49 protein-coding genes (1 of these 49 running past the window's edge) are annotated in these 57,671 nt (G+C 46.9%); 35 read left to right on the top strand and 14 right to left on the bottom strand.

From position 1 onward, the window contains the following. Window positions 1-496: 496 nt before the first annotated feature. Window positions 497-1,048, bottom strand: coding sequence for a hypothetical protein (locus BTJ40_RS18580; protein ID WP_108734473.1), 552 nt, complete (start codon window positions 1,046-1,048; stop codon window positions 497-499). Between the two features lie 692 nt (window positions 1,049-1,740). Here BTJ40_RS18580 and csrA point away from each other — a divergent pair. Continuing rightward, window positions 1,741-1,947 (top strand): carbon storage regulator CsrA, encoded by a 207-nt coding sequence (csrA, locus tag BTJ40_RS18585; RefSeq protein ID WP_108734474.1) that lies wholly within the window; start codon window positions 1,741-1,743, stop codon window positions 1,945-1,947. 172 nt (window positions 1,948-2,119) lie between these two features. Here csrA and BTJ40_RS18590 read toward each other — a convergent pair whose 3' ends face one another. Next, a complete protein-coding gene (locus tag BTJ40_RS18590) occupies window positions 2,120-3,322 on the bottom strand; it encodes a serine hydrolase (protein ID WP_108734475.1) in 1,203 nt (400 codons plus the stop codon). A gap of 57 nt (window positions 3,323-3,379) precedes the next feature. After that, window positions 3,380-4,225: an alpha/beta hydrolase gene (locus BTJ40_RS18595; protein WP_108734476.1), complete on the bottom strand. Its 846-nt coding sequence runs from the start codon at window positions 4,223-4,225 to the stop codon at window positions 3,380-3,382. 220 nt (window positions 4,226-4,445) lie between these two features. On the opposite strand from BTJ40_RS18595, the gene BTJ40_RS18600 reads away from it, so the two are divergent. Beyond that, complete coding sequence (locus BTJ40_RS18600) at window positions 4,446-6,611, top strand: winged helix-turn-helix domain-containing protein (RefSeq protein ID WP_108734477.1); 2,166 nt, start codon at window positions 4,446-4,448, stop codon at window positions 6,609-6,611. 140 nt (window positions 6,612-6,751) lie between these two features. Here the strand turns inward: BTJ40_RS18600 and BTJ40_RS18605 are convergent, their stop codons facing one another. Further along, window positions 6,752-7,642, bottom strand: coding sequence for a LysR family transcriptional regulator (locus BTJ40_RS18605; RefSeq protein ID WP_108735348.1), 891 nt, complete (start codon window positions 7,640-7,642; stop codon window positions 6,752-6,754). A gap of 142 nt (window positions 7,643-7,784) precedes the next feature. On the opposite strand from BTJ40_RS18605, the gene BTJ40_RS18610 reads away from it, so the two are divergent. Beyond that, a complete protein-coding gene (locus BTJ40_RS18610) occupies window positions 7,785-9,275 on the top strand; it encodes an aldehyde dehydrogenase family protein (protein WP_108734478.1) in 1,491 nt (496 codons plus the stop codon). 38 nt (window positions 9,276-9,313) lie between these two features. Further along, window positions 9,314-10,438: an alkene reductase gene (locus BTJ40_RS18615; protein WP_108734479.1), complete on the top strand. Its 1,125-nt coding sequence runs from the start codon at window positions 9,314-9,316 to the stop codon at window positions 10,436-10,438. A gap of 467 nt (window positions 10,439-10,905) precedes the next feature. Here BTJ40_RS18615 and BTJ40_RS18620 read toward each other — a convergent pair whose 3' ends face one another. Further along, window positions 10,906-13,722, bottom strand: a complete 2,817-nt coding sequence (locus tag BTJ40_RS18620) for a hypothetical protein (RefSeq protein WP_108734480.1) — start codon at window positions 13,720-13,722, stop codon at window positions 10,906-10,908. A gap of 248 nt (window positions 13,723-13,970) precedes the next feature. Continuing rightward, window positions 13,971-14,963 carry a hypothetical protein gene (locus BTJ40_RS18625; RefSeq protein WP_108734481.1) on the bottom strand — a complete coding sequence of 331 codons (993 nt, stop codon included), beginning with the start codon at window positions 14,961-14,963 and terminating at the stop codon, window positions 13,971-13,973. 512 nt (window positions 14,964-15,475) lie between these two features. Here BTJ40_RS18625 and BTJ40_RS18630 point away from each other — a divergent pair. The 5 genes from BTJ40_RS18630 to BTJ40_RS18650 all read left to right on the top strand — a co-directional run bounded on the left by BTJ40_RS18630 (window position 15,476) and on the right by BTJ40_RS18650 (window position 23,352). Beyond that, window positions 15,476-15,784 (top strand): hypothetical protein, encoded by a 309-nt coding sequence (locus BTJ40_RS18630; RefSeq protein ID WP_157954163.1) that lies wholly within the window; start codon window positions 15,476-15,478, stop codon window positions 15,782-15,784. A gap of 130 nt (window positions 15,785-15,914) precedes the next feature. Then, window positions 15,915-16,289 (top strand): DUF5329 domain-containing protein, encoded by a 375-nt coding sequence (locus tag BTJ40_RS18635; protein WP_108734483.1) that lies wholly within the window; start codon window positions 15,915-15,917, stop codon window positions 16,287-16,289. A 35-nt stretch (window positions 16,290-16,324) separates the two neighbouring features. Then, a complete protein-coding gene (locus BTJ40_RS18640; protein WP_108734484.1) occupies window positions 16,325-16,882 on the top strand; it encodes a DUF4166 domain-containing protein in 558 nt (185 codons plus the stop codon). Between the two features lie 105 nt (window positions 16,883-16,987). Continuing rightward, on the top strand, window positions 16,988-20,005 hold the full coding sequence (locus BTJ40_RS18645) for a DUF2339 domain-containing protein (RefSeq protein ID WP_108734485.1): 3,018 nt from the start codon (window positions 16,988-16,990) through the stop codon (window positions 20,003-20,005). A gap of 344 nt (window positions 20,006-20,349) precedes the next feature. After that, window positions 20,350-23,352: a DEAD/DEAH box helicase gene (locus BTJ40_RS18650; protein ID WP_192879352.1), complete on the top strand. Its 3,003-nt coding sequence runs from the start codon at window positions 20,350-20,352 to the stop codon at window positions 23,350-23,352. A 209-nt stretch (window positions 23,353-23,561) separates the two neighbouring features. Here BTJ40_RS18650 and BTJ40_RS18655 read toward each other — a convergent pair whose 3' ends face one another. Beyond that, window positions 23,562-24,431, bottom strand: coding sequence for an alpha/beta hydrolase (locus tag BTJ40_RS18655; protein ID WP_108734487.1), 870 nt, complete (start codon window positions 24,429-24,431; stop codon window positions 23,562-23,564). 406 nt (window positions 24,432-24,837) lie between these two features. On the opposite strand from BTJ40_RS18655, the gene BTJ40_RS18660 reads away from it, so the two are divergent. The 12 genes from BTJ40_RS18660 (at window position 24,838) to mnhG (ending at window position 34,931) form a co-directional block, all read left to right on the top strand. Next, the gene (locus BTJ40_RS18660) at window positions 24,838-25,575 is read left to right on the top strand and encodes an OmpW family protein (protein ID WP_108734488.1); all 738 of its coding nucleotides are present in this window, start codon (window positions 24,838-24,840) and stop codon (window positions 25,573-25,575) included. Window positions 25,576-25,744: 169 nt separating this feature from the next. Then, window positions 25,745-26,176, top strand: a complete 432-nt coding sequence (locus BTJ40_RS18665; RefSeq protein ID WP_108734489.1) for a DoxX family protein — start codon at window positions 25,745-25,747, stop codon at window positions 26,174-26,176. A 47-nt stretch (window positions 26,177-26,223) separates the two neighbouring features. Next, window positions 26,224-27,195 (top strand): glutathione S-transferase family protein, encoded by a 972-nt coding sequence (locus BTJ40_RS18670; RefSeq protein ID WP_108734490.1) that lies wholly within the window; start codon window positions 26,224-26,226, stop codon window positions 27,193-27,195. A 105-nt stretch (window positions 27,196-27,300) separates the two neighbouring features. Further along, window positions 27,301-28,203 carry a LysR family transcriptional regulator gene (locus BTJ40_RS18675; protein ID WP_108734491.1) on the top strand — a complete coding sequence of 301 codons (903 nt, stop codon included), beginning with the start codon at window positions 27,301-27,303 and terminating at the stop codon, window positions 28,201-28,203. A 103-nt stretch (window positions 28,204-28,306) separates the two neighbouring features. After that, entirely contained in the window at window positions 28,307-29,005 is a 699-nt protein-coding gene (locus tag BTJ40_RS18680; RefSeq protein ID WP_108734492.1) for a pirin family protein, read from the top strand. Window positions 29,006-29,187: 182 nt separating this feature from the next. Then, window positions 29,188-31,473, top strand: a complete 2,286-nt coding sequence (gene mbhE, locus BTJ40_RS18685; RefSeq protein ID WP_108734493.1) for a hydrogen gas-evolving membrane-bound hydrogenase subunit E — start codon at window positions 29,188-29,190, stop codon at window positions 31,471-31,473. Continuing rightward, entirely contained in the window at window positions 31,470-31,889 is a 420-nt protein-coding gene (locus BTJ40_RS18690; RefSeq protein WP_108734494.1) for a Na+/H+ antiporter subunit B, read from the top strand. The genes mbhE and BTJ40_RS18690 overlap by 4 nt, the downstream gene beginning before the upstream one ends. A gap of 1 nt (window position 31,890) precedes the next feature. Next, window positions 31,891-32,265, top strand: coding sequence for a Na+/H+ antiporter subunit C (locus BTJ40_RS18695; protein ID WP_108734495.1), 375 nt, complete (start codon window positions 31,891-31,893; stop codon window positions 32,263-32,265). After that, complete coding sequence (locus tag BTJ40_RS18700) at window positions 32,262-33,767, top strand: Na+/H+ antiporter subunit D (protein WP_108734496.1); 1,506 nt, start codon at window positions 32,262-32,264, stop codon at window positions 33,765-33,767. The genes BTJ40_RS18695 and BTJ40_RS18700 overlap by 4 nt, the downstream gene beginning before the upstream one ends. Before the next feature lie 21 nt (window positions 33,768-33,788). Next, a complete protein-coding gene (locus BTJ40_RS18705) occupies window positions 33,789-34,262 on the top strand; it encodes a Na+/H+ antiporter subunit E (RefSeq protein WP_108734497.1) in 474 nt (157 codons plus the stop codon). Beyond that, on the top strand, window positions 34,262-34,597 hold the full coding sequence (locus tag BTJ40_RS18710; RefSeq protein WP_192879353.1) for a cation:proton antiporter: 336 nt from the start codon (window positions 34,262-34,264) through the stop codon (window positions 34,595-34,597). Before BTJ40_RS18705 ends, BTJ40_RS18710 begins: the two co-directional genes overlap by 1 nt. Continuing rightward, window positions 34,587-34,931 carry a monovalent cation/H(+) antiporter subunit G gene (gene mnhG / locus BTJ40_RS18715; RefSeq protein ID WP_238152058.1) on the top strand — a complete coding sequence of 115 codons (345 nt, stop codon included), beginning with the start codon at window positions 34,587-34,589 and terminating at the stop codon, window positions 34,929-34,931. Before BTJ40_RS18710 ends, mnhG begins: the two co-directional genes overlap by 11 nt. A gap of 3 nt (window positions 34,932-34,934) precedes the next feature. Here the strand turns inward: mnhG and BTJ40_RS18720 are convergent, their stop codons facing one another. Genes BTJ40_RS18720 through BTJ40_RS18735 form a run of 4 tightly spaced genes read right to left on the bottom strand, consistent with a single transcriptional unit; the run spans window position 34,935 to window position 37,693 of the window. Continuing rightward, window positions 34,935-36,035: a 5-(carboxyamino)imidazole ribonucleotide synthase gene (locus BTJ40_RS18720; RefSeq protein ID WP_238152059.1), complete on the bottom strand. Its 1,101-nt coding sequence runs from the start codon at window positions 36,033-36,035 to the stop codon at window positions 34,935-34,937. A 12-nt stretch (window positions 36,036-36,047) separates the two neighbouring features. After that, window positions 36,048-36,539, bottom strand: coding sequence for a 5-(carboxyamino)imidazole ribonucleotide mutase (gene purE, locus BTJ40_RS18725; protein WP_108734498.1), 492 nt, complete (start codon window positions 36,537-36,539; stop codon window positions 36,048-36,050). Window positions 36,540-36,545: 6 nt separating this feature from the next. Then, window positions 36,546-37,475, bottom strand: a complete 930-nt coding sequence (locus tag BTJ40_RS18730) for a sodium-dependent bicarbonate transport family permease (RefSeq protein WP_108734499.1) — start codon at window positions 37,473-37,475, stop codon at window positions 36,546-36,548. 2 nt (window positions 37,476-37,477) lie between these two features. Beyond that, complete coding sequence (locus BTJ40_RS18735; protein WP_108734500.1) at window positions 37,478-37,693, bottom strand: hypothetical protein; 216 nt, start codon at window positions 37,691-37,693, stop codon at window positions 37,478-37,480. Between the two features lie 112 nt (window positions 37,694-37,805). On the opposite strand from BTJ40_RS18735, the gene BTJ40_RS18740 reads away from it, so the two are divergent. From BTJ40_RS18740 to BTJ40_RS18750, 3 genes are all read left to right on the top strand, one after another. Then, entirely contained in the window at window positions 37,806-38,735 is a 930-nt protein-coding gene (locus BTJ40_RS18740; RefSeq protein WP_238152060.1) for a LysR family transcriptional regulator, read from the top strand. Between the two features lie 257 nt (window positions 38,736-38,992). Next, window positions 38,993-39,757: an OmpW family protein gene (locus tag BTJ40_RS18745; RefSeq protein WP_157954164.1), complete on the top strand. Its 765-nt coding sequence runs from the start codon at window positions 38,993-38,995 to the stop codon at window positions 39,755-39,757. Between the two features lie 156 nt (window positions 39,758-39,913). Then, a complete protein-coding gene (locus BTJ40_RS18750) occupies window positions 39,914-42,274 on the top strand; it encodes an autotransporter outer membrane beta-barrel domain-containing protein (protein ID WP_108734502.1) in 2,361 nt (786 codons plus the stop codon). Between the two features lie 65 nt (window positions 42,275-42,339). Here BTJ40_RS18750 and BTJ40_RS18755 read toward each other — a convergent pair whose 3' ends face one another. Further along, window positions 42,340-43,257, bottom strand: a complete 918-nt coding sequence (locus BTJ40_RS18755; RefSeq protein ID WP_108734503.1) for a hypothetical protein — start codon at window positions 43,255-43,257, stop codon at window positions 42,340-42,342. A 213-nt stretch (window positions 43,258-43,470) separates the two neighbouring features. Beyond that, a complete protein-coding gene (locus BTJ40_RS18760; RefSeq protein WP_108734504.1) occupies window positions 43,471-44,373 on the bottom strand; it encodes a bile acid:sodium symporter family protein in 903 nt (300 codons plus the stop codon). A gap of 442 nt (window positions 44,374-44,815) precedes the next feature. On the opposite strand from BTJ40_RS18760, the gene BTJ40_RS18765 reads away from it, so the two are divergent. The 10 genes from BTJ40_RS18765 (at window position 44,816) to BTJ40_RS18810 (ending at window position 56,176) form a co-directional block, all read left to right on the top strand. Beyond that, window positions 44,816-45,772 carry a DUF1853 family protein gene (locus tag BTJ40_RS18765; RefSeq protein ID WP_108734505.1) on the top strand — a complete coding sequence of 319 codons (957 nt, stop codon included), beginning with the start codon at window positions 44,816-44,818 and terminating at the stop codon, window positions 45,770-45,772. Between the two features lie 144 nt (window positions 45,773-45,916). Then, complete coding sequence (locus BTJ40_RS18770) at window positions 45,917-46,474, top strand: GbsR/MarR family transcriptional regulator (RefSeq protein ID WP_108734506.1); 558 nt, start codon at window positions 45,917-45,919, stop codon at window positions 46,472-46,474. Window positions 46,475-46,792: 318 nt separating this feature from the next. Further along, the gene (locus BTJ40_RS18775) at window positions 46,793-48,181 is read left to right on the top strand and encodes a cytochrome ubiquinol oxidase subunit I (RefSeq protein WP_108734507.1); all 1,389 of its coding nucleotides are present in this window, start codon (window positions 46,793-46,795) and stop codon (window positions 48,179-48,181) included. After that, window positions 48,178-49,197 carry a cytochrome d ubiquinol oxidase subunit II gene (locus BTJ40_RS18780; protein ID WP_108734508.1) on the top strand — a complete coding sequence of 340 codons (1,020 nt, stop codon included), beginning with the start codon at window positions 48,178-48,180 and terminating at the stop codon, window positions 49,195-49,197. Before BTJ40_RS18775 ends, BTJ40_RS18780 begins: the two co-directional genes overlap by 4 nt. Before the next feature lie 206 nt (window positions 49,198-49,403). Beyond that, the gene (locus tag BTJ40_RS18785; protein WP_157954165.1) at window positions 49,404-50,096 is read left to right on the top strand and encodes a TetR/AcrR family transcriptional regulator; all 693 of its coding nucleotides are present in this window, start codon (window positions 49,404-49,406) and stop codon (window positions 50,094-50,096) included. A 320-nt stretch (window positions 50,097-50,416) separates the two neighbouring features. Continuing rightward, on the top strand, window positions 50,417-50,668 hold the full coding sequence (locus BTJ40_RS18790) for a YdcH family protein (RefSeq protein ID WP_108734510.1): 252 nt from the start codon (window positions 50,417-50,419) through the stop codon (window positions 50,666-50,668). A gap of 78 nt (window positions 50,669-50,746) precedes the next feature. Continuing rightward, window positions 50,747-51,349 (top strand): glutathione S-transferase N-terminal domain-containing protein, encoded by a 603-nt coding sequence (locus tag BTJ40_RS18795; RefSeq protein ID WP_108734511.1) that lies wholly within the window; start codon window positions 50,747-50,749, stop codon window positions 51,347-51,349. A 167-nt stretch (window positions 51,350-51,516) separates the two neighbouring features. Continuing rightward, a complete protein-coding gene (locus BTJ40_RS18800) occupies window positions 51,517-53,097 on the top strand; it encodes an ethylbenzene dehydrogenase-related protein (protein ID WP_108734512.1) in 1,581 nt (526 codons plus the stop codon). Further along, on the top strand, window positions 53,097-53,741 hold the full coding sequence (locus tag BTJ40_RS18805) for a DUF1566 domain-containing protein (protein ID WP_238152061.1): 645 nt from the start codon (window positions 53,097-53,099) through the stop codon (window positions 53,739-53,741). Before BTJ40_RS18800 ends, BTJ40_RS18805 begins: the two co-directional genes overlap by 1 nt. A gap of 86 nt (window positions 53,742-53,827) precedes the next feature. Next, window positions 53,828-56,176, top strand: a complete 2,349-nt coding sequence (locus BTJ40_RS18810) for a DNRLRE domain-containing protein (protein WP_108734514.1) — start codon at window positions 53,828-53,830, stop codon at window positions 56,174-56,176. Window positions 56,177-56,284: 108 nt separating this feature from the next. Here the strand turns inward: BTJ40_RS18810 and BTJ40_RS18815 are convergent, their stop codons facing one another. After that, complete coding sequence (locus BTJ40_RS18815) at window positions 56,285-57,043, bottom strand: alpha/beta fold hydrolase (RefSeq protein ID WP_202862828.1); 759 nt, start codon at window positions 57,041-57,043, stop codon at window positions 56,285-56,287. 100 nt (window positions 57,044-57,143) lie between these two features. On the opposite strand from BTJ40_RS18815, the gene BTJ40_RS18820 reads away from it, so the two are divergent. Next, on the top strand, window positions 57,144-57,671 hold the 5' portion of the coding sequence (locus BTJ40_RS18820; protein WP_108734516.1) for a LysR family transcriptional regulator. Its footprint extends 363 nt past the window's final position; the window shows 528 of its 891 coding nt (coding positions 1-528); the start codon lies at window positions 57,144-57,146; the stop codon falls past the right edge of the window.

Raw genomic sequence — 57,671 nt, forward strand, 5'->3', positions numbered from 1 at the left:
AATACGCCTCTTCCGCAAGCGCTCAATAAAACCTGCTCTTCAACTCATACGGCAAACCTACCACACCTCCTTGCCCTTATATCTCATTGATATGACCACCTTAATCATTATTAATCTCCAGAATCTCGGATTGGGATGCCATCTAGACAGAGCAAAGACGATAAATATTCCCTCAGATTGCCGCTAAAACCTTTAAAATCTGCATTTTCCATATAAATCAGTTAGTTAGGCTATTAAAATCTCTTAACTTAAAAATCAAGAAGGCTTAATTGGAGACCAAATGCCCGTGAGAACACTGTAATTACCACTCTCTCATTGACGAAGCCGCCAGATATTAATATATTAATCAACGTGAGTAGCGATAGTCGGTGTCCCTTTGGGGTAGCTCTCATGGCACCAGTTAACACTGGTTTCCACCAAAGTGTGGTCATAATCAAGACGCCCGACAGTGATTATGCAGAGCCCCGGTTTTCCGGGGCTTTTGCATTTTTGATGCTTATAATCGTTTTCTGAGATATTCCGACAAAATCATACAAAAGCGTTTACCGCCGTGCCCCCGCACATCAAACGGACGATTTCTCCGCCAGTGCACACTGCGAACCCAAAGCTCCAACTGTGGATCGCGCTTACTTTTGAAATTTAAACGCATACAGATATACCAACCCTGCTGCTCCTTAAACCCAGAGCGACTTTCTTGCCGATAAATAATTTCCCTACTTCCCCCTATAAGGCAATTTCGGTATGTCAGGTCACGAATAATCTCCGGTAACTGTTGCGAAAAGTCCCATCGAGCAGGGCAAAAAACTCTCTCTTCCACATTGCCGCCACGCTTTGATTCACGAACCATTACGTGACTATCTAAGTCTTCAGAATTTCGTGACCGCGTAAAACAATGGTTGGAAAAAATAACTCGGCAAGCAATATCTGTCGCAGGCTCTCCCTTTTCCATCTTCACACCATATGAAGTCTCGAATTCCTGTGTGTGCTTTAGGTTGTAGATATTTCCCGTATCGGGACAAATCCATTGCCATTTTTTCTTATCGTACATGGAGGCTAACCGGCAAATTTAATAAGTAGACCTAAAGGAAAATTCATTATCCTGCACTTACCAACTAATTCAATATCAAATAAATTATGACCGGATAATTCAGTTTAAACGTTTAATCAACACATAAAGCCAAACTCAATTTAACCGGACACATCCAATAAGAAATTGATACCCACAAGACAGGTGGAAAAAATATAGGCGCCCAAATAATCTTATTGGATTTTATTCAGTTTTCTTCGGCGTCAAAGCTGCGTAGAATCGAGTGATATTTATCAACATTTTGGGCAGTGATAAAACCGGCTTCTACAAGCAAGCAGCCCAAGATAAAACAAGAACATCAATAATTTTCTAAAAGACCCATTCTCAAAGGAGAACGGTAGCGTGACGTAAGAATAAGTAAAAGGCGCTGACCCAAGGTGCGGCAACACCCGGGGTCAGCTAACCAAATTGATAAATACCCTATCAAAGTGGCTACATGAATGGTACGCTAGAAACCCTCTCGTCTTCAATAAAAGGTTGCAAATTCAGTAACCTGAGGCGATTCCCCAAGCACAGGGAGTCTAGCGCCCGCCTTTTCTTCTTTTACGCCTACCGTTCTCGCGCCCCTCCTAATACCTGCAACCGATATTACTTTCCTGGCCTTCCCGTTGCGGGAGGTTTGCCAATGCATTGCGTCTCATTAGGAAACCAATATGTTGATTTTAAACCGCCGTACAGGCGAGAACCTCAGGATTGGGGAAAACGTCTCAATAACAATATTAGAAGTTAAAGGTAATCAGGTGCGGGTAGGTATAATCGCTCCCAAGACCTTACCAGTTCACCGTGAAGAGATATATAGGAGAATCAAAAGACAACAGAGGCAAGACAATGGGGGGATAAAAAAACAGATTCTCCTGTAGAATGAGTCCTAACAATCCTGCTTAGGCCCTACTGCTCCAAGGACGATAACAACCGCAACCCTTGTATAATCGAACAATCTGTCCAGCATTTAGGGTTTCCCTATTCCAAAGGCCCTAAATACTGGACAGAAAACTTTTACAGTTCCTAGGTAAGATCAATTAATATAGCAATTTACCCAGCTGTACCACTTAATGCAGACGATGCAAAAGCCGGCAGAATACGTTGCTCTATCAAACCCAAGGTTTTGTCATCATCTCCGCGACCGGTGATCGCAATCACTAAATCCAGGTCTTCAATGGAGATCACATACTGGCCACCACCGCCCCAGCCAAACTTTGCGACATATTTATTGTTACCAACTTTCAGTGGGGTTCGCCAGAAGAAGTAGCCGTATGAAAAATTGGTATAGTCAAATTCATCATCTGTAGGAATAGCCACTTTACCAGTAGCCTTAGCAATATATGCCTCCGGAATTAACTGGTAGCCGTTCCATTTCCCCTTATTAAGTACCAAAGTGCCCCACTTAACCATACTGCGCGATGTCATCATGGCTCTAGACCCCGCCTGGGGCACGCCGCTTACAGCTTCCTTCCAGTGATAGATATCTATCCCCATCTTCTCCAGCAGCTCTTTTTTAATAAAGTCGCTCGCGGAACCGGGGACTACAGCATCCAGAACCAACATTGCAATCATTGGGTCCGAGCCTTGATATAAATAAGTTTGAGAATCAGAAGTGATCGGCTTACTGTGACTTAGATAGATTTGGGCTAGCTTTTTCCCGGTTAACTGCTCTTTGTTTTCCAGTAAGGCATCGAGTTTTTCCTCATCAATACGGATCCCTGACTGCATGCTCATGGCATGATTCAATGTGATAAGGTCTGCGCCTTTAACAAGTTGCTTCCTGTCCAGCCCTTTCAAAAAGGAAATGACAGGCTTATCCAGGTCTGCCATGGTCAAATAACCTAACTGAATTGCCCGTCCAATTGCCAGGGCTGTATAGGCCTTGGTGGCAGATGCTTGCGGGTGGGGCAAATTGACACGGCCAAGAGAGTAGTAGGATTCAAATACCAGTTTATTATTTTTGGCGATTAGTAGGCTGTCGTAAGGTGTATGTTGGTTATCCGCTATTTCCTGAGCCAACTGTTGCAAGCTCTCTTTGATTGTATCTATCTCACCAACAGAAATACCGTCTTTTCTATCCGCCGGGGCTGTATCAATAAACGCTTTTTTTAGCTTTGGTGTGGATCTCTCCAGGCTCGGGAGGTCACTACGATAATCGGCCATATTTATTTCTGGTGCCTGCATGTCTCCTGCGCTTACAGTAGCGCTTATGCCGTACATTAAGCCGATTGTGATTAGTTTCTTAATAATCATCTTATATCCTCAATTTATTTTTGAAATATCTATAAATATGGCTGGATATACTATTGATTAATGTTTCAGCTTATCGGAAAGCCAATAGATACTGCGAACTGACAGCTTTGGAAATACCGTAGTATGATTCGCCGATTCAATTACCGCCGGTTCCAAGGATAAGTTGGCCAGTTTTTGGTTCTTTAACTCACTAACGAACCTTTCTACCGTAGCGCCCAGTTCCTTCTCTAATGCACCGTAAGCAATAAATACATTGGTTTGTTTTGGTAGATCCATCAATGGTTTATTGGGTTTTGATTCAAGTCGCGAATCCATATAAGTGCCTATCAACCTTGATGGGCTACCGATAATGTAGTTCTGAAAAGTATCTGGTTGGCTTATTAAGGCATACACACCAAAGAGCCCCCCGAATGAGTAACCGAAATAAGTACGATTATCTGGATTCGCGCGGTAATTGCTTTCGATATACTTAATAACGTCATTTCTTATAAATGCGAGATGCTTATGGGCCTCTCCTTTATTAGAGCCATTATCTATATTGTCAGAGGCGAATGCTGGCTTAAAATCCCGATATCGACTCGACCACTCTTTTTCAGTATCTGCTATATCCTTCTGCCAGCTGATACCAACTAAAATGGCATCTTCCAGTGCGTATTCAGTGGTGGCAGATAGCATTTCAACTGCCCACAAAGCATCTGTATAGTAAATAACCGGATGCTTTTTAGTATCGCTCTTCTCATACTTCTCAGGCAGTTTAACGAACAGCTCATATTCTCTGCCATTACTGGAATCCTGAATGGGTATTACCTGGATTGTGGATAACTCCAAGGCCTTATGCTCACCTGCTTTAAGGGCCGTTATAGGTAGCAACAAGAGGAAGGCTACTAGTAAACGCTTTTTCATATCAGTATTTACACCGTTACATGTGATCGGAGAAGCGCTCAATCTAAACAAGAAGCCTATGAAACACCTGAAGTGCTCCTGACTTTTGAATGACTTTTTGCTGTTGCCATTAAATGCTTATTTATCAATGAGTTACAAAGTACGCTTCAGCTGTAATCAGGGTTTATGCTAGTATCGACTGCAAAAATTCAGCTCAAATTTTGTTCAGGTAGATACATCAATGGCTTTACAATATTGGGTGGGTGACTTCTTTGTTGATTTATCCAGAAACCAGATCACCCGAAGTGAGCAATCGCAAACTATCCCCCCAAAAGCCCTTGCCGTCTTAACCCACCTGGCAAAGCATCAGCGAAAAGTGGTGAGCCAGGATGAGCTACTGTCTGAAGTCTGGCCCGATACAATAGTCACACCAAATACGCTGCAAAGAAGTATTGCGCAACTTAGAAAAGCCTTAGGCGAGGATCGAAAGCAGCAGTCTTATATTAGAACTCACGCCAAACAGGGTTATAGCCTGGAATGTGATATTGTTTGGCAAGATGGTGATTCTATTCCACAGGATAAGACAGCACCGGAAGAGGAAGCTCCCTCCCCCACTCCCCCTAAGCATGAAATAGATATAACACCGGTTAATCCAAACCACCAAACCCAGGCGATTAAACCAAATCGGTTTCCAATCTTTGCACTTGTCGGGTTGGTATTATTAGTATTTGTTGTATTTAAATACTCTCCACCCGAACAAAGCTCTCAGCTTGTATTTGATCGATTACAGGCAGTAACTGCAACTGACCGTAAAGAGTTTAGCCCCTCTTATTCGCCAGATGGTGAATATATTATTTTTAATCGTTATTTGGATAAGCTCTGTGTTAATAAAATCTGGGCCAGGAATATACATACCCAGAAGGAGACGGAATTAACTCCAGAATGGGGTACTTATGGCCGCCATACACTATCACCAGATGGCAAGAAACTGGTATTTATTTCCGAAGAAGACTGCACCATACCGCTAACCCAGAATACCTGTTACAACCTGGTAAGCCTGGATTTTCAAAAGGCATTAGTCAGCCCACAGCAGCCAAATGTATTAATGCGCTGTAAGAACTCGGCCATTAAGAACCCCGTATGGTTAAATAACAATGATCTCGCTATTCTGCATAAAGAGACTGACCGTTGGCGGTTGATCAACTATTCAGTCAAGGATAATACCAGTCGAGTCCTTTATGATCTGGAGAATGGAAATCTGGCCTACTTTGATTACTCAATAAACAATGGCTTAATAGCCGTAACCAGCCATCATCAAGATGGCCAGCTTTATATCGATATGTTGAATTCCAAGGGAGCGCTTTTATCCAGCCACCCGGTAGACTATCCAGATGAAATCCCTCAGCGCAGGACTATATCCCCTAACTTTTCGCCGCTTAAAGATGAGTTAATCTTCAGCACAGGACGACGACTCTTCTCTCTCACTTACAATGGAAAGGTAAGTAAGCTCGATTTACCTTTGGATCAATCTGCCAGCACACCCGATTTCCACCCAAATGGACAGAGGGCGCTCCTAATTAAGGGCCGATACGATAGTGATATTGCATCAATACCGCTTAACCAACCTGAGTCCATCGATACGCCTTCGGACGAAGATGTCAGCGAACTCTACCCAAGCACAACACGGTCGATTTTGGGAGAGGATGATGGCATTTTCCAACCCAATGGCAACTTGATTGCGTTTACCTCCAGGCGCTCTGGTGAAGATCAGGTGTGGATAACTGATGGCAGCGATTTACGGCAAGTTAGCCAGTTTCCTATGGATACCAATATCTACGGTATTAGCTGGTCTGCCGACGGCAAAAGCATACTGGCGAGTGCCAATCAGATACTGACTAAAATCTCCCTAGACGGTAGCAGAGAAGCCTTCTCACTAGCCCATCCAATTGACCGACTATTCCAGTGGGATAGTGTGAGTAACCTCGCGCTGTTAACTTTAACGGTTAAAGGCGTTACAAAGTTTGCAGAAGTAAACTTGGATAATCTTGAAGTTAGCATTATCAACGATACCCAAGTTAACTGGGCCCAACGAAGCGAGGATGGCCGACTGATCTATATGGATCATATGAACCGCTTCTGGCAGCCCGGCCCTGCGGAAGACCATCTAATCGAAGAGCTGGTTCATCAGGGCAGTGAGAAAAGGTTTGTGCTCAAAGAGAATGTGATTTACTCAATCAATCGAGATGATCAGTTATGGTCTTACGACCTCGACACCAGTAACTTTTCTATTTTGAGAGCAGTGCATAGAGATATCGATTATTTGACTGATATTAATCAGGAAAACCTAATGATTACCTATGTTGTTGCCGCTAAAAAAGAAGTGGCTGAGTTATTCTTACGGGAATAGAAATACAGTCTGTTTTAGTTTTAAAAAGTAAGATGGTTCGCTATAAACCATCTTACTTTCCCACCGCGATCTAATTCCAAATATTATTCTTTTGTATACTTCTAACGCTCAATAAAGGAGCCAATTAGTTACCCAATAGGCTACTTAAAAAGTTTCATAAGCTGTTCAACCATCCACATATGAAGCTGGCTATGGTTAGATCGACTATGCCATGCTGCTATAACCTCAAATTTTGGTGTTTGCGTGTCCAACTCAAGAGGAATAACTTTTTTGTTGGGTAGTAGTCTTGAGGGGTAGAACGCAATTGTGTCTGTCGCAGCAATTATATCTGGAGCGGCGGAAAAGCTGGGTATCGACATAACAATATTGCGTTTTAGCCCCTGCATCGCAAACCATTCATCGTGTGATCCTTTGAGGTTTGCCCTTGATGGTGAAATGATCAATTGCGGAAGCTCGGCCACGTCTGCCAACGTTAATGACTTACCCTTCAGCGGAGACTTTTTTCCCGCGATACAGACATGCTGCTCCTCAAATAGCAATTTGTATGGTAGGTCATCCGGAATGAAATCAGGAAAGGTGAGCGCTAAGTCGATCTCACCAGCCACCATTAACTGATTGAGATTATCTGTTTCAAAGTCCCTGACGATAACTTTAAGTTCCGGGGCAGATTTACGGACAACCTCTAATAGCTGGGGCAGTACCGATTGAATCGCGTAATCCGTGGCACTAATACTAAAAATCCCTTTATAAGTTGCCGGATCAAACGCTATTGGGGTTAGCAGTGACTCTACATCCTTCAAAATACTACTGATCCTGCCTCCCAGCTGCTCAGCAACAGGGGTGGGCACCATACCGTTGCCTTGCCGGATAAACAGACGGTCATCAAACACTTCTCGCAGCTTACGCAACTGTTCGCTTATCGCTTGCTGGGTTAACCCCACCTTTTCGGCTACCCGGGATAGGTTTCTCTCTTGAAGCAGTGCTTCCAGTATACGTAGCTGTTTTAGGTCCAGGCGGCTTATACCATTCATAGTTGTAACCAAGACAAAGAGTAGTTGTTTCAAATTGTATCCTTGCCTACCTATCATTCCCACCATCCTAAGTCAGAGCTAAATCTGGCTGGGGCCGGACAGCTGCCTCCGCCAGTACGCTTCTTATTGTTTGGAGATGGATATGAAACAAGCTTCTAAGGCCTTTGCTCCACAAGAGTTTTATCAACTGTTTATCGGTGGTGAGTGGATTGATAGTGCCTCGGGCCGTTCGATGGATAGCCTCAACCCTGCTACAGGGGAACTATTGACCCGCATCCCACTGGCCGATTCTCGGGATATTGATGCAGCAGTAAACTCAGCAGAAAAAGCCTTTCTCAGCTGGAAACATACATCTGCTGTTGAGAGGCAAGATGCCCTGCTCAAAATTGCCGATATGCTCGAGGAAAAAAAGGAGTTCTTCGCTTACTTGGAGGCGTTAGAAACCGGCAAGCCAATCCGCGAAACCTCCAATATTGATATCCCTTTAGCAATTGATCATTTTCGTTATTTCGCGGGTGTAATCCGCTCCCATAGCGATGAAGCGGTAATGATCGATGATAAAACCATGAGTTTGGTTTTTAGCGAGCCAATGGGCGTAGTTGGCCAGGTAATTCCATGGAATTACCCTCTTTTGATGGCTGCCTGGAAGATTGCACCAGCACTTGCAACCGGAAACACAGTGGTTATTAAGCCATCTGAAATGACCTCATCCAGTTTGTTGGAGCTGACAAAGATTTTCAAAGCGATATTGCCCGATGGTGTAGTGAATGTAGTTACCGGCATAGGTCCAGAGGCAGGCCAGGCTTTACTGGATCACCCTAAAATCGCAAAGCTGGCTTTCACGGGATCAACCGGTATCGGCTATAACGTGGCCAAAGCTGCCGCTGACAAATTAGTACCGGCAACTCTGGAACTGGGTGGCAAGTCAGCCAATATTGTTTTCCCTGATGCGAACTGGAAAAAAGCACTCGAGGGCGGGGCCCTTTCTATTCTGCTTAACCAGGGACAAGTCTGTGAATCTGGTGCCCGCCTTTTTGTCCACGAAACTATCTTCGACCGTTTTACCACTGAATTAAAAGCCAAATTTGAATCTGTAAATGTCGGCGATCCCATGGACCCCAGCACGCAGATGGGCAGCCAGATCAGTGAAGCTCAAATGAACCGTATTCTTGGTTACATCGATATCGCCAAAGAAGAAGGTGCAAAAATCCTGACTGGTGGTAAGCGATTACAAAGGCCGGGATTAGAACAGGGTTTTTATATTGAGCCGACAATCATTACCCATGCCGACAACGCAATGAAAGTCGCTCAGGAGGAAATCTTTGGCCCTGTTGTAGTAGTGATCCCATTCTCCTCTGAGGAGGAAGTTATTGCGATGGCCAACCAGTCCGATTACGGCCTGGCAGGTGCTGTTTGGACTCAGGATATCAACCGTGCACTGCGCGTTGCACGAGCTGTGGAAACCGGCCGCATGTGGGTAAATACCTATCACGATCTTCCAGCCCATGCACCGTTTGGCGGTTACAAGAAATCAGGTATCGGACGTGAAACTCACAAATCGATGATTGATGCCTACACCCAAAAGAAAAATATCCTAATCAGCCTTAATGAAGAACCACTGGGCCTTTTTTAAGCCGCTCACTTTGGTTAGCTTTTAGCAGGAAAGTAAGTATGAAAAACGAAGCTCTATTTAGTGAAGTCAATCTGGGCCCATACACCCTGAAAAACCGTATTGTTCTGCCACCGCTGACCCGATCACGCAGTAGCCAGCCTGGTAATATTGCCAATGACTTGATGGCTAACTATTACTCACAGCGTGCTGGTGCTGGGTTTATGGTTACAGAGGGCACGCAGATCGAACCCAGGGGCCAAGGCTACGCTTGGACACCTGGAATCTATTCAAAGGAACAGATCGAAGGCTGGAAAAAAGTGACCAAAGCCGTGCACGATCAAGGCGGTATTATCTTTGCCCAGCTCTGGCATGTTGGGCGTGTATCCCACACTTCATTACAGCCTGACAATGCAGCGCCCGTTGCGCCATCTGCTATCCGTGCAGACGCAGTTAAGGTATTTATCGAGACAGGTCCAGGACAAGGCGCCCTGGCTGAACCCAGTGAGCCTCGTGCGCTGGCAACAGAGGAAGTTAAAGAACTGATTCAACTCTATGCCCAGGCCGCGCGCAATGCCATGGAAGCCGGCTTCGACGGCGTTGAGCTACACTGCGCCAACGGTTACCTTGTGAACCAGTTTATTTCAGAACATACTAATCATCGCGATGATGAGTATGGTGGTAGTTTAGAAAATCGTCTGCGTTTCCTTAAAGAAATTGTTGCAGCGGTATCAAAAGAAGTTGGCAGCGAACGACTCGGTGTTCGGTTCGCACCGCTTTTTGAAACTACCGATGAGGATAGAGTCTACCTTGGGCTGGTAGAGAGTGATCCCCACAAGACCTATATCGAAGCTATTAAGCTGCTAAATGAAGCCGGAATTGCCTATCTATCATTGGCCGAGGCGGACTGGGATAATGCCCCGGATTTGCCTGAGAATTTCTATCGAGAAGTACGTGAAATCTTTGACGGGCGTATCATGTATGCAGGAAAGTATTCCCCCGAAAAAGCTTTGCGAGTGCTTGACGCAGGTAACGGAGATATCTTTGGCTTTGGCCGACCTTTTATTGCCAACCCGGATCTTCCCACGCGTATTCGCAATGAATGGCCACTCAATCAGGTTGATCCGGAAACTATGTATGGCGGTACCGAAGTGGGGTATACGGACTACCCTGTATACCAGCCGTGATCTGGTGTAGGTTGGGCTCATTCATTATGAATTGCTAGCTGTAAGTGGCATTTCTATAAATATTTCTAAAGTCCCATGGGCGCTAGTCAAAAGGCAAATGCACTTATTGATTAGAAATAGATAGCCTCAGAAATCTATTTTCTGGGGCTTCTTTTATGCTTTCTTATAACTTGGATAGAGTAATAGGCTAAAGAATTTTATAAGCTTAAGATTCACAAGAGACTTGAAGCACTACAGAACTATCAACATTACTAACTGAACTGCGATATTATTTTTTGATTGCCAGGCTATCTTAAATAGAGGTAAAGCAACATTATTTGTCGCAGTTTCCGTAAAAGCTTTGCAAACTAAGAAAGGCCCCCAATACCAATTCAGAATCATCTTGTAGCTCCAGTGCTCTGTGCAAAGAGCCCCATATTTCTACATAGAAATACGGGGCCTCTTTTGATTCCAAGCCTGGCAGGCAGTTATTTGGAAGCTAATGCACGCTGCCCCGAACGCAAGTCAATAACAACAACTCCTCCCTGACCGCTATCATAGGCAAAGAGTCGACGGCCATCTTCGTCGATAGTCATGGACCTTAGACTGCCTGCCCAAATCTGACAAAATGAAATAGCACAATTCCTGCCACTGGATAGTATTGATTGGAAAAAGTCATCCAGACTGATAGCTATCAGATTCTCACTGTAGGTACCGTAAAGGCCGTCCGTGCCCACCAGAAGCCGATTGCCAATTGTATCCAAGGCTATGCCTGTAGGGGTCTGCTTTCTATTACCACCATGTACCGTCGCAGCGAGTGTGCTCTTATCACCAGTAGCCAAGTCTACTTGCCAGATGCCACCGGTACCTCTATCGCTGACGAAAGCGCGGTTATTAGCGAGATCTAGCGCTAAGCCGGACGGATAGTCAAAGAAGGGGGGGTCGCCGAGGGAGTCATCGCAAATAATTTCCCTGTCGCCGGTGTCCAGGTCGACACTTATCAACCCTGTGTGCTGTAACAAAACCATACGATTGTTGGTGGCATCCAGCTCCATGGCCTTCACGAGACCGAAGAAAGCGGGGCCTTCACCAACTCCAGAACCAGAGATTACCTGAGGCTCACCACTTTCTATGTCTACCTTAATCAATCGGTGGGGGGAGCTCTCATCAAATATATAGGCGTAGCGACCCGAATCGTCGGAAACGATTGTAGATGGACGAACGTCCTTTAAAGGAAAAGCGTTCGAGTCAAAGTCAGTCACGATAGTTCGATTGCCGTTCTGCAAGTCTATTTCCATAGCTATGGCATCATCATCATCGGAAACCGCCAGTAACCTATTGCTTGAGTGGTTATAGCTTACATAGTCCCAAATGTAGCTGGGTCCCGTCCCGACATGATTGGAGGAGATTTCTGTTCGATCACCGGTACTGATATCGACTGACATAATCACCGGATCAAAGCCAATTCCGGACACCAGCAGGCGATCGCTGTCTGGCCCTCGACTAATTGACCAGGGATTATGAAGCTGAAACCCTTCGCCTTTAGTCCAGCTAGTTACAACTGATCGATTGCCGCTTGCTATATCTATTTGCAAGATATCCTGGGCATTGCCGTTGACAACATATATTTGGCCACTGTCAATATCGAGGGTTAAATCCATTGGCATATAAATGGAGTTGCCACTGCCAGTACCATTACCGCTTATTGTCGTTCTATCGCCGCTAGCGATATCTATCTTAAGAATGGAATCGGTTTTTTCATCACCTACGTAAAGCTGTCCATTCACCTCATCTAATGTAATACCCGCCGGAGATACCATATCGGGGCCGGTGCCCGTCGGAGATGATGAATTGGAGCTGGATATTACGGAGTGATCCCCGTTCAAAAGGTCAAACCTAATAATCTCACCATAACTTCCCGCAGCTCTTGTAGTGTAAGCTTCATGTCCGGAGTCCGTCAGGGTTAGTGCATTTAAGTCTGCAGGAATCCATGTGGTCAATTGCGTACGGTCACCAGTGGCGCGTTGTACAGAGTAGATACTCCCGTTATCATCTAATACGACAAAGTAATCATTCGTAGGATCGCTGCGTACTTCTGGGAAGTTTTGCTCCATATCAATCGGCTCTAATATCGGACCAGAACCGATTGATGGTCCAGAAATCACTCGACGCGAATTGCCTATCTCAAATATCATGCCCAAAATACGATCGGCGAAATACCAGCCTCTATAGAAGTTGTCGTAAGACACACCGACCGGTGATTTGATTAACAGTTCATTCTTGACAGTATGTGAGTCTTGAACGGTCTCACCAGTGAAAAACTGAGCAGAAAGAGCGTAAGAGTCTCGACCTTCATTTATTAAACTATCGAGATACCAAAGTGATGAGGAAGTTGCATCTACAGTTGGCGACTGACTATCGAGAAAGATAGTGGCCAATTGCTCGGAGACATTTTCACCACTTTCCAGATCAAGGACCCTAGCAGTGAGGGCGAGGCTGGAAAGCCCTCCGCCCATATTAGCCCCTCCCGTTGGGAAGTCGATACGAGCTGTAGGTCTGATCAGATTAACCACGGCGACTTGTAGCGAAAGCTGGTTGGCAACTCCTTCACTATCAGCAGCGCTGATTGATAGTTGATAATAATTATCTTCGTCACTATCCGCAGGAGACTCAAAATCTGGGGCAGTGTTAAAGCTAAGTTCACCGCTAGCAGAATCAATAGAAAACAATGCAGTATCAGCATCGTCGCTCAATGAAAATGTGACCTCATCTCCATCTGGGTCCTGAGCCGTAGCGGTGTAAAAAACCCCGCTTACATCTTCTTCGACAGTAACTTCAGTTGCAGATGAAAACTCGGGAGCGCCATCGTTGACATTAGTAACTGTTACCACAATTTCCTGGCTCGTCTGACCTCCGTTGCCATCGCTAGCCTCGATTGTCACCTGGTAGATATTATCTCCATCTGCGTCGGCAGGATTCTCGAAGTCTGGAGCAAAACCAAAGCGCAACTGGTTACCGTTATCTATCAGAAAACGGGACTGGTCTTCGCCGCCGATAGTGTTGTAACTAATGCTGTCTCCATTGGCATCACTAGCGGATAGTGTAAGTAAAGTACCGGTACTATTTTCCTCCGTAGTGACTTCACTTGCGGAGACAAACTCAGGGGCACTATTAGTTGAACCACTAGACGAACCACCCGAGCCACCCGAGCCACCTTCGTTCGAACTGCCACCGCCGCCTCCACCTCCACAAGCGGAAATGGCAATGATAGAACTGAGGCACAAAACTTTCTTAAAGCTGCTCACTAAATGATCTCCCCAAGAGTCTTTAACAAAATCTTTTTTTTGGATTTTTATGGGTGCAACTTTACCAAAGAAAATTATGGACAGAATAAGGATTTTGATAAGATTTTATACTTGAAGCGTACCAGTTTGATTTGTGACCGCTAATTCACTTTAAATACATACGGACAAAGTGTATACCTTAATCCTAACTAGTAATTTTGTTTTATATATTTAATAAATTACTTATGAACCACTAATTCAGTAATGGATTAGCCTCCCTTCTTTGATAGCGCAGAAGCAATATTTTCTACCGCTGTTTCCATAGATACTTCACCATCCAGGTAAGGCTTCCAATTCTGGTCAAGCACCATCTTGTAGTCCCAGCGTCCAGTATACAGACCTCGAACTTCAGCATAAGGTACATATTCAGAGACGTCCTTGGATATTACTTTCTTAACTACCTCCCCAACTGTATAGAACTGTATCGGATGCCAAATTCCTTTGTGATTGTCCAGACCCAACCGGCTAAATTCTGTACTAATAATCTGCTGCAATTTACTATTTCGACCCACACTATTAGCATGAGAGATCTCATGGAAAAACATCTCCAGCGCGTACCAATCACTATAGTCAGGATAGGTGCTGTTAATAACGGTTTGGAAGCTTCTCCCAGAGGTAGTGGCGCCCTGACGCATTCCTGGTTTATAGACAATATTTACCGTATGTTCATCAGCAACCAGTTTTTCATCAAATAGCGCCTCTAAACTGCTGGAAATCGTATCTCCATAGATATCTAGCTTACTTTTCAAGTCCAGATACCACTTAAGGTTTCTCTCATGGTGGAGTTTCCAGAGCTTAGTTTTATAAATAATAGAAATTTCATTTATACGTGCATATAGGATATTGTCCACAGAATCCGGGCCAACTGGATTGCTTACTAACAGGAGCGCAGTTAAATCTGCAATCTCAGAATCTGATCTAAGGATATGTATATTTTTGTTAGCACCATACTTTCTATACTCGCTGATTGCATGATCAAAAAGCGCTTGTTCCTCAAAAGAAAGGCCTCCCTCATCTTTTAAAGTATCATACAAGTCTTCATCTCTCGCCAACTCATATAAAAAGAGGTGCATATTTAATTGTGGCTCACTTTCAAAATTCACCGAATGCCATTTTTTAAGCCCACTGATATCTTGATCCTCCGCCAGGGCAGAGCAAGATAGAGCGGAAATTATCAGAGCTGAAAATAAAGACCGACGCATAATAAGCTAACCTGCTATTTTAAATATATTTATATTTCTCAGGTTATCCTGACACTAATAAAAATAAATGGTTCTAAATGTTAACCTGAATATCAACATGCTTTTAATTAACCAATATAGATATTCAAGCAGCTACATTATGGACAAAAGCTTACATCCAGCAGTTGACACTTTCCAAAATTGGATGTTTTTTCGACAGTGAGCTATAAGAACGATAAAACGGCTTCCCGACAAATTACTTCTACCTACATTCTCAGTTGGCACGCCCCCAACAATTAGATTCAATTTTAACCGATTGGATCATATAATGAGCCCCCCTATTCTATTCTTACCTTCACAAGAGCCTCTTTGTAAGACCCATTACAATTCTTCATGTAAAATGCCCTGATTATTTGCGCGGTACGCCAAGTACGCTGTGCCGCCTTATAGAAACTTATAATTTCCAGAGTCCAAAAAAAGAAATGAAAAAATTCTTAAGTATTATTGTACTCGCCATAGCAACCACTTCCTGTATGAAACTCGAGGTACAACCTGGCAACGTTATCGGGGATACCGTAGATGCGGGTAAAGACGCGTTCCAGAGCATCAAGAGAAGCCGTAATGGTGAAGAGGAACGAAACTTTTCTCACAAAATCAGCTATGACGCAGCCAGCTCCAATGCAATCAATATCACTAACTGTAAGAAAGAAATGATGGAGATTATCTCTGCTTCTGAACTTACAGTATCGCAAATCTTGACTGAGTCCTCCGAAGTTATTGAGGATGAAGGTAATAAGAGCGTACAGTGCAGCGTAAAAGTGGTAGTTACTAAAAACGGCTAAAGTACCAAATTACAGGCATTCTACAGTCCAAGACTTCAATCGCCTCTAGAGCCCCTCGGGGCTCTATATCAATTCGCTTCAGTCTACTTGTAAACTACTACCTTTATATTCCATATCCAAGGAATGGGAAATGATTAAAAACCTCTCAAACTTACTTACTATTACCCTCCTCAGCATGTCCTCTACACTGGCACAGGCTGACAACACTAGCAGGGAAATAGATCATCTGATGGGTTTTGTCACCAGTTCAGAGTGTACTTTTATCCGTAACGGTAGCAAGCACAGCAGCCAGGAAGCCGTAGAGCATATGGAGAGGAAATATCAGTATTTCTCCAATAAAATTGAAAGCGCTGAAGATTTTATTAAGCTAAGTGCCAGCAAAAGCACTTTCAGTGGCAAACCCTACCATATCCAATGTGCCGATGAGCCCAAGGAAGAATCCCAGAAGTGGCTTTTAGATGAATTAGCACGTTACCGTGATAACTATACAGTTAAATCACAATAATAATTATAAGTTAATAGTCTGATAAACTCAGCACGATGAATATCGTCACCGAATGGTTTGGCTCCGACTTCAGCAAACTACATCCCCAACCGCAACGCCTGCACACCACAGGAGCAAAGCTAACCGGAAAGGTTAATGTTCAATTTGGCTCTGGACTAGCAGGTATTATTGGCAGGCGAATTGCCGGAAAAATGGGTATCCCAAAGTATACTGAGGAATCTTTTTTTTCAGTAAATATCCAGCACTCCTCAGATAAATTAATCTGGTCTCGCACCTTCGCAGAAGGCCATACGATGACCTCAGAGTTTGTACCTGTGGGAACGAGAGGAGAGGCCGGTTACTGGATAGAGAAAACAGGTATAACGAGTATCCACCTGGGTGTTTCTATAGAACAGGGTAATTGGTTGTGGATTCCTTACACAGCTTCTATTTTTCATATCCCAATTCCCTCTCTATTAAGGCCTAAGGTATCTGCAGGTAAGTCAATCGTTAACAGTCAATATCACTTCGAGGTATCGATTTCCCTACCCATTCTAGGTTTTATATTTAGCTATTCGGGCGTATTACGTGAACAGTTCACTCAAAATGCATAGTTTTGCTATTAGTCTTTTAGAAAGGTCCTTCGAATGCCTTGATTGCATATACTTGTAGCCAAGTACAACGAGAGATATTCTCACTAAAAAAATAGTGAACGATATATGGAAAGTGAACTGCGATCACTTCGCGCGGAACTGGCCCTGCTGGAGCGGGACAATCGCCGCCGTCTTGAGATATTCGAACAACGATTAGCGGCTTTAGAAGCACAGATACAGCAAGATAAGCCGGAACAATTAGCAGCCCAGCTCTCAACAAGGGATGATCCTGAAGATGAGCTGGCCCAGTTAATGGGGACGCATCCTTCCAGATCCCCCGTTCCAAAACTGGCTACCCCCTCTCCTGAGGCTCAAGCAGAGCCACAAGGCACCATAGCTACACCAAGTCCCGAAAGAGTGGGCAAACCTGGTAGACAGGCCAAATGGATATCAGAGGAACTGCCGAGCCTGCTGGAACCAGCTCTGGAGCCGCTCAACCGGGTATGGGGATCCCTGGTGAGCTTTTACAGACACTACCAAAGCCAGGGGAAAGCTCCTGTATTTTTTATGACCACTGCCGGTATCCTGGCTCTAGTGTTTGGCTTTGCTTACCTTTTACAGTTTTCTTTTAATGCCTACCTGGGCCCCGCCGGTAAGGTGGCCCTGGGCTTCCTGGTAGCAGCGGCAACGACTGTCGGTGGTGTAGCGTTCAGGCGGCGCAAGCCCAATATGGCGGACTATGGCTCAGGTCTGATTGCTCTCGGGGTCATACTGCTTTACCTGTGTGGTTACTTTGCTGGACCCTACTATCAGTTGGTCCCGGTCCCTGTCGGTGTCGGGTTGCTAGTAGCAACGACCGGGATATCCTATTTGCTCGCCCTGCTATTTGAGACCCGGGTTGTTTCCATGGTGACTCTGTTGGGCGGTGCTACCATGCCATTGGTGGCCAATCATTTTGATCCATCCGCGCTTATTTACCTCAGCTACTTGCTCGTACTCTCACTCGCCATGCTGCGTTTGTCCAAGCTCATTCATTGGCCGCAGCTGGCGGTAGTCACTATGGCACTGAGTGCGGTTATGTTCGAGTTCTCAGTAGCTAACCTGGGGGAATCTACTTCTGCCTGGGGCCTGCTACTGATACTTCACGGCTTCTTCTACGGCTTTGCTCACTACGTTTTAGGTGGGCTCAATGGCGGTGGATTGGATAAAAAGCGCCTCGGTATGCTGGTAGCGAACCTGGTGCTATTTATACATATAAGCTGGTCTCTGGCTCCCGCTGCAAGTGCGCTGGGTATGATTTGGTTGTTCAACCTATTACCCTGGGCACTGCTCACCATCTACTCCCGGCAGCTGCTCGGCTATGATGCGCATAGTGATTCTGCCCGCAGCATCCTCGCTGTGGCTTTGCTTCATGGGGGCTTACTGGCCGGACTAGCTGTTCTGGCGCTCTGCAGTCCTCAATTATTGGGCATCGTGTGGTGTCTTGAGGGGCTCCTGCTGATTTATCTTGGAGTTCATTTCGGTTTTATCAGCGTACGCACCGAAGGTTATATTGCCTTATCCCTAGCGGGGATAACCTTGTTTATACAGGCCCTGATATGGGTGGCTGAGAGTCTGGTGCCCGCACCACTTCTGCTCTCCCTGGAGGTCGGCGCGGGCTGGCTTAACTGGCTTACCCTCTGCGCGGCTGCTTTTGCGCTTACCCAGCTCTTACGCCATAGTGCCGATAAAATCACTCCCGCAGAACAACATTTCTCCTCTATCGCGGATAATGCTTTCGGGCTGCTTTTATCTGCGAGCTTCCTGCTATCGGTGGGCATTATCTGGCCGCAAGGGATGTGGTTGCTGGCACCAATACCTATGGTATTCCTGATCTGGCGTAGCCAGCATATAAATTCAGCATTTGGCGAGTGGCTTGGGCTCTGGCACTACCTTTTGCTGTTTGTCCCATTGTTGGCCAGTGCTTCAGTTGTGGGCAACCTGCATTTTTATGATCAAATCCCCTACGGTAAAATCGCCAGTATTGAAGCTTTCCTGGGACTTTGGTTACTCGCAGAGCTTTATCACCAGCTGAATATACAATCACCGGGTCAAAAACTGGCACTGGTACTGCGTAAACTCTTCTACGCTCTAGTGCCCATTATCGCCCTGCCCACCATACTGTATAAAGCCAGTGACTACTTCACCATCGCCTTATGGTTCTCATGTGGTATTTCACTATTCCTCTACACATGGCTGCGAATGGAACATCTGAAACACGAAGTTCGCATTTTGATTTCTGCTGCGAGCCTTATTGCTATCGGCGGTTGCCTCCTGCAGGAATTTGTCGATTGGCAGGGCCTGGCAATGGAGGGACTGATGCTGGGGGTCGTAAGTTTCTTAGGTTTTGCATGGCTCGGTCAGGGCCTAAAACGATACCCCTCAGACAAGGGTTGGCAGCAAATTATTCACTGGGCACTGAAACCTATATTCCCGCTGGCCTTCTACTACTTTGCTGCGGTATTGGTAGTTATCAGCTACGCCCTGAGCGGTGACTTCGTACTGTCATTACTGTTGAGCCAGCTCTATTTTGCAGGCCTGTTCTTCACTGTGCCCAGACTGGCGCCATTGCGCAACCAGCTTACGCCGTTCTATATGCTGACACTGGGTATATTTGAATTGATCACACTGATACAAGTCGCAGCTGTTATTGTAAAATCTCACAATGCCGAGTGGATTGGGAGCTACAACCTGATCTCGCTTGGCATCGCATCCCTACTGGTGTATCACAAATCCCTCCCCACCAGGGCCGTCTGGTCCGGTCATCGAATGGCAAATTTATGGCTGGTGCATATCACTGCGATCATTGTTTACATCGCTTTATTGGCACAGCTATTTGACGCCATGTGGCTACCGGCAGTCTCCTTCGCCCTTGTTGCCCATGCAACCCTGCTACTATTCCAGACATTAAACCCCGACACCCAGAAGTTGCTTAAGTTGTCGCTGATTATCTATGGCGTAGCTGCACTGAAGATTGTGCTATGGGATATGCAGGACTTCTCGTTGATACAAAAGATAGTCGTTTGCATGCTAGTTGGACTGTGTATGCTGGGTGCGGCATACCAATACCAAAGATTTTTACCGGGCAAAAGGCTGCCTAAATAGGCAGCCTTTTGTCTATGGCAGCACAAGTTAACGGGCATTCAGCATAAATATTGGCAATTCTTATTCTTTAAAAGCAGGTACCATTAGATCCAGGAGCGCTCTTCGAACTTCAACTGCCAGCCAGTTGTAATTGCATAAGCTAAGACATGAACATGCCCATAGATTTCAGCAGTATTTCCAATCAGCTTCCCGCCAACAGTCTGGCTAGAGGGAAAAGTTATTTCCGAAATGGTCATGTAGAAAGGTTTAATATTTCTCAGGACGGGAAAACTATCACCGGAAAGGTAAGAGGGTCATACGCTAGCCACTATCACCAGTATATATCGATAACCGAAAATCCCATTATGGGAATATTCGGAATTGATGGTGAATGCTCCTGTCCAGTGGGTTATAACTGCAAACATGTAGCTGCCGTGCTAATGGCAGTAATCAATGAGTATAAACATCCATCGGAGCAGATCTCGAATAAAGGTACCTGGGAATACTGGCGAAAAGGTATAAAGGAAAAACAACATGATATCGAGCAGGACTCCTCATCAAATAGAGATCTTCTATATACCTTAGATTGGAATGATCAATATACTCCTGCTCTCCCCCGAGTTAATGTATATTCGGCCCGGCGTCTCAAAAAAGGCGGTTATGGAATACCTCAACGAGAGTACTTCCATATCAACAGCAGCCTTGCCAGTTCAAAAATTGATCAAAAAATATTTGGCCTTCAGCAGCTGCTTTCACAATCTACCTTCAAGAAAGCCATCTCGGGAGAGGAAGGTGCTCTTCTATTGAAAAACCTAATGCACACGCAGCGTTTTTTCAGTGATATCGATGCACTAACTCTCATTCATTCGGGTGAGGCAGTCCAGCTGGATCTGCACTGGAAGGAAGCGAAAGGCAGCTCAAAGCTGACACTGAATGTGCCGGACCTTCCCAAAGGCTGGAAGCTGATCCCCACAGAGCCACCTTGCTACTATTCGCCACAAACCGACACCATTGGTCCAGTTGTAGCTCCAGTAAGTGGTGAGGCCCTAAACGATCTTACCTCTATGCCCGCCATTTCTACCGATAAAATGGCTGATGCTGTAAATTTTCTCAACAGTCAATATGGCAGTAAGAACCTGCCCACCCCAAAATCACTTCCAATTATTTCTATCAATGACTCTCTACGGCCATGCTTGATCCTGAAATCTATTGCCGTTCCAGAGAGCTATAAAAGACTACATACAGCCAGTTTTTATATTCAATATGGCCCAGTAGTTATCAGTGGAGAGGAAGTCCTGGCGAAAAATCACTCGGAAAATAATATCTACTCTCAAAAAAATGAACTTTATAAATTAGAGCGAGATTTTGTACAGGAAGCCGATAGATTACAGGAACTTTTACAATGGCAGTGGGACCTTGTCACCAATGATACTGGGGAAGCCACTCTGGTTTTTTCAGAGGAAGATATCAGCCAGAATACCATTGAACATTGGCACACATTTCTTATTGAAGGCATTCCGAAGCTTGAAGAAGCGGGCTGGCTTGTTGATATCCAAGATAACTTCTCCCTCAAAGTACATGAAATTGAAGACTGGGATTGGAAAGCCGAGCCCTCTTCCAACGACTGGTTTTCCCTTAGCGCTACTGTTGATATCGAAGGTCAACCGATACAGTTGGCACCGCTACTTTTGCAATATTTGGAATCCGGATACGCAATTTCTGATGACAATGAGGTACTGTTACCTCTCGATACTGATCAATACATTCGCCTACCCAATGCTCTATTCCGCAATTTATGTGCGATTTTAGAGGAATGGTACAATAGTGAATCCCAAAGCTTTAAGGTGCCCAAGTTCGCCATTCCCGGCCTGCCAAATGCTGATTCAGCCTGGCAGAGCAATAAAGACTTAAAAGCCCTGGCTAAGAACCTGCAAAAAGGCCCGCAGAATGTAAAACCGCCCAGGGCCCTAAAGGCACAGTTGCGCCCCTATCAGCAAACGGGTTTTGAATGGCTGCAACACCTGCGTAAGCTCGATATGAACGGCATTCTGGCCGATGATATGGGGTTGGGAAAAACCCTGCAGGGATTGGCTCATGTCCTTAAAGAGAAGGAGAGCCGCCGCTTAACAAAGCCGGCTCTGGTGGTTGTCCCCACCAGCTTAGTGGGCAACTGGCTAAGCGAAACGCAACGCTTTGCCCCGACATTAAAGCCACTACTGCTTCACGGCAGTGATCGACAGGAAAGCTTCTCACTGATACCTGAATCTGATCTGGTCATAACCACTTACCCGCTTATTGTACGGGATAGTGAAGTATTAAAAGAATACAACTTTCATCTATTAATTCTCGATGAAGCACAAGTCATCAAAAACCCTAAATCAAAAGCAGCACAATTACTCCGCACATTCAATGCACAACACAAGGTATGCTTGACAGGAACACCACTTGAAAACCACTTGGGAGAGCTTTGGTCACTCTTTGATTACCTGATGCCGGGTTTTCTGCATGGCCAGAAAAGGTTTAACAGCCTTTATAGGAACCCAATTGAAAAACAAGGCAATGAACACAAACAGCAGACCCTCAACCACAGAATCGCTCCATTTATTTTACGCCGTACCAAGCAGCAAGTTGCCAAAGAACTGCCACCGAAAACCGAAATCATCCAGTGGGTTACCCTTGATACCGCCCAGGCCGCACTTTACGAGACGGTACGTGCAGCGATGGAGAAGCGCGTTAGGGACCTGATGAAAAAGAAAGGGCTCAACCGCTCACATATTGAAATCCTGGATGCCCTGCTGAAATTGCGGCAAATTTGCTGCGATCCAGGACTGGTCAAACTGGACAGAGCAAAGAAGGTTAAACATTCGGCCAAGTTGGAAGCACTGATGGATATCCTTCCGGAAATGGTGGAGGAAGGCCGCAAGATACTTTTATTCTCCCAATTTACCGAGATGCTGGGAAAAATTGAAACCGCCCTGGATAGTCATGCAATATCTTATGTGAAGCTAACCGGGCGCACACGCAAGCGCCAGGAAGCGATTGACGCCTTCCAAAATGGCGATATTCCTGTATTCCTGATCAGCCTGAAAGCCGGTGGGGTGGGTTTAAACCTCACCACCGCTGATACAGTTATTCATTACGATCCCTGGTGGAATCCAGCTGTGGAAAACCAGGCAACCGACCGCGCATACCGTATCGGCCAGGATAAACCAGTCTTTGTGTATAAATTTATTTGTGAAAATACGGTGGAAGAAAAGATTATCGATATGCAGGCCCACAAGCAGGCTTTGGCTGGTGCGATCTATAGTAAAGATGGTAAAAAAATAACTATGGATTCTGAACAGTGGTTGTCACTATTTCAGGAGTAAATTACTCAACAGGGGCTCCAATGAATGGAATATAACAGCCATGGAGCCCCATCATTTCAATAAATTTATATTTTTTCTGACCAGAAAACACTTATTATTCAGCTGACTTCTGCCAGTGAGGACACTCAGATGTCTTAAAAAGTAAGGCCTGAACGAAATTCAGGCACAACCTCATACTCCGCTATGCCCTCTACTTCGCGAAAGAATAGTTAACTCACAAGTTTGCTCAAATCAGTTTCTATTGTATTTTCCCTAGATTTCTCTTGATTTAGAAAACCCACCACAGACTTAATCACGTCTGTATCCCAAACCATTTTCCGATGCCCCACACCGCTAATTTTGATCATCTCTGCAGCAGGCCAGGTTTTATGAATTCTCTCACCGTGGAAGATAGGTACTTCATCGTCTTCCATGTCGTAAATCATTAGAAGCGGAGTATCTTCCGGTGTATACATTTTGCACTGTAACAACTCCTGCCAAGAAAAGCCTATCTGCTTGGCAATTTTGTCCTGGCATATCTCTGTCGTTTCAGTGCTTACCTTAAGCATCTTTTTCATAATTTCGATGATCGGCAAGGGGGCACTCGGTGCACCGAGTATCGAATAGCACCGGGCTTTAAGCCCAAACTCCCGCGCTCTCATCGTCATCATGCCACCCATCGAATGTCCGACAATGGCAAAAATTTCCGGAAACTGTTGAGCGAGAGAGCAAATATCTTTCGCCATAATATCAAAGTTGCAGACCTTACCCTCGGAGTGGCCGTGGGCAGTTGCATCAATCGCAACGGCTTGGAAACCTCGCTCGGCTATTGCCATCGCCAGAGTTGCCATTTTAGTGGCCTTGGCCTCCCAGCCATGGCAGAGGATCACCACCGGCCCCTCCCCCCATGACCAGGCTGTATTTTCTGTGCCTAAAGCACCACGATAGGTAATCTTCCTGGCTTGAGCCAGCTGCGACTTTTCACGTTCTGAATCTGGATAACGCCGTGGCCGGGAAGACATATGCATTGCAATTTTTGCTGATAACTTTGGGGATAGACGCCCTGTGAACTGCATTATTCCCTGTATTATCTTAAGCATGTTATTTAATCTCTAACCTTGTGTCCTATATGATCCTTGATTGCGATATTGACTGCTATAAAGAAAAATACGCTGATCAATGATTGCTGATTGTATATCAACGTAAAAATGCTAACTAATACAGGGCAATTTCATCCAAAAAGTTATCCGATTCGATAACTTTTCTAAAAGATAGGAAATTCATCTCACCTCTGCGTTAAATTTGCTAAAAAATAAGAATTTAATCCTATAAATAGAATTTCATGCTAGATCAATAAAATACTGCGTCACGATTTAGATTACACACAAACTCAGATCACCAAGAGATCTACACTATTAGTCTGGTCGTAAAATACCGTACCTATTTCACTATCCGACCTCCCATTTAAAAGCCCTATTTTTCCATCGAACCTTTGGAAAGTTGGACATGAAAGGAATCAATCTGACAATAGTTTTTTGCATTGTACTATTGCTTACCAGCCAGTCAGTTGCGGACTATAAAAAGGGAGACTTTATCGTTCGCGTTGGTGCAGCAGCGGTTGACCCCAACGACGATTCCAGCCGATTGCGTCTGAATGGCACTCCATTAGATTACACCCGGGTTTATGTGGATACCGGTTACTCCGTAAGTATCACCGGCACCTGGTTGTTCGCAGATCACTGGGGGCTGGAATTGCTGGCAGCTGCACCTTTCAGGCACGATCTGGATGTCCGGGGCTTACCAGACCCGGATACCGGCGAGCCCCTGGGCCGAGTATCCCTGGGCGACATCAAGCACCTCCCACCTACACTCAGCGTGCAGTGGTACCCGGTGTGTACCGAATCCTGGATACAGCCCTATATTGGCCTTGGAATTAACTACACGCATTTCTTTGATGAAGATATCAGCCGTACGGCGCAAAACTACTTCGACACTGCGCTCAGTGCTGACTCACGGGCATCTTTGAGCTTGAGTAACTCCTGGGGCCTGGGTGGAGAGGTGGGCATAGATATTGCCTTTGGCCGCAATAGTAATTGGCTTTTTAATGCCGCAATCTGGTACCTGAATATCGATACCAAAGCAAAAATCCGCTTTCGTACGGAAGATAACGAATACAGCCGCATTGATGTGAATGTCGACATTGACCCTTGGGTCTATTCATTGGGTATCGGCTATCATTTCTAAGCTGGCATAATTTTCCACACTAATACTATAACCCTGCTTTCTTTCGATTTTCTCGAACAGTTTGGTCGAATTTAACTAATTTTCATTCTATCGCACCTCTGTAAACTGCCTCTTATCCACAGCAGCTACCAAACAGTAGCGATAAATCCCCAGTTTAAGGATCGACACAATGAGTACTTCTACTTTATCCACAACCCCCAATATCTCCAGAAACTCCCTACTCCCAGCAATTGCTGATTTGGGCGGACGTATTAGTCTTGCAGCAATCTTCTTACTCGCAGGAGTTAACAAGATCCAGAATTATGAAGGCAGCGCCCAGTACCTTGCCCATGGTGGTCTGCCTGAATTTCTGCTTCCGCTGGTGATCCTGTTTGAGATTGGCGGCGCGCTGGCCCTGATTGCAGGTTTTCAGGTTCGTTTAACCGCTTTAGCATTTGCCGGATTCAGTTTGCTCACGGCGATCCTGTTCCATAACAACCTGGGCGACCAAGTGCAGTTTTTAATGTTTTTTAAGAACCTGGCTATTGCAGGTGGTTTTCTGATGGTAGCAGCTCATAATGCTGGACGTTTCAGCTTGGACGGTAGAAAAAGCACACTCTAAATCCACCTGGAAATTATCACAGGGAAAAAACGATTAAGGAGTAAGACATGGGACTGTTAATTAATGGGCATTGGCGAGACCAGTGGTACGATACCAAGAGTTCAGGCGGTGCATTTAGACGGGAAGACGCCCAGTTACGCAATTGGATTACTGCTGACGGCAGCGCCGGCCCCAGTGGTGAGGGTGGTTTTAAGGCGGAATCCGGTCGCTACCACTTATATGTATCCCTGGCCTGCCCTTGGGCCCATAGAACCCTGATTTTTCGCAAACTGAAAAAGCTTGAAGAGCGTATCAGTATCTCCATTGTGAGCCCGGATATGCTTGACCAGGGTTGGAGCTTTAATACCGATGAGGGTAGCACTGGTGATTCGCTGTTCGATTACGACTTTCTACATCAGGTTTACACTCACAATAAAGCTGATTACTCTGGTCGTGTCACTGTGCCGGTACTATGGGATAAGCAGCAAGAACGCATTGTCAGCAATGAGTCGTCTGAAATTATTCGCATGTTTAACAGTGCATTTAATAAAATCACTGGCGATACCCAAGACTTTTTTCCTGAAGAGAAAAGACGGGATATCGAATCTATAAATCAGTTGGTCTACGAAAATATCAATAACGGTGTTTACCGCTGTGGCTTCGCCACCACCCAGTCGGCTTATGAAGACGCTTATCAAAACTTGTTTAATACCCTGGATAAAGTAGAAGAAATTTTAGGAAAGCAGCGTTATCTGGTAGGTGACAAAATTACCGAGGCAGACTGGCGAATATTCACCACACTGATTCGCTTTGATTCCGTCTATCACGGCCATTTTAAATGCAACAAGAAGCGGCTGGAAGACTACCCTAATCTACGAAATTATGTCCGCGAATTATATCAGTGGCCACAAGTTGCAGAAACAGTAAATTTTCACCATATCAAGCGCCACTACCATTTCAGCCACAAATCCATCAATCCAACCCAGATAGTGCCAGTGGGACCTGCAATTGATTACAACAGTCCTCACAATCGGGTATAAAAGCAATTCTCTTTTATCCGGGGGCAAGTAATTTTATAAAGATTGTTACGGTCTTGCCCCAGACATTTACCCACAATGATCGGCAACATATCAAGGGCCCACCTCATGCAGAAAACCACCCTGGAACAGTGGCGAATGTTTAAATCTGTAGCAGATGCTGGTGGTTTTAATCAAGCCTCTTCACAAGTGCACAAGAGCCAGTCGAGTATTCATAATGCAGTCAGTAACCTGGAAGCAGCACTCGGGATCAAGCTATTTGAAGTATCCGGCCGCAAAGTGATGCTCACAGAAGCAGGTAATCTCATGCTCCGCAGAGGACAATACTTACTGGATGAAGTCTCTCGTATCGAGGATATTGCCAACACCCTTAGTAAAGGCGTTGAAACAGAACTACGTATCGCTGTGGACGGCGCCTTCCCTCAAAATGTGGTCTTCCAGGCACTTGAGAAAGTTTCTGCGATGTATCCCCAGGTAAACATCGATATTGTTGATACCGTTTTATCAGGCACTAATGAGTTAATCCAGGAGGGGTTAGTGGATCTGGGTCTATCGGCCTTTCGCATGAACAACGCCCTCAATGACGAGATCTGTCGCATTGAATTTATCGCTATAGCCCATAAAAACCACCCTCTGCACCAGCTGAATAGCGAGCTAACTTACGATAACCTAAAATCATATCGTCAAATAATTGTGCGGGACTCAGCTTTACAGACAAACAGGGATTCTGGCTGGCTGGGAGCTGAACAACGCTGGAAAGTCGGCAGTATACGTGCATCTTTGGATCTTATTACACAGGGCCTCGGCTTTGCCTGGCTACCGATGCCAATGATTTCTGAATTAGTTGACGATGGCACCCTTAAACGACTCCCCTTAAAAAATGGCAGTCTGCGCTCCAGTAGTTTTTACCTGAACTTTAAAGACCAGGATAAATTAGGCCCTGCGGCGAGGGAGTTTATTGGTGAACTTAGGTTACTTACCTTGGATATGCCTACTTCTGAAGAGCACTAAGCATTCTCTTTATACGAATAATCAACTCACCTTTATCCAATATTCCTTAAGATTCTAGAGGTCTATCATAGCCGCTATACTTTTTACCGATAAGGAACTGGCTATGTACTATTTCAGACCATCTAATGAACGCGGAAAAGCCCGCTTTGGTTGGCTATACAGCCAACATACTTTCTCATTCGGGCACTATTACGACCCAAAATATATGGGCTTTTCTGTACTACGGGTTATTAATGACGATACCGTAAAACCCGGAGCAGGATTTAACACTCATGGACATCGGGATATGGAAATTATTTCCTATATTCTGGAAGGTGCTATCGAGCACTTGGATAGTCAGGGAAACCACTTTGTAGTTCCCGCTGGGGAGATCCAAAAAATGAGTGCAGGTACGGGTATTACTCACTCAGAGTACAATCACTCAAAGACTGAACAACTCAAGTTTCTGCAGATCTGGATTCAACCAGATCGAAAGGGCATTCAGCCAAGTTACGAACAAAAAAGTATCGCTCAAGCAGGAAAGCTAACTCCTCTGGTAACACCTGAAGGTCGTGATAATTCACTAAAAATTCACCAGGATGCCAGCTTATTTCGCCTGCAGTTAAGTGCCGGTGAAAGCCTAAAGTTGGATGCTCGGGAACGTCCTGGCTACCTTCATATCATTGACGGTGGTGTCAGTATCAACGGTAAACATCTATTAGAGGCGGGAGATGGATTAGGGCTTTATAAAGAGCAAATAGAGTTGGACGCTCATACGAACGATATTACTGCACTGTGGTTTGATCTGCCAATAATGGAGTAATAGCACAGAGAATTTCTCCAACACAAATATTATAACTTCTCAATTGTCTTTAGTTTTTACTGCAAATCTGCTCTAACCATTTAGTGAAAAAATGAATAATCACTAAAATCCCAAATTACTCCTAAACTATTAGACCGATAATTCTCGCCAAACAAGATGTCTGTTTCACCAAGGATAGAGTAATGGGATCAGCAGGTGACATTGAGAGTCACACAGGCGATAAACCAGCGCCGGGGAGATGGATCTCCCTACTGGCCCCGATTCCTCCGGCCATTATTGCCTTGACACTGCTCTATCATCTTCCTGATATTTCGGCCGGCAGAGAATTTTCCTTTGGCTTTAGCTGGGTTCCTCAGCTGGGTGTATCCCTGCGCTTCTATATCGATGGTTTGAGCTACTTATTTGCCTTGCTAATCAGTGGCATTGGTTTTTTTATTACCATTTATGCGGCTGAGTATTTACGCGGCAACCCTCTATTGCGACGCTTTTTCCTCTATCTCTATTTATTTATGATCGGGATGCTGGGTTTGGTTCTGGCATCTGATCTGATCACCCTATTTGTGTTTTGGGAGATTACCACGGTCGCAAGCTACCTCTTGATTGGCTTTAACCACGCCAGTGCTGTTGCGCGACGCTCGGCATTACAGGCTTTACTGGTGACCGCCTTAGGGGGCCTCTGCCTACTAACTGCTTTCTTATTATTGGGACAGATCGTAGGCAGCTATGATCTGGAAGAGCTTTTAATCAAAGGGGAGCAAGTTAAATCCAGTCCATTCTATCTACCCATTTTGATACTGGTGCTTATCGGGGCATTTTCTAAGTCAGCACAATTACCATTCCATTTTTGGCTGCCCAATGCCATGGCAGCCCCCACACCAGTAAGTGCATACCTTCATTCTGCCACTATGGTCAAAGCCGGTATCTACCTGCTCGCCCGTCTACATCCTGTATTGGCCCACAATGAATACTGGGAGTGGATCCTAACCTGTACCGGTATTGCCACCGCCGCAGTGGCAGCAGTTGCTGCCCTGCGCCAAACTGACCTGAAGCTGGCCCTTGCCTATACCACCATTATCGCCCTGGGCACTATTACTATGTTCCTGGGCTCCGATGCTTCGGCAGCCGTTGCCGCCGCAATTACTTTTTTACTGGTTCACTCTTTCTATAAAGCAGCGCTGTTTATGGTGGTTGGCATTATTGATCGACAGACCGGTACTCGGGATTTAACCAAGCTACAAGGTCTGGCGAAACTTCTGCCTTTTGCTTTTGTTGCAGCCCTGGCCTCAGCGTTATCTATGGCCGGTTTTCCACCGTTTCTTGGGTTTATTGGCAAAGAGCTTAAATATGAGGGTGCCTTGGCAGTAGCTTCGGAACCGGCGCTGGTAGGTACTGCTGCAATTTTTGCCAATGCAGTGACCGTAACAGTGGCAGGAATGGTAGCAATCAAACCCTTCTTTGGTCCCCTTCCCCAAAATGCCAGCCGTATCCGCTGGGCGCCTCCCGGCTTGTGGATAAGCCCACTAATTTTGAGTGCCTTTGGCCTGACATTTGGTTTAGCGCCGGACTTGGTCGGCGGCGGACTGGTGGAGCCGGCGCTTACCGCAATACTCGGCCTACCCGAAACCATCGACCTGAAACTCTGGCACGGTATCAATATTCCACTACTGATGAGTATTCTTACCTTTGTGCTCGGTGTCATCATGTACGTCAACCTCAAGCGCATGCGCGCCTGGTTAAACTGGGACTTTACCCATGCTCCAACCAGTGCCGATTTAATGTGGGATAAATCCCTGGAGTTACTGAAGTCTTTTGCCGCACTGCAAACACGTGTACTGCAAAACGGAATTATGCGGCGATATCTCACCGTTATTTTCGTTACGCTGTCGATGGCACTGATTTACGCCTTTGTACACACCGGTCGCTTCTCGCTGGAACTATCTGCACCACGGCTCAATTTAAAAGAGTGGGCGGCCATACTGCTGACAGTAGGGGGCACTTTTACTGCCGGCATTGCACGCAAACCACTAACGGCTATTTGTGCACTCGGTGCTCTCGGTGTTGGCATCGCCCTAATTTATCTTTTCTTTGGTGCTCCGGATGTGGCCATTACCCAGATTCTGGTGGAAACCTTATATCTGGTGTTAATTGCCGCAATACTTCCGCGTTTACCCGTATTTAGTCCCAACAGGAAAGTGGGTTTCCGCCCTCGAGATGCCATGTTGGGCGCCGCTGTCGGAATCTTGTTTACCATCAGTATTTTGGTTGTCTTACAAACCCAGTTCGATAGCCCGGTGAGTGAGTTTTACAAGGAAGCTGCTGTACCACAGGCCCATGGACGCAATATTGTCAATGTCATTCTGGTGGACTTCCGGGCTCTGGATACTTTCGGGGAAATTATTGTGGTGTTTACAGCTGCAATTGCTGCGGTGACGCTGCTGGGACATCATTTAAGACGGGGCAAGCAGTGAATTCTATTATCCTACAAACAGCAACCCGGGTACTGGTAGCCCTGATCCTGGTCTTCTCCATTTATATGTTGTTGCGTGGGCACAATTATCCCGGCGGCGGATTTATTGCCGGATTAATCGCTGCTTCAGGTTTTGCACTGTTTGCTATGGCCTGGGGAATGGAGGCTGCACAAAGCGCTTTGCGTATACCTCCTGGGACACTCGCCGCCTGGGGAGTTGTCATTGCCGGGCTATCGGGATTAACGGCATTATTTTGGGGAGATGCGCCCTTTTCCGGACAGTGGTTTGCTGTGGCGGGCAGCAAGGAAACTGGCGGGATTATTATTAGTAATCTCCTGTTTTTTGATATTGGAGTCTACCTGACAGTACTAGGAGCCGTTCTTACATTGATTTTTGCCCTGGAAGAGGCCAACTGATATGGAAGGTCCCCTCGCCGTTGTCGTCGGTATTCTGATCGCTACCGGCGTATACCTTATGCTTGCCCGCCACCTGTTGCACTATCTGTTTGGCTTGGTACTGATCAGCAACGCTGCAAACCTGGCGATTTTTATCGCCGGACGCTTGACACGCGCTTCTCCGCCACTGGTTCCCAAGGGCCAGGAAGCACCACAAATTATTGTCGCCAACCCCTTACCTCAGGCCCTGATCCTCACTGCTATTGTGATTGGTTTCGGTCTGCTGGCATTTGCCCTGGCCTTGATTGCCCAGGCTTACCGAGAGCTGGGTACATTAGATGTTGATAGCATGCGTATTGCTGAGCCCGTTAAGCCCAAGAGGAAGAAAAGCCCTTGAGCTGGTTACTGGCCCTGCCATTTTTAGTTCCCATCACCACGGCGTTAGTTACCTTCCCCGCTCGCGGTCGTAGATATCTGTCCTCCGGCATTTCCATACTGGGATGTCTTATCACGCTCGGAATCAATAGTTTTATTCTTTTTTTGGTAGAAGTGCACGGCCCCCAAGCCGGTCAGATGGGAGATTGGCCAGCGCCCTTCGGAATCACCCTCGTCGCCGATCGACTCAGTGCAGTGATGCTGATGATCAGTGCTATTGTGGGATTGTGTGTCGCCCTTTTTGCAATTTCAGATATCAACAAGAAGCGAGTGAAACTGGGCTTTCACAGTTTCTTTCAACTGCTATTGGCCGGCGTCAGCGGCAGCTTTATCACTGGCGATTTATTCAATTTATATGTGTGGTTTGAGGTGATGCTAATTGCCTCATTTGCTCTGCTGGTATTAGGCGGTGAAAAAATACAACTGGATGGCGGTATCAAATATGTGGCGTTAAACCTGGTATCCACACTGTTGATGCTTACCTCTATCGGCTTGCTTTATGGCCTCACCGGTACCCTTAATATGGCACAGCTGCATATTTCCATGGCCGAGGTACAAAATCCCGTCGCTATTTCAACTTTGGCGGTTATATTTATCTGTGCTTTTGGTATCAAGGCAGCAATTTTCCCACTGTTTTTTTGGCTGCCGGCTTCATACCATGTCCCACCTGTCGCCGTAACTGCTGTATTTGCCGGACTCCTGACTAAAGTCGGCGTCTACGCACTGATTCGCACCTTTACTCTAATATTTCCCAATGACTTGGAGTTTACTCGGGATATTTTATTGGGTGCAGCTTTACTCACCATGCTAACAGGCGTTTTAGGTGCTGCCGCACAGTATGAATTCCGCAAGATACTTGCGTTTCATATCATCAGCCAGATCGGGTTCCTGGTTTTGGGGCTGGCCCTGAACAGTCCCTTGGCACTGGCTGGGTCTGTGTTCTATATGGTGCACAATATTGTGGCCAAAACGAATTTATTTCTGATCAGCGGTACCGCCCAGCGTCTTACAGGCAGTTATGAGTTGAATGAAATCGGTGGTTTATATCGTGCCAGCCCGCTCCTTTCTACATTCTTTTTTATTGCTGCATTTAGTTTGGCCGGGTTCCCGCCGCTATCCGGGTTTTGGGCAAAGCTGCTGCTAGTCAAGGCGAGTCTCGATCAAGCCGCCTATTTCGTCGCTGCTGTCGCATTGATCACCGGGGCACTTACCTTGTTTTCAATGAGCAAAATATGGGCGGAAGCTTTCTGGAAGCCACACCCCCAGGAGCACTGTAGAAATCTCTATAGCCTCAGTGGCGCAGAGCGCTACCAGCGGCTGTTACCGGTCGCGCTACTCGCATTAATTACCTTAACTTTAGGATTAGTTCCTGAGCCTTTTATTGAGTACTCCCTGGGAGCTGCCGGGGAATTACTGCAGCCTGATGATTACCTGAGAGCAGTGTTGACTGACACCGCTCATTAAATTTGGAATGGGTAAATAGAAATGCGCATTTTTCTATTAAACTTGCTGCTCGCCATCAGCTGGTCCGCCCTGACCGGCAATGCTTCCATGGCGAACTTTTTCTTTGGCTTTCTTATCGGTTTTTTGGCTCTTCGAGTATCTCCTACATTGCCCGGAGCGCAGAGCTATTTTACCCGCCTTCCACGATTGACCCAGCTGTCATTTTTCTTTCTGGAGGAGCTTGTTTTATCCAGCCTGCGCGCAGCCTATGAGGTATTCTCTCCCCGACTGCAAAGCCAGCCTCTTATCGTGCGCGTGCCGATGGAGAGATTGGACAGAAACCAGGTTTTTATTCTCACCAACTTAATCTCCCTGACACCGGGCACGATGGTATTGGATGTCACACCCAATAATGATGCCTTAATCGTACACACCATGTTTGTCAGCGATCCAGATACATTCCGCAAGGAAATCAGGAAGGGATTTGAAAAGCGGGTCAGGGAGGCTGTTTCCTGATGCTTCTCACCATTATCGACATTCACTCACCCTTGGTCACATTGGCAATTAACATTGCTTCTTTCCTGCTGCTACTGGCCCTGGTGATGTGCTTCCTGCGTATTGCACTGGGACCCACTCTCGCGGATAGGGTTGTCGCTCTCGATGTTCTGAATATTCTCGCGGTAGCCTACTGTGCATTACTGGCTATCGCCTCGGGACAGCCTGTATACCTGGACGCCGCCATTGCCCTGGCCCTGGTGGCATTTTTGGTGAGTGTGGCCTTTGCCCGCTTTATCGAAAAAAGTGGCTCACGAACAGTGACCAACAGTCATGGAGAGCATAATGACAATTGATGAGGTATTTATCGCTTTGATAATTCTGGTGGGCAGTTTCTTTGGATTTAGCGCCGCTTTAGGACTATTGCGAATGCCAGATTTTTACACCCGGATGAGCACATCCGGCAAGGGCGCGACTGTGTGTTGTGGGTTATTGCTGGCAGGTGTGGCACTACTATTTAGCGACGCCCAGGTAACTGCCAGGGCCATAGCCGCTATTTTATTTTTATTACTGACGGTGCCTATCGGTGTCCATATGATTGCCAGGGCGGCTTATAGGGCCGGCACCCCCATGTGGCGTGGTACCGGCTCCAAAATCAAGTTCAAGAACCCGATGCGCAACATTCAGTAAGTGCTAAATCTTTTCGCCGTAAAGTTCTTCGATAATGCTTTCACTGCGCTGGCGCAAATGATCCATATCCGGATCCTGTAGGATGACATGACCCATCTTGCGCCCAGGGCGAAGTGCTTTGCCGTACAGCCAAACACCATCGTTATCCTGTTTAGGGGCCACATCAACACCCAGCATATTGACCATCGCTACCGGCTGTGGACAGGCGGTATCCCCCAGGGGCATGTCCAGTATCGCGCGGATATGGTTGGCAAACTGGCTGGCCTCGGGTCCAACAAATGTCCAGTGGCCGCTGTTGTGAACTCGCGGTGCCACCTCGTTAACAATCAGACCGTCCTCACATACAAAGCATTCGACTGCCAACACGCCCACATAGTCCCAATCCTTCAGCAAGGTCTCCAGGTAGCGCTCTGCAGCGCTGAGCAGCTCCGGGTTGTTATAGGGTGCAGTGGACAGCAGCAGAGTGCCATTTCGATGACGGTTTTCAGTCAGTGGGTAGGCTTTGATTTCGCCAGATGCCGAGCGAGCGCCGATAATGGAAACTTCACAGGTGAAATTCACCCCAGCTTCGACCACACACTCCTGGTCCCCGGCTTGGGGAATCGCAGCATCCAGGTCCGCAGCGTTCTTCACGCACCACTGGTTCTTGCCATCGTAGCCATTTTCACAGCTCTTGATGAAGGCCGGATATCCCAGCTGCTCCACGGCTTCCCGCAGCTCTTTCTCGCCCCGTGCCGCAGCGAAAGGCGCTACAGGCAGGCCTGAGTTTGTTAGCGCCCGCTTCTCTCTCAGGCGGTGCTGGGCCTTCTCAGTAATATGTGGGTCAGGGTATACCGGACAGAAGGGCTGCAACGAGCGCAGCAAGTCCACACTCACCTGCTCCCGCTCACTGGTAATCACTTCCGGGCATCCCAACGCCTGATACAGCGCTTCCGGGTCCTGTCCAGGTTCCATCTGTACGATAGTCCCCAGTCCTTCAACACAGTCGGTATTCTCACCGTGCTCTGCCAGGAAACTGAACTCTACCCCTAAGGAATGGCCCTCTTGGGCCATCATCTGCGCCAACTGTCCACAGCCGATAATGGCGACTCGTCTCTTGCTCACAACTACCTCTAATCACTCAACAGTGATGGGAACCTGCTCAGTCTGGCGCTCGCGCCAAGCGATCAGGCGCTTCTGTAATTCCACATCAGCCAAAGACAGCATCTGCGCAGCCATCAGTCCAGCATTGTAGGCACCGGAGGCACCAACTGCCTGGGTTGCTACCGCCACACCGCGAGGCATTTGCACGATGGATAATAAGCTGTCCATTCCCGTCATAAAGCGGCTCTCTACCGGCACAGCGATCACCGGTAGAGGGCTCATGGCAGCGATCATACCCGGTAGATGGGCAGAGCCGCCAGCACCGGCAATAATCACTTCGGTGCCGGATTCATGAGCGCGACTGGCAAATTCCACGAGGCGCTGGGGAGTTCTGTGGGCTGATACCACAGCCGTGGCAAAAGGCACTTCAAGCTCTTCCAGGGGCTTGGTGGCATTGCTCATGGTGGCCCAATCTGAGCGAGAGCCCATTACGATGGTGACTTTTTCAAAGGGAATCGGCTTCACTTGCGATTAACTCCAGTATTGAACAAGCGCCAGGTAGGCGGGAATCGCCACCAGCACATTAAACGGAAACGTAACTGCCAGGGACAAGGTAATAGACACACTGGCATTTGCCTGCGGCAGGGCAACGGACATAGCCGCAGGCACAGCGATATAAGACGCACTACTACCGAGTACTGCGAGGAGGAAAATACCGCCGGGCGACAAGCCTAACAGACTCCCCAGGATTCCGCCCGCTGCACCACCAATAAGGGGCATAAAAATACCAAAACTGAGCAGGAATGCCCCCTGTCCACGCACATCGGCGAGACGCGCCGCAGCAACACGCCCCATCTCCAGCAGGAAGAGTGCCAATATTCCGTGGAACAAAGTGCCGAAGAAAGGCATTACAGAAGCGGTCCGCTCACCCGCCCAGGCCCCGATAACAATTCCACCGAGAAGCAACAGTACTCCCTGGTTACAGGTAACCTCGTGAAATACCTTGCGCTTGCCCGAGCTGCCCATAGATTGTCGGGCCAGAAGTATCCCGACAATGATCGCCGGCACTTCAAGCAGGGCTACAAACAGCGGGAAATAGGCTTCGTACTGAATATTCTGAGCCTGTAACAGCGCCACAGCAACCGCGTAAGTGGCAACACTGACCGAGCCGTAATGAGCCGCCGTTGCCGCCGCATCCACACGGGACCACTTTCCGATCCAGCGCAGGATAGGGAAAGCCACCAGTGGTAACAAGGCCCCAAATGCCACCACCGCCAGAGACTGGGGAATCAGGGTGGCCGCGGAATAAGCACTTAAAGCAGCGCCGCCTTTCAACCCAATAGCAATCAACAGGAAGATAACACAGCTTTGGTACAGCCCTTTGGGCAACCGTAGATCACTGCGAACCAGCTGGGCAAAGGCCCCCAGAAGAAAAAAACCAACAACTATATCGAGCTGCATCTCTAGCGCTGCTCCCGGCGCTGCCTGGAACGTTTAGCGGGGATACGAAGCTGCTTGGGAGATTGCCCCATTAGCCAATAGGCGACATTTGCCAGAATAGTTGCCAGCCCAACAGCCATCAGAGGAACACCGTTAATACCTGCAAGGTTTATTGATAGGCCAGCACAAAGCACCAATAAGCCTACGACGACACCAAAATAGAGTTGTGATTTCTGCATCGATAATGCCCCACCGGTTGTTGAAGTGGCCGCATTATCAGTATTGCTATTGATAGATAAAAATAGATATTTATTATGTAATCTATAAACAGGAATTTATACAGGTGTTTCAGTGCCACTCAGCCGAGCCCATGCCCGAATTGGAACCGTTCGCCAACTGGAGATCCTGCTCTGTGTTTACGAGTTGGGCAATATCAGTGCGGCCGCCAGGACCTTGCATCTCACCCAGCCGAGCGTATCAATGCAGCTGGCCAAACTCTCCGATGCGGTGGGATTACCACTCTATTACTCTGTGGGCAGGCAACTGCAGTTTACAGAGGCGGGGCTGACCTTAGTAGAAAGTGCCCGTGAGATTCTGAAGAGTTATGAATACCTTGACCTGAAACTGGCTCAGCTGCGGGGACTGGATACCGGTAGCTTGCAGCTGGCAGTAGTAACCACCGCCAAATACTTTATCCCCCACCTGATCGGTGAGTTCTATCAGCAGCATCCGCGACTGGATATCCACTTCAGGGTAGGCAACCGCCAACAGATCATCGATTACACCGGTAAGGATGAAGATGATTTCTACGTTTTCAGCCACCCCCCCAAAAGTCAGGACCTGGAGCTGGTAGAGTTTCTGCCCAACCGGCTGCTGGCTATCGCACCGGAAAACCATCCCCTGGCTTCCCGTGAGAAAATCTCCCTGCATGAATTTGCAGACTGTCAGTTCCTGCATCGGGAAGAGGGCTCCGGCACCCGCCATGCTATTGAGCAGTTCCTGAAAAAGCGCAATGTAGACTTTAAGCTCCGTATGACCATTGAAAGTAATGAGGCTATCAAGCACGCCGTTATGTCTGGCTTGGGCGTCTCTATCCTATCAGAGCACACTCTGGCATTTGGCGGGCGAGCAGGCTTATCAGTGCTCGATGTAGAGGAACTTCCCATTGTCACCCACTGGTATTTGGCTCGGCGCAAGTCACGCCCACTGTCACCGGCTGCACAGGAATTCCTGGAATACGCCCGTAACCTGGAAAAGGTACCCTTGGGTAAACTCCCATAACCCAGGTTTATTTTTCCTATATAACGATCTATCTCTGATGTAATTTCCCCCAGAATCCAGCCTTTTACGCATCCGCTCCCAGCAGGCGGGCTAAATAATTTAGGCCTCAAAATTTTAAAAATTTCCTGCGGGCTTTCTCAATCCTGCTACTTTTTGGGGTACTTGGCCACTGCACTGCCAATGTTTATCAACCCAACTCCCTTATGGCAGAAAAGCTGTTTTTGCCTGTGTTCGGATTTTCAGAGATGGATATCGCGATGATCGCAAAAGTAATTAATAAAGGAATTATCACCCTAATTTTTACTTTCTCAGCACTTACGACACAAGCGCAGGATGATTGGCGTGAAATCGAGTGGGGAGAATTTATTGTTCGCTTCGGCCTGACTTATGTCCAGCCGAACGATGAGGGTACACCGCTTAAATACCGGGTTTTGCAACAGTGGGATTTATACAACAGCAGCTGGCAGATTGATACAGCCCACGCCTGGCAAATATCAGGAGTCTGGCGGCCCAGCGATCGCTGGGGTATCGAATTAATGCATATTAACGGTGCAAACTACGGCACAAAGCTGGACAATTTCACCGGCAACCCCGGGCGAAACCAAATACAGCTCGGCGACTTCAGCACCACAACGACAATGGTATTCGGCAACTGGTATTTCCTGGACCCATCCTATCGCACGCGTCCCTATGTAGGCGCGGGGATAAATTACACCAACTTCCACACCGTTGAAATTAGTCGTCAGTTTAACGAGTACCTTTTGGATTCAGGACTCTCTGTCTCTCCGGGATCATTGAATATGGGACATTCCTGGGATTGGGGGCTGCAAGCTGGCGTAGATTATAATTTTGACTTTCGCGACTGGAGATATCCGGTCCTGCTCAACTTATCCACGGTTTACTACCTGGCAGATACCAATGCCACTGTGGATTTCCCTACTGAATTAGGCAGAGATCGCCTCTATGCCCATTTTGATTACAACCCATGGGTCATAAACTTTGGCGTGGGAACAAAATTTTAGTAAAAGATTATACAAAGTTGGGCGGCATCGAATACCGCTTTCTTTAGGTTAAATCCGCGGCCATTTAACACATCGATACTCTAGCGCCCAACTTTTTCTGTGCAGTTAACGCTTTAATATTTATTGCAATTATTTGGCACGATAAAAGGAATAACTGTGTCTTCCCAAAAAGCTGGATGCCCTAATCCTTTCGCAAAGACTATAAAACTGGCTTTGCTGGCTCTGACAATTCCTGCGCTATTTATTTTCAATAGCAAACTCTTGGCACAATGCAGTCCCGGCAACAGTGGTACCACTGGCGCGGACCAAATCACCTGTGACGATGATAATGATCCCGATGGTGCAGATATAGAAACCTTCGCTGGTGACGATACCATCTACCTGAACGGCGGCACGGTAGAAAATGTGCTTGCTGGTGAGGGTAACGATGAAATCAAAATTACCGGGGGAGTCATTAACCTATTAGTCGATGGTGGCGCCGGCAGCGATACAATTACTCTCGATGAGCGCTCCAGTGATGTGGGGGATTATCTGAGAGGTGGAGGCATTGACGGTGGAGATGGAGATGACAACCTGATCTTACTCGATGGATTGTCGTTTCACGTCTGGGGGGGAGCAGGTGACGATACTATTACCCTTGATGGCGGTTTTATTTTTAACTACCTGGATGCCGGTAGTGGCGATGATTATATCTACTGGGATGAGGGAATCAGCAACGAAGTTCGGGGCGGCTCTGGGTCAGACACCCTGCTGATCGATTCACACTCTTTCGATGGCGATGTACTACTGGATGGTGGCGATGATCTCAGTTCCGATGATGGAGAAGTCGACAACCTGATATTTAAACTGGACTATTCCGTAGATGGGACACTTTTAAATAACTGGGAAAGAATCGTTATCTGGGGCAGCTCCAAAATGATATTTACCGGGAGCCTGGTTGTCGGTGGCGGTTTCGATTCAGAGGGCGACTCACTTGGCCTCGATATTCGTTGGGGTGGACAGGCGTTTTTTGACAGTGACAGCTTTGTAATTTCAGGAGATGTATCCAATAACGGAACCATCGACTTATCCAATAATAAATTCAATACCCTCACAATAAGTAAAGACAGCGATGGGAATTATGGGCAATATCGCTCGGACAATGGACGCTTATGGGTTGACGCTGTCCTAGAGGATGATTTATCCCAGAGTGATCAACTGATTGTGCAAGGTGACAGCTCCGGCACTACGACTATTTCAGTCTTTAACCGCTCCGGTAAGGGCAGGCAGACTGTGGGGAATGGCATTAAAATTGTATCTGTCGAGGGCGACTCAAATGCGCAATTTACCCTGGCCGGGGATTTTGTCAGCAAGGATGATCAACAAGCAGTTATCGGCGGCGCCTATGCTTATACGCTGCATCAGCACGGCGTAACGGAAAATAATGATGGCGACTGGTATCTGCGCTCAACCGTGGATAACTCGTCCGAATTTCCCGCAGGCGGAATGACACGCTGGCAGCCCACCGCGGTGCTCTACGAAACTCTCCCACAAATTCTCAGGACACTCAATATCCCCTCTTCATTGCGTAGCCGCTTGGGCAATCGCTATTGGGTAGGTACCAGTTACTTGGATTTAGCCAGCAGTGAGTACAGCGATGCCCAAGAACAAGCGATTGATAATCGCGGGCTATGGATCAGGAACTCCGGCAGGCACATTACCCTCGACCCCAAGGAATCCAGTACCTGGGCAAACTGGAAACAGACCTATTACCAGGTGCAAGTAGGCTTTGACCTACCTATCGAGGTCTCCGTATTTGGAAGCCAGCTTATTGGCAGCGCAGCACTGCACTATGGCGATTCCAATAACGATGTCAGCTCATTTTTTGGTGATGGCTCAATCGATGCCAGTAACTATGGCGTCAGCGCATTTCTCACCTGGTATGGAGGAGATGGCATTTTCATCGATAGTCAACTGAAATTGAGCTGGTTTGACTTTGAGATGGATGCCAGATCATTGCGCGAGCTGAAAAATAGTAATGAAGCATTCGGCTATGCCCTGTCTATCGAGGGAGGAAAAAGCTTCAGGCTACAGGACTACTATTCCTGGACACCTCATGCCCAATTGATTTATACCTCCGAGGAAACCAATGACCTGCAGGATATCTATACCGTACAAGCCACAGATATCAACAACAATGGCTTCCTCCTGCGTCTGGGAACCATCTTTGAAAAGCGCAAGAGTCAGCGTAAAAACAGTCGCAATATGTATGGTTCAATTCCCCTGGAAAGATTCTCACTGTTTGCAACACCAAGCCTGATTTACAATATCGACCAGAGGACTAACTTATTGGTGTCTGGAATCCGACTCAGTCAAGAGCCTGATACCTGGTATGGAGAATTACGCCTGGGAGCCAGCTACGATGAGTGCGGGGATCACTGCTCTATCTATTCAGAAATTTATTACAGCAGCAGTCTGCAAAACCTGGGGGATAGCTTTGCTGGAGGCCTGGAGCTTGGCTTTCGCTACAAGTGGTAGCACGGTTTCAGATAATAGGAAGTGCGGGAACAGCTAAATTTTATTCACATGGAATATTTATCAACTTACTCTAATAGTAATTGGGATAAATTGTATTCAGAAAACACTCTGCGTATTTTCTTATCGTTGCCACATTTCCCCTTTAAATTCCGTTTCTTTAAGCCGCTAGCCTGACATCCCGGAATCGTTAAAAATCTATCCCGCCAAAATCGAACATCCGGTACCCGAGCACATAGAGTCCCCTGCCTCATACTCATCGCTTTAAGCCAGATATCATCCGCTATAGGGCACAACTCTAAGAACCTATCTTTATTCAGGACATCGGGGTGTAGTGCACCGGGGTAATATAAAACACCTCCAACTCCAGTGGGAAATACCCTATAGGAAGGTTCAATATTCATATCACTTTTCCAGGTTTCCCGCGTCGTTCTCCACTTATTGTAAGGTAATATATTACCCTTTTTATCGATACCAATCCTGTGAGCGCGATGGCAGAAAATACAAGATGGTTCTTTTATATATGCCTGATATAGCATATCGATGGTATCTGCTGGGTAGAGGATATCGTCATCTACCGTGATAATCAGACTATCGGGGAATTTTTGAAACGCGTAAAAGTACTTGGTATATGGACCGAGATCTTCATCGACAAACTCAACTATCAACCCCCGATCCACTTGCTTCATCAAGAGACTCGGTAATATCTGGTCAGGAAATTCTTTGAGTGACAGCCAGAGAACAATCAAATCTGCTTTTAAGGATTGCTGGAACAAACTCTCAATACATAAGTGGATATCATTGATACGCTTCCCGTAACTCGTCAGCGAAACAATTATGTTATGCTTTGCCGCATTACCTACCCCAGAATCATTACCACTTAAAGTCGACTGCTCTAAAATTCGCTTCCAAACCAAGGCATCTAATTTTAGATTATTATTGATAGTATTTTTCTTGCTGCGTTTTACCGAAAAGCCCTTAAACATAAAGTGACTTCAAAATCCTTCAATTAACACAATTTTAGACTTGCGCACTGCTATCAATACCTAAAGAGCTCCAAGGCAAACCTCAAATGCACGTAAGAATATAGAGTTCCCGATGCGATATAGTGAATTGGTATAGTTGAGTTCAAATTGTCTGGACCGACCACACCCTTAATAGTAAAGGTATGGTCTAGTTTTCGGTAAATGCAACATTGACTACCCTATTTCACCAGCCTCACCCGCTCCGGGAACAGATTTCCTCTCCACTCCGCGGCGACCATATAACGCCAACAGAACACCTGACGGGAACATCAACACACCGTAAACTGCTGAAGGTACCGACATCTCACTGGAATGTAGAAGGGTCAGGGTTACCATCATCCCGATAGTGCTGTTTTTAATGCCCAGCTCCGTCGCAACCGCAACGCCCTCGCGTTTTGGCAAGCCGACAACTCGACTGACAAAGAGCCCCAGTAGCACACCACACAGATTCAACAGAATGACAGACGGTCCAGCTTGAACCATCAGGTCTGCAAGGCGATCGCGAATCCCCCAGATAAGCCCTGCCACCAGTGCAAGTAGCACAACCCCGCCAAAAATACTGACAATTCCCTCCGCTCGGCGAGCCAGGTTTGGCTTCCATGCGCGAAATAACATCCCGATAACGACAGGAAAAAGAACAATGCCGGATAACATCGCCACGGTACTGGCAAATGGCAGGGTTATTGTCTGCCCAGCGCCAAAGTAGGTTCGAAGCGCATAATTTGTAAAAAGCGGCAAACTGGCGATAGTAATCAGGCTGGCAGAAACCGTTAGTACAATCGAAAGTGCAACATTGCCGCGAGCCATTAGAGTAAACAGGTTTGATGTGGTACCGCCCGGACAGGCCGCAATAATGACTAGACCGACGGCAATAGCCGGAGGCAGGTTTAAGCCCCAACAAAGTGCTATTGCGATAGCGGGCATCAGGAGGATTTGAGTAAAGGTTCCGACGATAAGGCCAACAGGTTTTACTGTTACCTGGTGAAAATCCCTGGCAGTCAGGGTCATCCCTATACCCACCATAATGATAAATAGTGATATAGGTAAACCGATCGAGATAAGGGGCCCTGACTCCATGACTTTCTCCATTATCAGTCACTGTAAGAAAAATACCCGACAAGGACCAGCTCCCAGTACAATAAAGCTCGCTCTGGAGACAGATGGCGACATCAAGACAGATACTCCACTACCGGGGGAGTTATTTCGATATCGATAATTCGCTGTTTCTATAGAAGCTCGAGTAGATTCTTAAAAGTGTAATTATTATTTTTAGTTCAGATTGTGAGATATCCACAGACAACGCTGGAGGATTTCACCGATCTACGTTGTAATTTAGGAGTCACTAAATTATTTCGTGAACCACTCCTAGAGCCCCATGAAGCGGGCCTAGAAGAATATAGCTGCTGAGTTGGGCTAAGGCCACTCCCGGCGAGCTGCGCCTGGCAGTGCGGACTTGTGAAGACCAGCAGATACATTTAGGGCTCACTCCGAGACTCCTTTAGCAATATACAGAACTTTAATGACTCAGGAAACGATACAAGCGACCATGATTTCCACCCTGATAAATGGGCAGATAGATAACTGGGACAACTTACTCTGGTCTGTGGGAAGTATAGATATACCCGCTAGCGAGGCTTCTGTTGCAGGTACCAATGCGGCAACCCTGCTCCCCTGGCTTCCACCTTCACGGCGAACACGTCTATTGGAGTACTTTTCCTGCGCCGACGTAAGAGAGGAGTTATCCCCCGAGCTGGAAATCTACCTGCACAAACTCAATCTCAATAAACCAAATAATCGCTTGGGCACTTACTTTGAAAGGCTCTGGTCATTTGTATTTAGTAAACACCCGGACTACGAGCTGCTCCATCAGAACCTCCCCCTAAGGAAGGACGGCAAGACGACATTGGGCGAGCTCGACTTTGTCGTGCGATACCTGCCCAGTAATCACTGTGAGCACTGGGAAATTGCCGTAAAGTTCTACTTACAGGTTACCGATAAATACTGGGTCGGTCCCGGACTAAAGGATCGGCTGGATATCAAACTGGCGAGAATGGCAGATCATCAGCTCCCTCTGATTGAGATACCCACAGTGAAATCGCTGTTGGAAAATCACGGGCTAAACATAGATCGCCAGTGGGCGCTAATGCCTGGAAGACTGTTCAAGCCCCTGGATACTAGTCGACAGATCCCCAATCATCTGTTCTGGTGGGTATCCCTGTCCGGCTTTCGGTCATTCATCGAGTCTCGGGCGAAGCATAATACTCTCGGATGGCTGGCACTTCCCAAGCAGGCCTGGCTGGCGCCACAGGGGAAGATCGCCGGTATGACTGCAGAACGCTTACTGGAGACCCTACTCTCCAGCAATTTTACCCACCCCCTGTGTATCGCAGCGATTAGCCGGAGCGGCGAAGCCAGTAGAGGCTTTATTGTGCCAGACGACTGGTACCAAAACGCCAAACAACGCTTGGGCAAGTAGCCTCCAAATCCCCGTGCCTCTCCTACCAGGCCAGTGGCGACTCCCAAAACCTCTAGTTTACCTCTCATCATTTTCTAAATTGGTGATTGACATAGATCAATTTATATTTACAATTTTCAGAAATTTCTGAAACTTAAGAAGTAAATGAAACTATCGAGTCAAGCCCAGGCATTCGTACTGCACTTTGGTGAAATGGGTAGCCGCTGGGGATTCAATCGCACGGTGGGGCAAATGTTTGCCCTGCTCACCATTCATCCCACGCCACTCAATGCCGAGCAATTGGCCCAGGCCCTGAAGATCAGCCGTGGCAATGTCAGTATGGGGCTCAAGGAGCTACAGGCCTGGCGCTTGGTTGAGCTGCATCACCAGCCGGGAGACCGCAAAGATTATTTCACTGCAGCGGGGTCAATCTGGGACCTTGCCCGCACAGTCTTTGAAGAGCGCCGCAAACGGGAGCTCGATCCTACTTTGAGCCTGCTTCGCCAGCTGCTACTCAATGAGCCCCAGGATGAGCTGGATGCCCAGGCGCAGGAAAAAATCCAGGAGGTATACAGCTTGCTGGAGCTGCTCGAAGAATTTGCCAACACACTCAGCAAGCTAGAACACCAGGACCTGCTTAAATTGATGAAGCTGGGCTCCGGTATCGTCAAGCTGCTGGAACTAAAAAGTAAGATGACAGGTGGACAAAGCTCCTCAAACTAGCCGCCCCACGTGCTGCTTCGAGGAAAATACCGCTGCATTAAAAGCGTAACAACCACGTTCATCGAAAGCGTTTTTCCGGGGCGAAGTCCATAGGGCCAAATCCATGGCCGAAAGTCCCCGGCACATTTTTGATCCGGTAGCCCATAGTGCTGGATTAAAACGGCACAAGGCCGTGCCGCTGCCGATCCAATATCGGCTCCTGCAGGATGGTATACGCGGGAACATAAACCTGCCTCTATATTTTCTTGCAGTGCCGATTAGCACAGGAAGTGCTAATCGGCTCACTGGTTCAAAGATCTCAGACCAGCAGAGGCTCTCATGTTAGATACCCTGATCCTTTCCAGGATACAGTTTGCCGCAAACATCAGCTTTCATATTCTATTTCCAACAATCACCATTGCACTCGCGTGGATCGTTTTCTTTTTTAAATTACGCTACGACCAAACCAATAATCCGGTCTGGATGCGCGCATATCGTTTCTGGGTAAAAGTCTTTGCCCTGACATTTGCTCTCGGCGTAGTGAGTGGCATCACCATGTCATTCCAGTTCGGAACAAACTGGCCCGGCTTTATGGCCCAGGTCGGCAATATCGCCGGTCCGCTTCTCGGATACGAGGTGCTTACCGCATTCTTTCTTGAGGCCACCTTTCTCGGTATTATGCTGTTTGGCATTAATAGGGTGCCAAGCAAAATACATACTCTATCTGCATTTATTGTGGCGACGGGAACCACCCTGTCCGCCTTTTGGATAATCGCTCTCAACTCCTGGATGCAAACACCAGCCGGTTTCGATTTGCGGGATGGGGTCGCCTACCCAGCCAGCTGGATGGAAATTATCTTTAACGCGTCTTTTCCCTACAGGCTCACACATATGTTGTTAGCCTCAGGCCTGACCGCTTCCTTCTTTGTCGCGGGGATTTCCGCCTATCGAATTCTCAAAGGAGACCCCAAGCGTGCCCCCAGACTTGCCCTCAAAACTGGACTGATTCTCGCAGCCATTTTTATTCCAATTCAAATCTACGTAGGCGACTTACACGGCCTCAATACTTTTGAGCACCAACCGCAAAAAGTCGCCGCAATGGAAGGGGTTTGGGAAACTGAGCGAGGAGCCCCCCTGCTACTTTTTGCAATACCCGACGGAGAGGAGAAAACCAATCACTTTGCAATCGGTATTCCCAAAGTAGCCAGCATGATCCTCACCCATGAGTGGGACGGTGAAATCAGGGGCATCAATGAGTTTCCTGATAATCACCCGCCGGTCGCACCTGTATTTTTCGCATTTCGCATTATGGTGGGTATGGGCATATTGATGCTGCTTACCGCTTGGGGGGGGGTCTACCTATTGCGCAAAGGAGAACTGCCTCGCTGGATGCTTAAAGTCTTGGTGGCAATGACATTCTCTGGCTGGATTGCCACCCTGGCCGGTTGGTATGTAACGGAAATTGGCCGGCAACCCTGGCTTGTTACAGGAGTACTGAGAACCGCCGATGCCGTTACGCCGGTCCCCCCTTCCCATGTGGGGTTCTCCCTGACCCTCTATCTGGTTGTCTACGTGATACTGCTCTATGCGTATATAAGAACACTGAAAGTTATGGCCTTGAAATCAGTAAAAGTTGAGGAGTTTGAAACCCAGGAACTACACGCCGGTAGCAGCTTAACCAACCTGCCCAAAGACACTGAAGAGAAAGACAAAGGAGAAAGCAAATGACCAGTAGCGCCTCTGCTGCGGCCTATTGGCTGCCCGTCGCATTTGTCGCTCTTATGGGCTTAGCGGTATTAATCTATGCGGTTCTGGATGGCTATGACCTGGGCGTCGGTATATTGCTGCCCATGGGGGAGGCCGATGAATCGCAAAGGGACACCATGATCGCATCCATCGGCCCCTTTTGGGATGCCAACGAAACCTGGTTGGTACTGGCTATCGGGTTACTGCTGATAGCATTCCCGATTGCGCATAATCTGGTTTTAATGCACCTATATATTCCAGCAGCGATTATGTTGGTCGGCCTTATCATGCGAGGTGTGGCATTCGACTTTCGTGCCAAAGCTGCCATCGACAAAAAATTGACCTGGGACCGAACCTTTAAAGCGGGGTCGATTATTACCAGCCTGGCACAGGGCTACATGCTGGGACAATACGTTATCGGTTTCAGGCCTGACTGGTCCGCACAACTGTTTTCCGCACTCAGCGCTCTGGGAGTTACCGCCGCCTACTCTTACATAGGCGGCGCCTGGCTGGTTCTTAAAACTGAGGCGGAACTGCAAAAGCGGGCTATAACTTGGACTCGCTACGCAGGCAGGGCCACCCTGCTTGGTGTGATAGCGGTATCAGCTATCAACCCACTGGTAAACCCAACAGTATTCGATCGCTGGTTTACCTACCCTCTGGTTATGTTTGTGCTGCTGGTACCCACCCTGTGTTTTCTTGCTTTTGTCTCCAATGACATTTTGTTGGCCCGAATGCCCAAGTCAGAGGACAGACACAAAGCAGTTCCTTTCTTCACCGTGGTTGTTATTTTTCTGATGTGCTTTATTGGCTTGGCTTTCAGCTTTTTCCCGGACATTGTTCCCGGTCAACTCAATATTTGGCAGGCCGCCAGCGCTACGGCATCTTTAAAATTTATTCTTGTAGGCGCGATCATCGTAGTGCCCGTTATTCTCGCCTATACCGTTTTTTCTTATTACGTCTTCCGCGGAAAAGCGACAGAGCTACATTATCACTAGTCGCATCCCCACTCGGCTGGCAGAAAATATCTGCTAGCCGAATTAAATTAATTAAAGTGGAACTATCCCACAAATCAAACAAGTTCTTCTTGCTCGCCTGAATTTGGTACGATTATAATAATCAATTCCAAAAGACAATTTTTTACATGGAAGTAAAGCGTATGCTAGCCCATGGCCAGTGCCGCTTGTCTATAGGGGGAGGTAATTTGAACCAAATCGATCGACGAGCTATCAGCCGGCGCGACACTGCCAGTCCGCGCAAACCACAACGTAAAAATGGTAGAGAGAAGTATGAAAAGCTTCTTGATGCCCTTGAAGTATTAATCACTGAACAAGACTCTACGGATATTAGTCTCGCCAACCTAAGTCAGGTTGCAGGTGTTCCGGCAGCGTCTGTTTATCACTTCTTTCCAAGTGTAGATGCCAGCTTAACTGCCTTGGCCGAACGTCACTATAAATCCTTTGGTGACGTGGTTTTGGGCCATTCGGATTTTTCTCCGTCGGAAAGTTGGCAGGATATGCTGAACCAGCTGTGCGATCTTGTGCGCGGCTACTATGAAGAGAATCTTGCCGCACTAAAAGTACATTTTGGCCCCCAGTCCAGTTGGGCTTTACGCCAGCTACAAATGGAAAACAATTGGCGTCTTGCGGATACTCTGATTAAGAACCTGTCTCGGGAATTTGAGTTACCGCCATCCCAGGATTGGCGAGACCGGTTTATGTGTGCCATCAACATCAACGACTCTTTCTGCTCCCAGTCTTATTCCCGTTTTGGGAAAATAACAGAAGACGCTGCAGCAGAGGGTAAACGAGCTGCCGCCGCCTATCTCAAGCTCTACCTCGGTGAGCTTTTACAACGGCGTCAACTGCGTTTCGCCCCTCTGGAGGCTTCAGCTTAAGCAGAGCCCTAAGGCCGTTACCAAAAAAACCCGGCAAAAAATTGTCGGGTTTTTTTGTGCCTGCCACATTCATTAAGTGGCCCCCGTCTTTATCCCCCACCTGACTAACAATAACCACTAATCAAAAAAAAGTGGTCAATAAAAATTTGCTAATTGAACAGCTTCAACTTTTATATATATCTAATAGTTATAAATAGTTGTTTATTCACTTCACTTTATAGCTATGGTGATGATGGAGAGCAGCGCTAAAATTGCATTTTTGTGACTGGTAAGACCGAACCTACACTTCCTCTAACTGATACCGATTGTGGAGGTCCCTCATGCCCATTGCTTCACACGAGCTCTCGGTGGATTTCCCAGAATATGCAGACACAATCAAGCAACTTCTCGAAGATGACATCCAATTCAAACTCGAAAACGATATCTACAGCAAACTGGATAAACAAATAAGAGGCCTTCAGGATAGTGGCATTGGCACAGATGATGAGCACTATTCCAGCCTCAAAAAACAAAGAGCCTACCTCAAACAGCACCTATACAACCGCATTACTTCTGTAATTACACACCACTGAGGTATGTTACTACCAACAGCAGAACAGCACTGGGGCTGGAGATATTAACGAGGCAGATAGCCTGAAAGAGCTTGGTCTATGCAACTGTACTTGACCTTTTCTTCACCTTTTGCACGAAAGGCCCGCATTGTTGTACAAGAACAAAATCTGCAATCTGTGGTAACAGAGCACTTTTCTCACCCCTTTCACAATGAAAATGAGCTGATTTCCAGTAACCCCCTGGGAAAAGTACCATGCCTTACACTGGGTAATGGCTCCTCAATCATTGATAGTGAAGTTATTTGTGCGTTTCTTGATAAAAGCCTGGGAGATGGACATCTCTCTGCACCACTAGATAACAATTGGGACCTATTCACATTTCACAGTGTCAGCTCTGGCTTAATGGATGCGGCTGTACACCTACAAATGGAAAAGTTGCGCGCGCGGGAAAACCTTCGATCTGATTTTTGGTGGCAGCGTTACTTCAACGCAATCGAGAGATCCCTGAGCTATCTGGAGCAGCACCTGGCTATATTGCCCGACAATCTTAGCCTCACACATATCAACCTGTGCTCAGCATTGTCCTACCTGGATTTTCGCCATGAAGATTTTGACTGGAGAAGCGATCACCCCAAATTAATGTCTATGTCAGAAATCCTGGAAGAGAATGAAAGTCTGGCTAAGTGCAAGCTGCATGAGTAGCTAAGGGGTATATAAAAAGGAGCAAGGGTAAGTCGGTCAAGCCATCTATTCTGAACAAGTCATGTTTTTGAGTTACTTAACCGCGACTCGATAGCACTGCTACAGTCTGATTTATTAATATAAATGCCACACTTTTCTACTAGCCTGATCGCTTTTGGAAGACTCCCATGGCCAAACAACCGAAGAGTACTCTTTGGATAATCCTGCACAGTGTGGCCATTGTTGCAACTTTATGCAGCCTGCTAACGGGACTTCGTATCTCAACCCTGACAAAACCCAGCATTGGCCATATCGAAGAATTATTGCCCCAGGGGCAGGTGCACGATTTTCACTTCTTTTCAGCAGCTACTCTTTCCGCCATTCTTATCTGTTATTTGCTGTATAAAATAATAGCTAAACTTCAAATCACCACCTTATCAAAAGTATCCCACAAAGCCTCGATTGGCTACCATAGAGTAGTCACTCGCATTGGCACGATTTTTCTTGTAATCATAATTGTCAGTGGCTGGATTCTGTTTATTGGCAACGACTATGCCTTTACAGTTCGCCAAGTGCACTTTTTCTTAGCATTAGGGATTTTAACTTATATATTCCTTCACGCCGGTGTCTATCTCACAAGTTATGGCTTTAAGACTCTGGCCTATCTTGTTCCCAGTGCAAAACCAGGCTATCGAATCCCCATTATTTCCTACCTATCAATCGCCTGTGCCATATTACTTCTGTGGCTTCTTGTTACAGAGAAAAGCCATCACAATCTTACAATCAAAAAAATTGATCCAAAAACATTTATAGAAATTGATGGTTTAGCACAGGAATCCGTGTGGTCCCTCCTCTCGCCACTGAGAATCCACACCGATGGAGGTGCCAATTTTCATGATGGTAGCTCAACAGTAAGCTTAAAAGCTGTGCACAACCAGCAGGAAATATTTTTCCTCATAACCTGGGAGGACCCCACCGAAAGTCTAAAGCATCTACCAATAAAAAAAATGGATTCCGGCTGGAAGATACAACAGCAAGGGTTTCAAAACTTCGACGAGACCCTTCATTATGAAGATAAGTTCGCTATCCTGATCTCCAATTCCTGTGAATTCGGTGCCTCGGGAACCTCTCACCTGGGCCGCAAGCCATCAGCTCAATTGCCTTCAAACTGGCATGGAAAGGGCTACCATTACAGTTCGTCTGACGAGGTACACGATCTCTGGCACTGGAAAGCCGTTAGAACCAATAAAATGCACCTGGCTGATGATAACTACATTGGTAAGCCCGATATTGTAAGGCCGGGATCACGTCGCTATACCGCGGGATATTCCCAGGATGGTAAGGAGTCCGGGGCATATTTGTTAAACTGGAAATGGTATTCCCCTCATAAAATCACGCCGAGGCGACTACCAAAAGATACTTCTTCCCTGGCCTCATACCAAAATGCAAATACAGTTAGAGATTGGACAATTTCCTGGTTTGATTTCCAACCCTATAAGACTGTATATGACAATTATCCTACCAACACTTTAATGCCATCAGTTCTCTATACCTCTAATCGCTTTGAAGGAGATCGAGCTGATGTAAGAGCCTATGCGGTTTGGCAAGATGGTTACTGGTCCATGGAAGTCGTTCGAAAGCTGGATACCGGATCCACGCTGGATGTAGCTATTAAAGATGGTATCTGTCTTTGGGTTTCTGCATTTGATCACTCACAAATTGCTCACACACGCCATGCCCTACCAATAAAGATTAAGCTGGCAGATTAATGATGATTGCGCGTATATTTTGGATATTTATCCTTCCTTTATTCACTGTCTGTGCAGCTATCCTGCACAGTCCATCGGCACCCATTCCAGAGCCATATCACCTTATCAAAATAAATAATCAAGGCGAGGCTATCGGAACTTGGGCAGGGCCCTGGTCCTGTGTCTGCGACACCAATACGGGACTTCTCTGGGAGGTAAAAACCGACGATGAAGGCATTCACGATGGCAGGTGGACCTACTCATGGTATCAATACGAAGAGGGTATAGAAAACAATGGGGATTGCTATTTTGAAGAAGACCGATGTGATACTGAAGACTTGATCCGCCAGACCAATCGACAGCAGCTGTGTGCAACACAAAACTGGAGGCTTCCCGATATTACAGAACTTCGCTCTATAATCCTAAAGGAGAGTAAATCTGGACGGCCCAAGATAGCAACTGAGTATTTTCCAAAAACTCAACGAGGTGACTATTGGACCCAAAATTCTGACAGGCCTTTATACGGCATTTATCAGTACCTGAAAACCGGAGCAGGAGCTGTCAATTTCATGAATGCAGAAACCGTCACAATCCCCTATAGAAATGCTGCTTTTGTGCGTTTAGTCTCCAGCCATTCAACGACCTGTAATAAAGATCCACAATAATTTCGAAGCGCCGCATCCAGCTTTTACAACTGCTCTCTCAAAGCGCTGCGCCTTGAAATAATAACCACTACTTACAGGAATCCCCCATGAGACGATTCTTAAGCACTGCTTTTTCTATCTCGACTCTATGCTTGGCGATAGATGCCAGCTCAGCGACTAAATATCACAGACTGGCCTGGGATGGTGATGCCTCCACCAGTGCTGTCATTGGATTTTCACCGGATGGTAATACTAATAACCCCTACATCAACTTTGGATATTCAACCAATGAAAACAGTTGGAGCAGCCAGGGGATTGATTCAGTATCTACATTCGATGGCAGTTTAAATAGCTACTTTGTCAGGCTTGAAAATTTAACGCCGGATTCAGCAGTTTACTATCGAGTGTGTGATCAAGATGGCTGTGGTGACAGATATTGGTTTAAAACTGCACCGGCAGACGAATCCCCCTTTGTCATTATTGCCGGGGGGGATACCCGCACCGGACATACAACACGACGAGAAGGTAATGCATTGTTGGCCAAAATCCGTCCGCTGGCTGTTATGCATGGCGGCGACTTTACCAACGCCAATAGTGCATCGGAGATGGATGAATTTTTACAGGACTGGACGCTGACTTATTCCGACGATGAAATTGATGGGTATAACTATCAACGCATTTACCCATTAATCCCCACACATGGAAATCATGAAGATGACAACTACTCCACTATCTGCCAGGTATTTGGGGTCGACTTCAATAGTGATGGCGGTTGCAGTCCCAGCGATACCTATGGCGCGGTACAAATTTCCCCGCTCCTGCGAGTCTACACACTAAACAGCCAGTTCCAGGAGAGTGGCTGGTCTTCCTATGCCACAGATATGAATAACTGGCTGGAGAATGATTTAGCAACGAGTGGCGGGTACAGTAATTGGCGCTTTGCCCAATACCACAAACCTATGTTCCCACACTACAGTGGTAAGTCCGACAACCCCACTTTGTTTAATTGGTGGGCACAGCCATTTTATGATTACGCCATGAACCTGGTGGTAGAGTCAGATACTCACTTGACCAAACTCACCGAAGTAGTGGCCCCCGACAATAGTGATTTTTCAATCACTGATACTGGGGGCACTGTTTATGTCGGCGAGGGAAGCTGGGGAGCTCCAGCCCGTTCGGCCAATGACGCCAAATTCTGGACCATTGATATGGCCAGTATCCAGCAGTTTAAGGTAATCCAAGTCAGCGCCGACGAACTCAATGTTCGCACTGCCCAGTTTGATGCAAACGCAAGTACCCTGACACGGGAAGACCGCGCAAATAATCCCCTTGCTTTACCAGACAATGTGAACTGGTGGACTGCCAATCGTATTGGTGAAGCCATGCTGCTTGCAAAAAACAGTGATGGCAGGAGTATTATTGTCGGGGACAGCAATGGCGATGGTGAGCTATCGCTACCAGTAACTGATGATACTTTTATCTCATCACGCTACTCTTCCAGTAATTTTGATAATGACCCGGATGGCCTACTGGCAGACGGCAGTGACAGTACTTATGGAACTCTTTACTCACTGATTAAATTCGATCTCTCTAACCTTGCCAATTGTTCGGCGATAAGTTCGGTTGAGCTCGAATTAAATATCACCAACCGCTCCAGCAATGATTATGGTATTTACCTGGCCGGGTCCAGCTGGGACGAAGGATCGGCCACTTGGGATTCAGTCGGTGGATCAGCGGTCCTTTCACAACTGGCGACCAGCTTTGTTCCAACTTCTACAGGGACCCTAAGCGTAGACCTGGGCTCATCGGGTCTTCTCGACAGCTGGCTGCAAAGTGAAAATACCGGTTTGGTTATTGCCTCGCTGAATGGGAGTAACGGGGTAGATATCTCATCACAAGAAACCGGTATATCCCCAGCTCTCAGGGTTGCTGCAGATTGCAGTGACACCTTCAGCGAGGAAGTATCTCAAGTTGCCTCAGACGATGTCTTTATTTCATCCAGGAAGGAAGATGATAACTTTGACAGTGATAGTGACGGCCTTCTCGCCGATGGCAGTGACCTGATTTACGGAACCCTATATAGCCTTATCCGCTTTGATTTAACCGATTTGAACTGCCACCAGTATATTGATGCTACCCTCGAACTGAATGTCACCAACACATCCAGCAACAGCTATGGCATTTACATGGCAACACAGAGCTGGCGGGAAGAATCAGCCACATGGGATTCTGTGGGAGGCAGCTCTATTCTTGGACTGCAAGTGGGCAGCTTTACCCCCTCTTCTACCGGCCGCCATCTGATCGACCTAGGGGCTTCAGGAATAGTCGATAGCTGGTTAAATACTAGCAATAACGGCTTGGTCATTGCTTCGGAGGGAGGGATTAATGGCCTGGACATAAGCTCCAAAGAAAGTGGGCAAAGCCCTCTCCTAACATTGCAAACGCTCTGTCCCTGAGTAGACATAGGGCTCTCTTCACCGAGAGCCCTATTCATTTATTTATAGTTTGGCTTGATTGTAAAGCTGCGCAGACACATCAATCGTAGTTAATTTTCCTTTTACTTTTCACTCGACGAAACTTGCAGCAGACTCAATAACTGCCGCAACTTCCTCCGAGTGGGAGATCGGTAAGAGGTGCCCCCCCTCAACAATTGACGTTTTTGCTTTTGAACGCTTGGACATCATTCTTTGGAGTTCCGGTGTTATGGTGAGATCGTCATTGGCAATCAATGACCAATGTGGTTTGTGCTTCCAGGCCGCCAATTCAGCCTGATAGGAAAATATTGAAGTATTTGCCGGGCTTTGGAAATCCGCTGTATAAACTGCCTCAGATTTCGTTAAGCCATTTGCGACATAGGTAATCCAGGCGTCTCGAGCAACCACGTAGTACCCGTCTTTAGATACACGAATTGCTTCCTGAGGTAATTCAGCAGGCATTGACGTGTTCAAATAGCCAAGGCTCTCACCCACTTCGGGCTGGAAAGCAGCAATATAAACTAACGCCTGTACTTTGGGGCTCATTCCGGCCTGGCTAATAACCATCCCACCATAGGAATGCCCTACAAGGGTAACTGGACCATCCTGCATATCAATAACGCGATTAACTGCAGCCACATCTTCCTGAATAGATGTCATAGGCATTTGAACCACAGTGACATCGTAACCCTTGCTGGTAAGGCGCTTGTGTACTTTGTGCCAAGCACTACCGTCCATATTGAGGCCATGGACTAACACCACATTTTCTCCCGCCGAGGCCATTTCTACACAGGCAAGGGAGATAGCGATGATTTGGGCAAGCCTCATGCACATTTGCGATATTTTCACGAGAGTATCCCCGTTTAGTGAATGGAACATGAGAGTAGAACGGGTAAAACTCCTCTGGTAGAGTGATAAAATTGATTACCTATATCAGCTATGGTGATAAATGGATCGCCGGGACTTTTACGAACTTCTAATCTTTAAGGAAGTTGCCGAAGCAGGCAGCTTTACCCGAGCCGCAGCTCGCTTGGGGAGAGCCCAATCGGGCATCAGCCAGTCAGTAGCTGCGCTCGAGGCCAGGCTGGGCGTTTCCCTGGTGGTTCGATCTACCCGAAGCGCCAGGTTGACGGAGGCGGGCCAGACACTGCTCAAGCAAATCTCCCCTGCCCTCCAGCAAATTTCAGACAGTTTGGAAAGCACAAAGGCAGGTAGCGAAACTCCCAGAGGGCTTTTGCGAATCACTTCGATGGAGTATCCAGCACGTACCATCCTCATGCCCCATCTAGCTGCCTTTATGGAAAAATTTCCCCATATAAAAGTAGATATCGATGTAAATGACCGGTTTACGGATATTATCAAGGAGGGGTTTGATGCAGGCATTCGCTTTGGTACCCACTTGGAAAAAGACATGGTGGCAATACCACTAAGTACCCCGCTCCGCGTGGCTATAGTTGGCTCCCCGAAGTATTTTTCG

The sequence above is a fragment of the Microbulbifer sp. A4B17 genome (assembly GCF_003076275.1).
Lineage (GTDB): Bacteria > Pseudomonadota > Gammaproteobacteria > Pseudomonadales > Cellvibrionaceae > Microbulbifer.

Coding starts and splice junctions, on each gene's coding strand:
- BTJ40_RS18580 (WP_108734473.1), bottom strand. CDS start 1,048: ATGTACGATAAGAAAAAATGGCAATGGATTTGTCCCGATACGGGAAAT.
- csrA (WP_108734474.1), top strand. CDS start 1,741: ATGTTGATTTTAAACCGCCGTACAGGCGAGAACCTCAGGATTGGGGAA.
- BTJ40_RS18590 (WP_108734475.1), bottom strand. CDS start 3,322: ATGATTATTAAGAAACTAATCACAATCGGCTTAATGTACGGCATAAGC.
- BTJ40_RS18595 (WP_108734476.1), bottom strand. CDS start 4,225: ATGAAAAAGCGTTTACTAGTAGCCTTCCTCTTGTTGCTACCTATAACG.
- BTJ40_RS18600 (WP_108734477.1), top strand. CDS start 4,446: ATGGCTTTACAATATTGGGTGGGTGACTTCTTTGTTGATTTATCCAGA.
- BTJ40_RS18605 (WP_108735348.1), bottom strand. CDS start 7,642: ATGAATGGTATAAGCCGCCTGGACCTAAAACAGCTACGTATACTGGAA.
- BTJ40_RS18610 (WP_108734478.1), top strand. CDS start 7,785: ATGAAACAAGCTTCTAAGGCCTTTGCTCCACAAGAGTTTTATCAACTG.
- BTJ40_RS18615 (WP_108734479.1), top strand. CDS start 9,314: ATGAAAAACGAAGCTCTATTTAGTGAAGTCAATCTGGGCCCATACACC.
- BTJ40_RS18625 (WP_108734481.1), bottom strand. CDS start 14,963: ATGCGTCGGTCTTTATTTTCAGCTCTGATAATTTCCGCTCTATCTTGC.
- BTJ40_RS18630 (WP_157954163.1), top strand. CDS start 15,476: ATGAAACTCGAGGTACAACCTGGCAACGTTATCGGGGATACCGTAGAT.
- BTJ40_RS18635 (WP_108734483.1), top strand. CDS start 15,915: ATGATTAAAAACCTCTCAAACTTACTTACTATTACCCTCCTCAGCATG.
- BTJ40_RS18640 (WP_108734484.1), top strand. CDS start 16,325: ATGAATATCGTCACCGAATGGTTTGGCTCCGACTTCAGCAAACTACAT.
- BTJ40_RS18645 (WP_108734485.1), top strand. CDS start 16,988: ATGGAAAGTGAACTGCGATCACTTCGCGCGGAACTGGCCCTGCTGGAG.
- BTJ40_RS18650 (WP_192879352.1), top strand. CDS start 20,350: ATGGGAATATTCGGAATTGATGGTGAATGCTCCTGTCCAGTGGGTTAT.
- BTJ40_RS18655 (WP_108734487.1), bottom strand. CDS start 24,431: ATGCTTAAGATAATACAGGGAATAATGCAGTTCACAGGGCGTCTATCC.
- BTJ40_RS18660 (WP_108734488.1), top strand. CDS start 24,838: ATGAAAGGAATCAATCTGACAATAGTTTTTTGCATTGTACTATTGCTT.
- BTJ40_RS18665 (WP_108734489.1), top strand. CDS start 25,745: ATGAGTACTTCTACTTTATCCACAACCCCCAATATCTCCAGAAACTCC.
- BTJ40_RS18670 (WP_108734490.1), top strand. CDS start 26,224: ATGGGACTGTTAATTAATGGGCATTGGCGAGACCAGTGGTACGATACC.
- BTJ40_RS18675 (WP_108734491.1), top strand. CDS start 27,301: ATGCAGAAAACCACCCTGGAACAGTGGCGAATGTTTAAATCTGTAGCA.
- BTJ40_RS18680 (WP_108734492.1), top strand. CDS start 28,307: ATGTACTATTTCAGACCATCTAATGAACGCGGAAAAGCCCGCTTTGGT.
- mbhE (WP_108734493.1), top strand. CDS start 29,188: ATGGGATCAGCAGGTGACATTGAGAGTCACACAGGCGATAAACCAGCG.
- BTJ40_RS18695 (WP_108734495.1), top strand. CDS start 31,891: ATGGAAGGTCCCCTCGCCGTTGTCGTCGGTATTCTGATCGCTACCGGC.
- BTJ40_RS18705 (WP_108734497.1), top strand. CDS start 33,789: ATGCGCATTTTTCTATTAAACTTGCTGCTCGCCATCAGCTGGTCCGCC.
- BTJ40_RS18710 (WP_192879353.1), top strand. CDS start 34,262: ATGCTTCTCACCATTATCGACATTCACTCACCCTTGGTCACATTGGCA.
- mnhG (WP_238152058.1), top strand. CDS start 34,587: ATGACAATTGATGAGGTATTTATCGCTTTGATAATTCTGGTGGGCAGT.
- BTJ40_RS18730 (WP_108734499.1), bottom strand. CDS start 37,475: ATGCAGCTCGATATAGTTGTTGGTTTTTTTCTTCTGGGGGCCTTTGCC.
- BTJ40_RS18735 (WP_108734500.1), bottom strand. CDS start 37,693: ATGCAGAAATCACAACTCTATTTTGGTGTCGTCGTAGGCTTATTGGTG.
- BTJ40_RS18745 (WP_157954164.1), top strand. CDS start 38,993: ATGATCGCAAAAGTAATTAATAAAGGAATTATCACCCTAATTTTTACT.
- BTJ40_RS18755 (WP_108734503.1), bottom strand. CDS start 43,257: ATGTTTAAGGGCTTTTCGGTAAAACGCAGCAAGAAAAATACTATCAAT.
- BTJ40_RS18760 (WP_108734504.1), bottom strand. CDS start 44,373: ATGGAGTCAGGGCCCCTTATCTCGATCGGTTTACCTATATCACTATTT.
- BTJ40_RS18765 (WP_108734505.1), top strand. CDS start 44,816: ATGACTCAGGAAACGATACAAGCGACCATGATTTCCACCCTGATAAAT.
- BTJ40_RS18770 (WP_108734506.1), top strand. CDS start 45,917: ATGAAACTATCGAGTCAAGCCCAGGCATTCGTACTGCACTTTGGTGAA.
- BTJ40_RS18775 (WP_108734507.1), top strand. CDS start 46,793: ATGTTAGATACCCTGATCCTTTCCAGGATACAGTTTGCCGCAAACATC.
- BTJ40_RS18780 (WP_108734508.1), top strand. CDS start 48,178: ATGACCAGTAGCGCCTCTGCTGCGGCCTATTGGCTGCCCGTCGCATTT.
- BTJ40_RS18790 (WP_108734510.1), top strand. CDS start 50,417: ATGCCCATTGCTTCACACGAGCTCTCGGTGGATTTCCCAGAATATGCA.
- BTJ40_RS18795 (WP_108734511.1), top strand. CDS start 50,747: ATGCAACTGTACTTGACCTTTTCTTCACCTTTTGCACGAAAGGCCCGC.
- BTJ40_RS18800 (WP_108734512.1), top strand. CDS start 51,517: ATGGCCAAACAACCGAAGAGTACTCTTTGGATAATCCTGCACAGTGTG.
- BTJ40_RS18805 (WP_238152061.1), top strand. CDS start 53,097: ATGATGATTGCGCGTATATTTTGGATATTTATCCTTCCTTTATTCACT.
- BTJ40_RS18810 (WP_108734514.1), top strand. CDS start 53,828: ATGAGACGATTCTTAAGCACTGCTTTTTCTATCTCGACTCTATGCTTG.